The organism is Chryseobacterium sp. GTID13, assembly GCF_056172655.1.
The window spans coordinates 287,247-344,917 of the sequence record NZ_JAOCMB010000006.1 but is presented as its reverse complement, the minus strand read 5'-3'; the positions used below and the strand labels follow the sequence as shown (position 1 = coordinate 344,917).

Sequence of the window (57,671 nt, the reverse complement as noted above, 5' to 3'; positions counted from 1 at the left end):
CTGTTGGAAGAGACGTCGGAATACCGGTAATAAGGTGCAAAATAGAAGCCTTTTCCATATCCTTTCCCGATATAAAACCTGGGCTCAATAGTGAAGTTTGTAGCCTTAACCCTCAGATTCTGAAATCTTTTTTCATCTTCATCTTTTAAAAAGGCATTAATGAAGGGAACTTTTCCCTGCGTCATTGTTCCAAAACCTATATTGAGAGAGAACCATTGGTTGATCGCTCTTTCGTAAGACAGGTTGATATTTCTGAAAGCATAGGCTGTCACATTCGTCTTGATTATATTCATTTTTTCGGTGGGAACAGCCTGAAGTTCCTGTGCGTCTGCTTCTGAAAGCAGAAAACAGGGAATTAAGATGAGGAGCTTTTTCATGACTTTATATTTTGTGATGTAAAATAGTATCAGCAAAAAACGGGCAATAAATCAATAATATTTCAATATGGTTTTATTTTTATCTTCAAAATGTTTAAATGATTGTTGTTAGTGCTGTATTGTTGATGTGACGGATATCGAGGCTTTGTGTTTACATATTATTCAATACTAAAACTATAATATGGTCAAAAATACCTGCTGGAACCTAGTGGTTTATTGTTATTTTTCAATTAAAACTTAAAAGTGATGTAACAAATACCGGGTATGGTATGTCTTACTTTTATCAACATGATTTATTTCTGAATATGAAAAGAGTTCTATATCCTGTGTTTTTTCTTTGTGGAGTTTTTGTGTTTTCACAGGAAGGCGCAAAAAATGATACTATTGGAAAAGAATCCACAAAAGAAATCCAGGAAGTGATCCTGAAATCTCAACGTAAGAAACAGTTTGCGGACAAATCTGTTTACACGTTTGATAAGGAGGCTTTGGAGAAAGCAAGGTATGCAAAAGATTTACTGCAGACTTTGCCGGAACTGCAGCTTGATCCTGTTTCTAATACGATCACGAGCACAAAAGGAGGAACTTCTCTGTTTCTGATCAATGGGATAGAGGCTACGGATCTTCAGATCCGAAGTGTAGCACCAAGTGAAGTGGTAAAAGTGGAGTATTATGATATTCCGCCGGCAAGGTGGGCTTCCAGGGCAGAAACTGTGATTAATATTATCACGAAATCCAATGAAACCGGATATGTTTTTGGTGTCGATACCATGTCGGGGTTAACCACCGGGTTTGTGAATGCATCCGCTTATGCTAATTTTACAAAAGGAAAAAATAATTTTGGACTGGAATATTTCTTTAATTTAAGGGATTACGATGACAGGCAGGTTCAGAGTATTTATGATTATCAGTTAAACGGAGAACATTACCGTTCGGATGAGAAGAGGAAAGATCATTTCGGATATACTTCCCAGAATATTGCTTTACGCTACACCCGGATGGTGCCCGATAAGTATGCTTTCCAGGCAAAACTGAATATGGATATTATGAGCAGGTTTTCAAAAGGCACCGGGGAAAGTGTGTTTACCAAAGACAGCTTCAGAGAAGACCACGAAATGTTTAAAAACAGTGGCTCAAGTTATGCTATTCCTAAGCTGGACCTGTATTATTCGAAAAAGATCGGCTCTAAGGATGAGCTCAGCTTAAATGCGGTAGGCTCTCACTATAGTACCAATACAACGGAATCTGCCAGAGAGTGGATTGTTCCGTCAGAAGTTTCTGTATATGACAACGATATGATTCTGGAGACCAAGCAGACTAATTTTGTCGGTGAACTTGCCCATACTCATGATTTTAAGGCGGGGAAACTTTCTTCCGGCTACCGTATTTCAAGCACGGCTATTTCTAATGATCTGAATAATCTTGCAGGACATTCGGAATACAGTGTCAATTATCTGGAGCAGTATTTTTATACGGAATTTTCAGGGAAAGTGGATAAGTTCAGCTATAGAATCGGAGCAGGACTTACAAACATTCATAATAAAAGTGCTGCAAATACCTTCGACGAGTGGTCTTTTACTCCAAAAGTTATTTTAGGCTATCAGCTTAAAAGTAATCAAAGTCTGAGGCTGACGAGCAGCTACAGCCCTACAAGCCCCTGGAGCAGTGCACTCAGCAGCAACGTGGTTCAGCTGGCACCGAATATTGTGCAGAAAGGGAATCCTTTTCTTAAGTCCCAGCAGAATTTTTCCAATAATTTGATTTACTCTTTTAATAACAAGAAATTTGATTTTAATGCAGCTCTTTTCTACCGGTATACGGATCGAGTGATCAATCAGTATTATGTTCTGGATGATACTTTCGGAGGCTATGCACTGACTTATGAAAACGGAAAAAACTCCCAACGGTACGGCATACAGCTGTCCGGCTCTTATAAACCGTTTGGAAGCAGCCTGCTTGTGTTAAAGGCTGTACTGACACCTACTTCGGAAACTTTAAGAACGAGTAAAGGGGCACTGATCAAGAATGATTATCTCGCGAACAATTTTTCGGTTTCTTCGGAATATAAATCCTTCAGTGTACAGTATATGGTGAACATTCCGGTGTATACCCTTAGCGGAGCTTTCCTTACTACCAATGAGAACCAGAATCACTTCTTTGCCAGTTACAGGCTTAAAAGCTGGAGTTTTACGGCAGGAATGTACTGGATCGGTATGCCTTCAGAATATAAAACAAAAAGTCTCCCGGAAAGTCTGGTAGATTATAATGTTCATACTAAAATTATGAATAACAAATCGATGTTTGTTCTGGGAGTAAGCTTTGATTTCTCAAAAGGAAAGAAAACAGAACTACAGAGAAAGCTGAATAACGAAACAGCGCCTGCAGCTACTTTTTAAAAACAATTTTGAATGTTAATAAAAATCCCCGTTCAATTGTAGGAACGGGGATTTTATTTTTATTATTTCTTGATGAATTTTGTATTCTTTGTATCTGCAGCATTTTTTCCACTGATCTCTATGAAATAAGACGCTGGCGGAAGATCTGAGATTTGAATATTTCCGGATTTTACATCTGATGTTTTAACCAGTTTCCCATCCAGACTGTAAATATTTGCTTTGGAGTAATTATCTGTATTTCCTTTGAAGCTGATAAAGTCCTGTGCAGGGTTAGGATAAACCACTAAATTTTCTTTTTTTACTGTAGTATTGCTGGTTGACAGGAATGCTTCGTTTAAAGCTAATGCAGTGCCTACTGTCTGGTTGATGCTCAGCAATGGAACACTCACATTTCCGCTTGTAGAATTTAGCAGGGCATATCTGTGAGAAGCGTCGTAATAAGCGTAGGATGTATTGGTCGCTGTTCCGATAGGGTTGGCATAAACAACATCAAAAGATGAATACAGATTAAGGTTCTGGGTATATTTTACCCTAAGAACATTAGTGTATGTTCGGTTACCTACAATCAGGGTTCCGTATGCATCAGCCTGGGCAGTCATTGTACCGCTAAATAATCCGTTGGCAACAGATGACGAAAAAGTTCCTTTAGCAGTGTCGTTTTGTGCCGGCCCGTAAGTGGTAGGATAATTATTATAAGTACCATTGTCTACACTGAAATTTAAGGTAAGCTGTGGATTTATAATTCCCGTAATTTCCAGTTTGGTTGCAGAAGCTTTATAATAAACGGTTGTTGTTCCGTCTATCATTTTAATGGTAGAACCCGGAAATGTTGTAATTTCCGCAGAAGTAGGAGTGGAATAAGTCGTTACTGACGGAATTCCCATGGTAAGACCCGCGTTTGAAAACGTGGTGTTAGCTCCCGTTGCGGAGTTGTTTACGGGCCCGGTTGCGTGATTGTAATTGATAACGTTTCCGGAAATAGGATCATTGGCTGCTTTTGTAAGCGTGATCTGCGCAGAAAACAGGGCAGATGCTCCTAATAAAAGGAGTAAAGTTTTTTTCATGGTTAAGATTTTTTTGTTAAAAATAATCAAAAAATAGTATTGAAATACCAAATTTAATTGTTTATTTTTAAATTTTTAATAAAAAAGCCTGCTGATAGCATCAGCAGGCGACTTTTGTGCGTTAAAAATATTTAAGTTTAATTGCTCATCACCATTTTACGGTAAGTATAAATGTCTTCAATGGTTACGACGCTCATCTCTTTTTTGATAGCAAAATCCACAATTTCAGGAAGTCTTGCCATAGAACCGTCTTCATTCGTCAGTTCACAAAGCACGGCATCATCACCCAGATTGGCCATTTTTACAAGATCTACGCTGCCTTCCGTATGACCGCGTCTTTCGAAAACACCGCCTTTTTTAGCAATCAGAGGGAAAACATGCCCCGGGCTTGCGATATGATCTGCCACTGCATTTTCTGCTACCGCTGTTCTGATCGTTGTTACGCGGTCCTTAGCTGAAACCCCGGATTCAACCCCTTCTTTGGCTTCGATAGAAATGGTAAATGCAGTTTGATTTTTTGAATTGTTGGTTTCCACCATCGGACGGAGGTTCAGGTGCCTGCTTTTTTCCTCTGAAATGCATAAGCAAACGATTCCGCTGCATTCGCGGATCAGAAGTGCCATGTCTTTTTCTGTAATTGTGGATGCGGGAAAGATGATGTCGCCTTCATTTTCGCGGTTTTCATCATCTACCAGAAGAATTCCTTTTCCCTGTTGTAGTTTTAGAAGTGCATTTTCTACACGTTCTGTGGAGGTGGCTCCAAATTGTTTTAATAATTTTTCCATGTTATTTTACTTTTAAAAGTTAAAATAGTCTTCGGTACATGGAAATGAAATACGGCACAATAAGTCCGTAAGGAATCTTACTGACCGTTTCATTTTCTTCTCCCATCCAGACTTTAACTGTCGGTTCCGGAATTTCACCAGATCAGTCCCTTCCGAAGAAGGGAGTCGCGGACTGTAACCGCCGGTAGGGAATTTCACCCTGCCCCGAAGAAAACTTATACTAAGTTTTACTGTATGTTCTGATTTAAAATTTTATTTCATTGATTATATTTAACGCACAGGCTGCAAATTTCGGGAAGTTTTTTGGAATGGAGAAGGAATTTATCTGATTTTACATTGGGTTCAATTACCTGTATTACTCCCTCAATATTTTTTCCATCTTCTTTCCCTTTGCCAGCTCATCAATAAGCTTGTCCAGATAGCGGATATTTCTCATAAGCTCATCTTCAATGTCTTCCACGCGGTATCCGCAAATAACCCCTTTGATCAGTGAAACATTGGGATTGATCTTGGGTGCCTGCTCAAAAAAGTTTTAAAATCGGTTTTGTTATCCAATATTTCCTGAAAGCTTTTTTCATCATAGCCAGTTAGCCAGAATATAATCTCATCAACTTCGGATTTGGTGCGGCCTTTCTTTTCTGCTTTTTGGATGTAATGCGGATAAACACTGGCAAAAGAGGTGGTATAAATTCTGGTGTTCTGCATGATTTTTAATTAATGATCATTTAACTCTTTAAGAATATCATCAAGAATTTTGTTGAATTCTTCAGGTTTTTCGAGCATAGGGTAATGGCCTGTTCCGGACATTTCGATGTAGTTGTAGTCTTTCAGATACTTTCGGTTGTTTTCAATATTCGTGGCAAAATTATCCGAATTGATGGCTCTTACCGGGACCTGGATTTTCGACGCATCTTCCCTGAAATCTTTTTTATACAAAGGCTTGAGAAGCTCAATGGCAGTTTCCGGGGTATTCTGAAGAAATTCATCCTGTAATTTCTGTCTTACATCTGGCGGTGTTTTGTTTGTAAAAAGGTATTGTGGAAGGATGTTTTCAACTGCATTTTTAAAATCATTCCGGTAATGTACATACAGAACCTCCTCAACCTGTTCTTCTGTAAAAGTTTCATCCAGGTTTTTAATGGTATCTATCAGGATAATTGCTTTTGTTTTTGGAATTTTTGAAGCTGCTTCAAGAACATAGGCTCCCGACATTGAATGGCCGATAAGAATAATCTCCTGTGAGCTGATGTGGTCGGCTACTGCTTTGATGTCATCTGCATACCGTTCACTGCTCCATTCTGTTCTTGAGGCATCAGATTTTCCGTGCCCGGCAAGGCTCATCTGTACAATAGCGTAGCGGTCTTTAAAATATTCCTGCTGGCCGTTCCACCATTCTGCATTGCCCAGCCATCCGTGTACGAATAAGAGGGCAGTATTTCCTTTTCCGCTTTCTTTATAGTGTATTTTTTGTCCGTCCCCGGACTGTGCATATTTTTCCATATTGTCTGTTGTAGATATTCGGTTTTATTTGTTCCTGGGTTCATAAATAAGCTGTACGACTCCGGACCTGAAAACATTGGTGGTGATCAGTTTCAGTTCCAGTCTTTCTTTCAGGTCTTCAAACAAAGGTTTTCCGTTTCCTAAGGCAAGGGGATGAACAGAAATCCTGTAAATATCAATCAGATTTAGCTGAATGAAAGTTTTGATGAGACTTGCGCCACCGTAAAGCCAGATATTTTTGCCGTTTTGTTTTTTAATTTCTTTTACTTTTTCTTCAATATCAGAATTAATAAAAGTTGCATTTTCATCTTCTCTGTCCTGACTTGAAAAAACATATTTATTTTTTGAGTGGATGGTGTCCCAGAATTCTTTTTCTTCGGAAGATGCATTTTCTTCCGGCTGGTAGGTTCCCCAGGAATCATAGCTTACCCGTCCGTAGAAAATGGTGTCAATACTGTCCAGAAACTCATTAAAGTTCATATCATCGTCCATGATGCACCAGTCTGTTTCACCATTAGGACCTTCAATGAATCCATCTAAAGTGACGGCCAGGTCCAGAATTATTTTTCTCATAATATAGCTATTGATTTTGTTTTCTTATCCGAATTGGATAAATCGTCATTATCTGATAAGTTTTTTTGAATAATTGTAAACAGATTTATTGTATCTCGGTAAATGGGCAGAAAGTGATTCCAGAACTAATGACAATGCTTCTTTATCCTGATCAACAGAAGAAAGCGACAGTGCCAGAAAAGCATTGACTGCATCATCCAGTTCATCAGAATAATTTTCTTTTTCTTCCCTCAGTATTTCTATGCTTTCAGAAAATTTACCATTGTTGCGCAACGTACTTGCCAGTTGAATTCTTGCCCGTCTTCTCCGCAATCCGGTAAGCCCCAGCTGTAAAGCAGACCTGTACAGCGGTTCTGCTTTTTTTCAAAACCGGTAGAGTCGTAGGCGCAGGCTCTTTCAAAATCTGCAATGGCATTGGGTTCGCCGGCAGATATTTTGTCTGTATGTACTTTTATTCTGTCAATAAAATCGTCACTGGAAATGGTTCCCAGCTGATCCCATATCATTTTTAATTCTTCTTCCCAAAGTTCAAAATCTTTCATTTTTTAATCGGTTTTATCAGTCTTCAATGGCTTCAATACCCTGGTCTTTGAGCTTCTGAAGGTGGTCCTTCATGGCTTTAAGCTGTTCCGGCGAATGCCCCTGCCATTCTTTCACCTCTCCAATTACCTTAAAAGGATGCCGGGACCGGTAAGATTTTGTCGGATTACCTGGGAATTTTTTATCGGTTAAATTAGGATCATCTTCAATGGGCCCTGTTGGCTCTACGATGTAAATTCTTTCTCTGCCTTCTCCGATGGCCAGTTCTGCTCCCCAGATTGCTGCGTCCAGAGTAGCGGAAAGATAAATGTATTTTGCTTTTCTTTTGGTTCCATAGTTTGAGCTGAAACCTACTTCGATGAGGTCTCCGGTTTTAAGATCGGCTTTGGTGCCATGGTAGTACACTATGGATTCTCCGGAAGGTTTTGAATTCATTATTAAGGGGTTTTGGTAAAATTTTGAATACTTGGGTTACTTATGCTTCAGATTGTATTTCCGCATCTTTGTAGATATTCCAGAAGTTGTAGTCGGTCATTGGAGCATCTGTTATTCCCACATTGCGTCCCATGGTTACAATTTGTCCTCTGTGATAGGTTCCATGAATAATCGCGTGCTGGATATACTCATATTTGGAAAAGTCACACTGAAACCATTGGGATTCTATTTTTACATTCTTTGTTAGGTCTTCTTCTGACAGGCTTTCCACATAATCGGCCAACTTTTGGGAATTGGTTTTTATGCCGTTGAAAATTTCTTCTTTAGTAACTGCAGCTGAAATTTCTGCAAAATCGAAATCATTATTTTCGGCAATATGGCTCCACCAATATTGCTGGGTCTGCCAGATGTGATGCAGAGTTGCCAGGATCGTCGGAAAGCTGGAAATTACTTCCTGGTTAAGCTGCTCGTCAGATTTGGTTGAAAGCCAGTCGATGTACTTGTTGACAACCCAGTTGTTGTATTGAACACTGTGCGTGATTAATGTTTTTAAGCTCATGATGATTAATATTTTGTTTAGTGATATTGGTGAGATAAAAATAAGTAAAATATTAACCGGATTCTAAAATAACAAAAAACATCTTAGAACAAAAGCGTCATCAATGTTTTTATAGAGGCTTAAGATAAAGGTTCTCCATTCAAATCCGTAGTAAGCACCTCACTCATATAATCAAAGAAAGGGCGCATGGCCAGTAAAGTAAGAAGGGCTTCTTTCTGAAATCCGTCTGACAGTACTTCTTTATCAGTAAATTTTCGCCGTACAACGTATTGCTTTTTCCTGATCAGATCTATGGCGGGATGATCTTTGTCAAAGCCTCTCGGAGCTGTTTTTACAGCATCACCTTCAATTTGCCCAAAGTATTTTATAAATGTTTCTTCAGAAGTGATTTTTTCAATTTCTGCGGTGCTGATTTCGAATTCTTTGCGTATGCGGAGCAGGTCTTTGGCATCGGGACCCCAGAACCCTCCTCCCACAAAACTGTTGCCGGGTTCCAGATGAATATAATATCCGCCTCTCAGCATTGGCTTTGAACGGGAATATCCAACCCCGAAATTGGTTTTGTACGGCGTAGGATCTTTAGAAAAACGAACATCCCTATAAATTCTGAAGATATGGATGCCTTTTAAATTATCGTGCTCCTGAAGTTCGGTATAAATTTTATTGAAAAATGCCTTGTTTTCTTTTACCACTGCATCATATTCAGGTTTGTGCAGGGCAAACCATTCGCGGGTGTTGTTCTTTTCCAGCTGTTTAAGGAATTCAAAGGTCTTTTTCATACTACTATATAATAAATGTGTTCAGTTTCATTGTTCAAAAATAACAAAAATCGCTCTGCCAGCAGAACGATTTTAATGATATAGAAGCTATACTGTTACTTCATTTGCTGCAGGTCCGGTTTCCTTTCCGTCTGTATTTACCAATTTCTCTGCTAAAGTTATTTCTGAAACATCAATTCTGTTTTCAAGATCCTTCATCGTGGCGAGAAGCTCTTTTTTCAGAAGGAAATATTTTTTGTGAAGGAAATAAGGCAGAATATTGATAGCAGTCATAAGCAACTGCAGATTAGTTTCAAGGTATTGGTTATTATTAAAATAGAGAAGATCTTTTTCGATATAATATTTCAGGTCTTTTATGGTTTGTTCCTCCAGATCATCAATCATTTGGGGATCGTCTAAAAAGGGGATGATCTCGCTTTTTAATTTTTCTTCATGAGGTTTAAGACTTTTGACGTTTCTGCTGATTTGTTCAAACGGTGTTTTTGTGTTCAGAAATGCAGTGGCAGCAATGATATCCGTATAAGGTTTAAACCTGTCTTCGTATTCGCTGTCGTAGGTTGAGAATCTTCTGTAGATATCTTCAAACTCATCTTTTTTATTAACTTCATTTGCTAATCTGAGGAAGTAGGTATAAATATCCGAATCATTCAGATGGATCTGGTTTTTTACCTCTGAAATAGAATTACTGATTTCCGGAACAAGCTTTCCTGCTTCTTTGATATTATATTTTTTACCGTCGTAGTCGAAAGTTTTTAAAATAATTTCCTTTCTGATAATGGCTTCTATTGTCTTTTTATCGTTTTCAAGGGCAATTAATGTATAAACCATTTCCACTTTCTCTTTGCTGAACAGCTGATCAAAAGAAAGATCTTTTGCTGCTACGTTTTCCTGAACACTGAAGTCAGGATTTTTATTGTCGTAATAACTGTTGAAAATCTTGTCAAAAGAATCTTTGATGTGCTGTTTTTCAAATTCCGATGCAAAGGTCTCAAAGTCAAGGTTAGTTTTTTCCTTCTGATATTTTACCCTTGAAAAAAGTTTCATTGTTAGTTTTTCTTCTGTTTTTTCAAAATCCTGGAAAAGGTTTTTGGCAGGCCCGTTTTCAGAATCTTTTATAATATTAAGATTCCGAAGCCTTGCAATACGGTCCTCGTTGGAGGGGTGCGATGCCCACTGATTTTCAATCGTCAGTTTCGATTTGTTAAAAAGACCGGATTCGGAAAGCTTTACATTGGGAAGATCATATTTGATTTCTAATTCACTTTGCTGCGCAAGGAAGTTCATGACAAAAAACTGTTCTTTATAAATGTTCTGGCTGGCCTGATTTTTTGAAAACCTAGATTCGTAAAAATTAATTACATTTTGATAGGAATTGTTGGCCAGTTCCATTCTCAGCAGCGATTCTTCCAAAGAAAGTGAACCCGCAATATTAGCCGCTACTTCATCGGCATGAAATTCCATTTCTCTGGAAAGCGCCATATGACGGATGTTGACAAAAGAGTACATTTTGGTAAGAACCCACTGGATTTTGCCGGTAATAAAAAGCGCCAATGCTGCAAAAATTGAAAAATATCCGCTCCAGCTGGCCCATTGTGAAATAGAATTACGGTACGATTCATCATCATTAACAAGATTGAAAATGATTTGGTTAACATTGTATACATAGCTTCCCACTTTCATGGAGCGTTGGGAGAAATGCCCGAACTCATGGGCAAGAACGGCTTTCAGTTCCTGTTTTGTGGAGGTGTTGATCAATCCGAGCCCTATGGTCAGGTTCTTTTTAATAGGGTAGAACATACTCCAGAAGCTGGAATCATAGAAAACGCTTGCATTTACGTCATAAGATAAATATACCTTTTTGGGAAAGTCGGTTTCGGCTTGCTTTACAATTTCATCGATCATTTTGAAAAGTTCAGGTTCATCTGATCTCTTAATCTCGGTGAGATAGCTTCTGTCGTTAATATGTTTTTTAAACAGAAATTTAATGATGAAGAAAAAGACAAAACCTCCTGTTCCTGCAAGCCCGGCTCCCAGCATAAGGGTCAAAAACATGGGCTTTACAGCAATTAACCATATCCCTCCAATGATGCATCCTGCAGCCAGAGCTATAGTCAAAAGAAACATGAGAATATAAACGATAATAAAAATAGTAATGGCCAGAACAGCAGATGTGCTTTTCTTTTTGAAATCATCGGAAACCTGAATATACATGGAAATAATTTTTTTACAATAATACACACATCAGTGTAAAGAGACAAGGAAAAAAATGTTCTTCATCTTATCAGGCATTTATAATGAAAGGTTTATGATCTACAAACTTGATTATAAAGGATAAAAGCATTAACCAGAAATGTAAGGATAAAAATGATTATATGTATACATTCTAATTTTAAAACACGTAGTCCGTAATTTTTATTTTCAATATTTATTTCAATAATTATATTTACAACTGTCGTGATTACTAATGGTATTAAAAACCAGGGTCCTTGAAAACTTATTGCTCTAAGTAAAGTATTATAGAAATACTTGCAGCTAATATCTGTAAATAAAAACGATACTGTCATGAAGTAGATTACAATACAAATCACTCCAATATTGATAAGATATTTTAAAATTTTCATTTGATTTTGACGTGAATTTTTATTCTGGTTATTGGACAAGACATTCACGATTTTGTTCTATATTTTAGAGTTTGCTTTGTTGAGGAAGACTATATTTTTCGTTTTTCAGAATGGCAGTAATGGCGTCAGAAATTTCAAATAGCTTTCCGTTGTGGTTGTTTCCTAACAGAATAATAGTGAATTTTTGATCCAGGTCAGAAACTAAAATAGCTTCGTAGCTTCCCGCTCTTCCATCATGTAAATGCTGAATTAATTTCTTATTTCTGTATTTTGCTTCTCCCAGAGCTGATTGGGTATCCGGCAGATCAAAATGCTGGCCCAGCTCAAATACGGAATTAGCGCTGATTATTTTATTGGAATGAAGACAGTCCGACCATTTCAACAGATCTTTGGCAGTTATATAAGTTCCTCCTGTAATGGGCAAATCTTCTTTATCTGCAACAAGACTATTATTAAATCCTTTGGCTATATTTTTTTCATTTTCAAAAGGAGTCATTACAGAAAAGGTCATCTTACACGGCTTGAAAATGAATTTTTCTGCATACATTTTAAAGCTCATCCCTGTTACCCGCTCAACAATGAACTGACGTAAAAACAGGTTATTGTTGCTGTTGTAATTGTAATGGCTGCCTGATTTGAAATCTAGCGAATCTACAAGCATTAAGCCATCAAAAAGGTCTTTATCATTTTTAATTTTTTTCCAGTTTACATTGGGAATACCGCTTGTGTACTGCAGGAGGTTTTTTATGGTGACTTCATTGGCCCATTTTGGTAATTCCGGAATATATTTGGAAACATGATCCTCTATTTTCAGTTTGCCTTGTTCCTGTAATTGCATCAATGCCACCGCGCTGAATTCTTTGGTGATGGAACCAATATGAAACCTGTAATCAGGCGTTAGTTTTTTTGTTTTTGTGACGTCTGTAAAGCCAAAAGAAGCGTTGTAAATAATTTTATTATTTTTTGAAACCAAAACGTTTCCATTAAACACCCCAATCTGGTTGGACCATTTCATCAGGGAATCTATCTTGCTGATTTGGCTGGTTTGGGCAAAAGTGGTATTTATTTGAAGAAAAAGGATAGAGAAAAATAGAAGGAATTGTTTATAATATGACATCTTTAATTTTTGTGTTATGACTTTGTTTAAGTACAAGTATATACTCGCACCAATGAAAGTGTATGCTATGACTTTTGTCTTAATTGTTTTTTTTTGAATTTTTTATATTTTTTATATTTGGAATAGTTTTCTTTGTTTATTATTGTCACAGCACTCCAGGAAACTCCATCTCTTGTCCAAGAGAAATATGGAACTTCTTTTGCAAATTTCTCGTTATTTTTTCGATAATCTATTATTTCATCAATTTTGACTACGAAGAAGTTAATGATATTTGCTTCAGCAAACTTCTCTTGAGAAGTTGGAGTCCAATAATGTTTATAAGAATATTTATTTCCATCTTTTACTTCAAATTGATAGGTAATCCCATCAAAACCAAAAATCCAGTTTTTAATTTGATTATCGCTTGGAATTTCGTTAATTTTTAAAAGAGTTATAAGTTTTTTTATTTCATCAGCTTGTTTTTCAGTTAAGTCAATTTGTTTAATAAATGTTTCGCCTGTTCTTTTACCCTCCCAAGTTTCATCGGCATAAATCAGATATTTGTTAGATTCATCAGATAGTTCCAAATAATATTTATCCGAACTAAAACGAAAAAAGTTCTTATTTTCTTCGGGTTTAATTAGTTTTAATTTTTCGATTATCGGTTTTTCGTATTTAAAATAATGCAGTGTATCACTTTCTTTTGTCAGCTCATATCTTTTGTTTGTCTGGGCAAATGAATTATTTATGGAAAGAAGAAGAAGGATAGTGAAAAACAGGAATAGTTGTTTATAATTTTGTCCGCTTAATTTTTTTATCATTGATGTTATTTTTTCCTGATTTCGGATCATATTCTATAAAAAGTTTTTTTCATCTGTATATAAATTTAACAAATTTGGATTAGAGTCCTAATTGATAATTTCAGCTTCAGTTTTTCCCGAAGCCTTGCAATTCTTTCGCGCCAGTTTTGGAGCTCTTCATCAGTGAGTTTAATCCATTCTGTTATTTCTCCGACAATTCTTAAGGGTTCTGTACTTCGATAGGATCGGGTAGGGTTTCCCGGAAATTTTTTATCGGTTACGTTGGGATCATTTTCAAATTCTCCTGTCGGTTCTACGATATAAACACGTTCATGACCATCTCCTTTTGCCAGCGCAGCAGCCAGTCCGGCCCCGTTTTGTAAGGCCGTAAAGTAAATATGATTCATGGTAATCTCAGGATAATAATTCGATTGGAATCCGGCACTGAGCAAATCCCCAATCTGCAAATCAGCTTTTGTACCGTGGTAAAATGGACCCTTGTCAAGAATTTTCCCGTCTTTTTTGTTTTCCATTGTGAAAGTGTTTTTGAAGTTAGAAGAACCTGTAAACTTAAGTAATTGTTTTGAAATGAAAAAATAGCTTTGCGAATTGACCTTGTTTGAAACTGATGTTTTATTTTGAATTTAGAATATCTTCAATTTCTATGAAACTAAAAAAATTAGGATTGTTAATGGTTATTTCTTTATTATCTTTTATGATTTGTTTTGAAATAAACTTTTTATTTTTCCAATCCGTTATAAAAGTTCTTGTTTTTGAAATATATGTTACCGTTTTTTCGGTACTGTCAGAACGCATTTCATTTATTATATTAAAGTTTTTTGCATCAACTAATATGGGTTCGTTTTCATAAAGGTAAACAACTGTATAATCCTTTATACAACCATATTGCCTTAAAGCATATCTGTTGCATTCTTCTTTTGTAATGATTTTTGATTGGGATAATAAATTTTTAATATTTTCTATTTTTGTACGATCTGTTTGGTCAAGATCATCAAATTTAATGTCATCATTTAATCTTTGACAAGTAAAAAACTGGAAAAAGCAAAAAGAAAGTATAGTAAAAATTATTTTCATTGAGTGATTTTTTAAAATTTCATTTAACATCAAATTTACACATACAATGTTGTGCAACGTTCTTTTAATTCAGTTTTAAAACCAATTGATGATCCCATATTTTACTTTTGTATCAGGTTTTAGGGTTTCTAAAGAAATATTACTGCCTTTTTCTATTCCTGAAACTTCAGCCTGCTTTTCCCAGCTTCCTTTCGTGAATTTGAATTTTGCCGGGGTGTGTAATTTTAGTGTTATAATTCTTTCATAATCACTTTTTTTATTCAGTTTTATCTTGTTGGGAATCCATTTTCCTAATTCTTCCTGATTTCCGGTGATATAAATTTCATCTTCTTTATTAGGAACTTTTACAGTGATGGATACCTTATAAACTTCATCTGAAAATATTTGATAGAATTTATCGGAATCTTCATTTTTAGATTTTTGATAACTTTCAATATATGAATTTAAAAAACCACTTTCTTTCAAAAATTGCATTGGATCTTTTATGTGCAGAATATAATCAATAGCCTTTTTCTTGTCTTCCTGTTTATTAAAATAGGCTTCCACAATTTTATACCCCATCCAATATCCTAAATCATTGGGGCGGTTATCTTTTTTTGACGTTTGATACAGCCAGTCCTGGGTATCTTCTCCTTTTAGTCTGCTGACAAATTCCTTACATAGCTTGTCAAGATGTTTATCTCCATATTGGAAGCGCGCAGAATTTATATTTTCCCCCGAAATAAGTTCTCCGATAAAATCTGCCCCTCCTTCTAATAAGGATTGTTTCAGTAAAGTTTGTTCTCCCTCAACATTTTGCTGAAAGTGAATTAATTCGTGAGCAGCAAGTGCGGGAAGACCATCAAGATTTTTTATGACTTCAGTTCCAATGATTAATCCGTCATTTGTAGAGGTTCCTCCTGAATATCCTAAACCATAAACCAGATAAATGGGTGGAAACTTAGCTTCAGGATACCAATATTTCATAGCGCTATAAATTGCCCGTAACCTTTTTTCTTTCGATGGGAGGTCATGTATTATATTCCGTGTAATTTCGTATTCAGATTTTTTTCTTTTAACATTAGCATATAAAGAATCTGCGCTCATTACCCTGTAAGGAAAGGCCTTTAAACCGACAGTACCGTTTTGTAAATATTCTTTAAATGGGTTTTCTTTTGAAGTTTCCATTTTGTCAAATGCTATCCAGAAATTGGTAAAATCCCGGGTTTCAAAAACAGCATTTAACGGACTTTCTGAAAAACTGGTCTGCCCGAAAGAAAAATTAGAAAGTATTAAGAGGAAAATAGTAGTTAAAAGTTTGAAATTCATGTTTTTGATTTTAAACGAAGTTTTGTATGGAATGTTACATGGGATAAAGAGTATTGTTGAATGTACAACATATACAATTGCGTTAATGTTATTTTGAGTTTTTATTTTGAAGATTTAGATTTTTTAATAGTCAGGGCTTTCTGCCTGATCCATTGTACGGCAATGTCAACAGGAGCTGTATCGTTGCCGGAAGAAGTATTGTGCCCTAATTTAGAAAATAAAGTATATTCGAAAGGTTTGCCCTGGGCTTTAAGGGTATTCAATTGTTCTATACACAGCTTTACCGGAATCTGGATGTCTTTTTCACCGAAAAGCCAAAGCCCGGGAATTGAAAGGGTATTAAGAGAGGTTTTGGGGTCTGTTGCTGCAAACTGATATTTGTCCGGGTCATTTTTAGTATGTTCAAGGGCGTCTGCTTCTGTATGGTTTTCCCAGAAATTATTGTTTCCATTCGTATAAAACTGAAACCGGAGCTGTTCCAGCGTTGTAATGGTAGGGCCACTGAATAAAACCATGAATTCAATTTGTGGGTTTTTGCTGGCAGAAATTGGGATGATCCACCCTGCCTGACTGAAACCGACTAATCCAATGGGTGTTTTTTTATCCTTCAGATGAGTTCGGAATGCTTTTACGGCTGCGTTGGCATCCTGAGCCAATAAAGTAAGATTAGCAGTGTCGATATTATTTGTGCCAACAGATGGACCTACATACACACCGCCGGATTCTCCCACACCTCGTTTGTCATAGGTGAGTACAGCAATGTTTTCTTTAGCAAGACGTTTGGCGAACTCCATTTCTCTTTTTACCGGATCGGAACCGTGAACAATGACCACTGCTGCCAAAGGCTTTTCAGGCTTTAAAATGGAACCTGCGAGAGTAATACCCTGACTTTCAAACTTTACATCCTGAATGATAAAGTCGGTTGATTGTGAAAATGCAAATTGTGGTAAAGATATTAGTAATAACCAAATATATAAGTTAGAGAAAAAGTTGATTTTCATTTTGGATTATTTTTCAGATGCTATTGTTTCAAATGCTTTCTTTTTGAGTTCAAATGTCTCAACTCTTTCAGTTAATAATGATTCAAGTTCCTGAGCAGTCATATTACGGTGATTAGTCCTCAAATCTACGAATTAGAAAAATATCTTTGTTGCTTAAAAGTCTGTTCGTCCCGCAGAATTATATCAATACAAAATCTCTGCATCCGAATTAATCAGAAATATCGCTTCAGAAAATGTTTTTGCAATAAGCTCAATAGTGCCTCCTGTATTTTTAAATATTCCCTTTTTTCCTTTCATAAAACCAATATGGTGTGAGTTGATCAGATAGTCTGCAAAAACAATGAAGCTTTTATCGCTTTCGTTATGGTATTCTTCGAGAATTTTTGTTAATGGCCAAATAGAAAACATATTCTTTGTCCAGTCCCAATCTGCAAATCCGTCCAATTTTAAATAAAATTCTTTAAAATCATCCGGAAACCGGAAGTTAATAGTTTCTTCGGCTGTATTAATGGATTCTGAGGTTGTAGGAGGGTTAAGCTTTATATTTTCATTTATCCATGTTTCTTTAATTTTATCAATCTGTATCATGTACTGAGGTTAATGAGATAGTATATTAGAATCTTCCGGCCTTTGTGTTGTTTTTAAGCTTATTTTTTGAAATCTGAAGGCAGAGGTGGTTCAAGGTAAGTGTTTTTACTTTTAAATTCAAAACTTCGTTGTGTTTCTGTTAATTTTAATATTTTTTTTGTTTCATAGATCCAATGAGCAAAGTTACTTAAAGGCTTTGGTGCATTATTACTATGAATTTTTATAGTTTTTTTGAGTTTACCTTTTCTAATAAAGAAATTGTAATATTCCCCATCTTGATAATTTTCAAAATATAGGGTATCTGAACTTTTGAAATCTATATTCGAAATAAAACTATCCAGTTTTGATCTTTGATTTTTATTAAATAATGCGACATAACTTGTTTTACCTTTAGGAGTTTTCGTATTAACTGGAGTCCAATTTTCATATAAAAATATTGAATCATTTGTACTGTTAAATTTTATCGAGAAATCTGTCTCAAAACTATTACCAAAAGAGAAATCAAATTCGTCAAATTCTTGTTTTTTACACCCCAAAAATGAAATTAAAATAAATAAAATAAGGGCTATGTTTTTCATGATTATTTACTGATTCTTAATTTTTAGTCTCTCAAAAGTCTTTTTTGTGAAGTAAATTCTATTGCAAATATCGAAAGGCTCTTATTATCTGAAAACTTTAATCTGCTGCAAAAGTCCTTTCTCATCTTTATCACTAAAAATATAATTTCCGCGCTTTACTCTGGATAAGTCTATCGTTTTATTATAATAGGCAAAACCTTTGATGATCTGGCTTCCATCTGTGGAGTAAACCGTGTATTCAAATTGATTGCTGTTGTTTTTATTACTGATTACAAAACCATCTTTGGCTTCATTGGTATACACCTTTTTCTCCAATATCTGATTATCATTGGCTGTATTTGCAGCGAGTACATCTTCGCTGATATCTGCCACTTGTATGCTTTTAATAGCTGAGCTGGTGAGAGAGGTTGTACTTCCACCGATGATGTATAATTTATTGTTGTATACTTCCGCTGCAGCGTGTCTTCTGGGAATCATATTGGATGATAGCTGATGTAATTTATTGGTTGTGGTATCAAAATAGGCCAGGAAAGATTGATTATTAAAACCCCCTACAATAAAAATCTTATTACCGGATACAGCTAATGTGTGTCCGGATATGCCAACAGGCATCGTGTACTTATCGGTCCAACGATTAGTATTGAGGTCGTAAACATTAATCAGGCGGGATGGCGTCCCGTTAAAACCACCAATTACATAAAGTTTATCATTAACAATTTTGCCTTTTGCTTCTCTGGCTGTGGGCATATCCGGTAATGGGTTCCATGTGTTTAAAGCGATATCATAGTATTGGAATTTATTAGAAAATACGGTGGTGGCAGCTCCATTTAATCCGCTGCCGCCAAATACATATATCCTGCCATTATGGATGGCTGAACCTGCATTTCCTGTATAGGAACGATTCACAGCCCCTTTCGTTATGGTATTGGTGGCAAGGTCTACAATTTCAAGATGGCTGTTTCCCCAACCGTTAAAAATATAAATTTTATTATTGTAAGTCTCTGAATTAGCAAATCTTTTGGGAAGTAGAGTAGAATTGATAATACTCCAGCTGTTGCTGGTAATATTATATTTTTCAACATACCTGGCATCACTTGCTTTTGCCTGATACCCATTGCTCACATAGATATCATCATTCACTATGACACTGGCTGTGGCACCTCTGCCAGCAGACATATTGGCGAGATTTTTAAATTGAAGTGTCTGTGCATGGACTAACAATGAGCCAAAACATGAAAGGAGTACTAATTTTATTTTCAATGGCGTTAAGTTTTAGTGTTTGGTTTCTTGGTTTTCTGTTAAAAATCCGGGATTGTTTTGGTACCGAATTTCAACATCAAAGTCAAATATAGGGAAAAAGTGTAAGCGAATTTTTTCGGTTAGCTTTTTCAATACTCCAAACTCTTCAGACTTCGGATTTATTTGACTAGCGTAAGGTCGGATAACTTCGCGTAGTAAAACTCCTCTGATTACAACCACTAGTGATTGTCATAAAATGAATTGTACGGAAGTCTTACGCAGTTTGTGGGAAACCAACGGAGTCCTCAGGTAGGGGTAAACAATAGTGGTTGTAGTGAAATACTATTCATAAGTCAGGCTGACAGTGAAATCATTAATTTAAAATGTTCTTTGCGAACCAGGATGGAGTTGTCTTTATTTTTTCTCTCTCCTTTCAAGAATAAGGTACGCTGCATCCAGCATTTTGGTGAGGTGAATGTATGGGCTTATGATATTCCTTTCCGGCAGATTGTCATAGATTCCCAGTGAGAGATAGACCATCCCGGAAATAAAATAATCGAATTCTTTGATGCTGTATTCTTTGAAGGCTTTTTTAAAGACCAACAGAGGATTTTGGTATTCTTTCTCGGAAAGCAAGCCAAGAACCGACGGGGAAACATCTTCCAACTGGGTCGTTGCGGTTCTTCTCTTTTCCTGTAGTGCAATGAGATAGCCTGCACGGATGAATGACTGCATCGCCTGCTGAAAATGAAGGATAACGGACGGATGTTCTTTTATCCAGCTGTTTCTTTTTACCGCATAACTTATAACGTCGTTTAGCAGCTCTTTGGATGCTGTCAGGTCATTGAGCTTAAAATAGTTTTCCATTTGCTGTATGCCGCCATGTTTCTTCCGGCCTTTCCCAAGACGGGATTGAAGGTCTGTTCTGTTTTTTTTCATGAGTTTGTATTTTTTTAATGGTGATTTTCAAAATAATGAATTAGTTACAATTTTTCTTAACCATTAAGATTTTTTAAGTGATTAAGAATCATTAAGATCATAGCTGAAGCTATGTATTCAGCGGGTTGCTTTATCCATCTTTGATGGATCTTAACTTATCTTACTATCTTCATGCTCCTTAATGAATGGTTATGTTTTTTACCATTAAGATTTTTTAAGTGATTAAGAATTATTAAGATCATAGCTGAAGCTATTTATTTAACGGGTTGCTTCATCCATCTTTGATGGATCTTAACTTATCTTACTATCTTCATGTTCCTTAATGGTTATGTTTCTTACCATTAAGATTTTTTAAGTGATTAAGAATTATTAAGATCATAGCTGAAGCTATTTATTGAGCGTGCTGCTTCATCCATCTTTGATAGATCTTAACTTATCTTATTCTCTTCATGTTCCTTAATGGTTATTATTTTTTATGTTTCTTACCATTAAGATTTTTTAAATGATTAAGAATTATTAAGATCATAGCTGAAGCTATTTATTTAACGGGTTGCTTCATCCATCTTTGATGGATCTTAACTTTTCTTATTCTCTTCATGCTCCTTAATGGTTAAAATTTTTTTATTATACGATTTTACCGGCCGTAAAGGAGGAAGCCCACCTGAACTTCCTGCCCCTACAAGCCCAATAAATATGATTGAATTTGTGTTTTTCTAAAAGCCCTAAAGCCGCAATGGATTGTACACCCCATTGTACCGTATCATGATACTTTATGTTGTAAAGCAGGCTTAGAAAAAATAATTGTAGAAAAACAAAACGACATGAAATAAAAACGGCATGAGACTCTACAATATCCGCTTTTGAGGTACTGGTATACCCTGCACACAGATAAGAGAGCCCACGCCTAGGTCGTGAGCTTCCTGCTTATCATCTTGCGTGCATAAAAATTACCAGTTTTCAAAAGCAAGGTTCTAAGCAATAGCTTCTATATTTCTTTGAAGTATCGCAAAATTACATCTTCAGATGTAATCCATTCACAAATATAATATATTTTCTCACATATGGTAATATATTACCATGAAATATTTAATTGAAATTCCAAAATTGCTACTAATTATAAAATTAATGGATAGCAAAGACGTTTTAAAATTGTATATGCAGTGTTTTTCTGAACATCTCAAGGAGATAAGAAAGGAAAAATATAATTCTATGGACGCTGTTGCACAAAATTCAGCTTTTGATTCCAGTAATTATAATAAGTATGAAAATGGTAAAGGAAATCCAACCATTGAAACTCTTCTTAAAATGGCTTCAGCATTTAAAATTCCGCCGAAGGAATTATTTGATTTTGAATTCGATATAGAAAAATATAAAATTGATGAATAAATCCTGACGAAAGTTGGGATTTATCTTTGTTATTGAATAAAAGACAAGTTCCGAAGTCATGAGACTTTGGAGTTTATTTTTAAATAGATTTATTTTATTGGCGCAAAGTCAGGAGACTTTGCGCAGCGAGGTACGAGCGAGACGCTCGCACCAGTGGGGAGAATTAAGTACAACTTACATTAATAACGTCTAATTTTTCTGTTTCTTCACTAATTATATTTCCGAATAAATCCGAATAAATTATTTTTATTTCACAGATAGAAAGTCTTTCCTTGACTTTTTTTAAGCTTTCTAGTTTTTTAGATAATTCTATTCCTTCAGTACTTTCATTTATCTGCATCTCAATGATATTTAAATAATCATCTTTTCTAATTATTGTTCCGTCAGTTGTACTTCTAGTTAAAGAATATTTAGGTCTATATTGTAATGATATACTATCAATAATTTCTTTAATATCTTTATATTCTTGTTGTGAGTCAAAAATTTTAAATTCTTTAAGAATCAATGGTCCTAAACCAACATTATGTAATTCAATCTTAAAAAAATCATCCGAGACTTCGAATGAAAAAAGACCTAAAGGTTTTACAGAGTCCCTAGATATATTATTTGTTCTATCCTGTTCTATTTTTGCAATTTTGATTGTTAAATAAGCTAATAGAAATAAATTCAAAATTGAAATTGTAGTATTAAGAGTACCTCCCAAATAATCTCCAAACTGTCCCCATTCCTCTGGGTTGTTAGATAAATCTCTATCATGAAAATTACCAACATACAATCCAATTATAGTTAGTGAAAAAATTGAAACTATACCAATTATAATCCAAATAATTTTGTAGTTCATAATGTATTTTTATTTTTAAAGTTTAATTTTATTGAAAAACCCACCGCTACCGCACGAATCGTTTCGTGTGGTTATAGTATTATAAACATTTTAATAATGGAATTTAAAGCCAAAGTCACACGAAAGGATTCGTGCGGTAGCTAGGGCGGTAGTGATGATTAATCTTCTTCATATTGATTATTGTGATCATTTTCGATGACTATCTTTTTGTCAAAACGACTTATCCAATTTTTAATTGTTTTAGTTTTATAATCATTATTTGAAAAATATCTGATAGTATCAATTTCCGGGTCAATAAAAGCACACCAGATATTACCACTGGCATCTTTTACAATAATTGATTCCATTATTGTATATAAACCTTTTACCCCGGAAGTAATTACATAAAATTCATCTCCATCAAGATTTTCAGATTCACCAAATTGTTGAAAATTTTCTAAAAATGTATTAACGTATTTTCCAGTTAGTCTTTGAATTTCGTTCATATCAATTTCGTCAAGAAATCCTTCATCAATAACTAACTCTGTTTTATGTTTATAAATACCAGAAAAAGTTGAATTTAAACCGTGGTAAAATTGACAATTTTCTCCTTCTTCTATATCAATTAGCCAAGTGTCATTTTCCAACCTTCTTCTAAAAACAATTTCACAATTTTGACTATCAAATGTTTTAATTTTAGCATATGCCGAATTTGGAGTTAATATATGTGCCTTTCCATAAACTTCTCCTGTTCTTGCACCATCATATATAGAAATGTTAAAGAAAAAAGAATCCGATGCAACTCTTGAAATTTTTAAATCACCTCCTTTCATTTTAATTTTTGATTCGTTTTCCCAATTTCCCCACCAAATATTTTTTTCTTTCGTAAAATTATCATTACTAAAATGTTTCAAGGCACTTTTTAAAATATTTGATAATTTATTTTTTAAACTTTCTCTTTCTTCTGCTTTATTTTCTGTGGGAACATCTATGTTATATTGTAGTACTTTTCTACCTCTAAGATCAAAGGGTAAATCTTCAATTTTTCCGAATGCAGTATTTTGAATCATTATTATACGTTCCCAACCAAGAATAGCAGAAGCAAACCCTAATTCATACAATACATTGGGGTTAGAAGTTTTCCGACCATTTTCATTTATATTTATAATTGATATATCGCAAACAAAGATGTCCGATTTGGCTATTTTTCCAGTTATAGATTCAACTATTGAGGGGCTACCAGAAATACCAATAGTATCTCTATCAATTACAGTATCTATATTATAGTTTCCATCTTTTGAAATTTCCTTTGCTGATTTTTCTAATGCATTTAAAATAAAAGAACGATTACATTTACTTGGTAAATCGGACTGCCAAGAATAAAAAATTGTATGATTCATTGTTAATAGTTATTCATATATCATTATGATATTATTGAAATATTTCCGTTTAATTTTTTAGATTAAAAATCTATATTTTACTAATTTACAATATAATAATAGTATTTGCTTACTGGAAACCATAAAAACAAAAAAACCGCTCCACAAAAAGCAGAACGGTTAGTATATTAAATTGTCTCAGCGACACGCTGTTACATCATTCCTGGCATTCCACCACCCATTGGCATAGCTGGCTCGTCTTTTTTCACTTCAGTGATCACACATTCAGTTGTTAAAAGCATTCCGGAAACAGAAGCTGCATTTTCAAGGGCAACTCTTGTTACTTTCGTAGGGTCGATGATTCCTGCTTCAAGCATGTTCACATACTCGTCAGTTTTAGCGTTGTATCCGAAGTCACCTTGTCCTTCAGCTACTTTGGCAACGATTACAGAACCTTCACCGCCTGCGTTGGCAACGATTTGTCTTAATGGCTCCTCGATGGCTCTTTTCACGATCTTGATCCCTGTAGTTTCGTCAGCGTTAGTTCCTGAAAGCTCGTTCAGTGAAGAAATTGCTCTTACTAAAGCAACACCACCACCAGCAACGATACCTTCTTCTACAGCAGCTCTTGTAGCGTGTAGGGCATCATCTACTCTGTCTTTTTTCTCTTTCATTTCTACTTCAGAAGCAGCACCTACATAAAGTACGGCAACACCACCGGCTAGCTTAGCCAATCTTTCCTGAAGTTTCTCTCTGTCGTAGTCAGAAGTTGTAGTTTCCATCTGAGCTTTGATCTGAGCTACTCTTCCTTTGATTTTTGCTTCGTCACCACCACCGTTTACGATCGTCGTGTTATCTTTATCGATGGTTACTTTTTCAGCAGTTCCAAGCATATCCAGAGAAATGTTTTCCATAGTGAAACCTTGCTCTTCAGAAATTACCTGACCACCTGTAAGGATCGCGATATCTTCCAGCATTGCTTTTCTCCTGTCTCCGAATCCAGGAGCTTTTACAGCAGCAATTTTAAGAGAACCTCTTAGTTTGTTTACCACCAAAGTAGCTAAAGCTTCACCTTCCACTTCTTCAGAGATAATCAATAGAGATTTTCCACCCTGTGCAATCGGCTCAAGAACCGGAAGCAATTCTTTCATGGAAGAGATTTTCTTCTCTACCAAAAGGATGTATGGGTTTTCTACTTCAGCCACCATTTTCTCAGGGTTCGTCACGAAGTAAGGAGACTGGTATCCTCTGTCGAACTGCATACCTTCTACAACGTCTACCGTTGTATCGATACCTTTAGCTTCTTCTACAGTGATTACCCCTTCTTTACCTACTTTTCCGAAAGCCTCAGCGATCAGAGCACCAATAGTTTCGTCGTTGTTAGCAGATACAGAAGCGACCTGCTTCACTTTATCTGTAGAATCTCCCACTTCCTGAGACTGGGATTTTAAGTTTTCAACAACTGCAGTTACTGCCTTGTCGATCCCTCTTTTAAGATCCATTGGGTTAGCACCCGCAGCTACGTTCTTAAGACCTTCTCTTACGATAGCCTGTGCCAAAACAGTAGCGGTAGTAGTACCGTCTCCTGCAATATCATTGGTTTTGGACGCAACTTCTTTTACCATTTGCGCTCCCATATTTTCTACTCTGTCTTCAAGTTCGATTTCTTTTGCTACAGAAACACCGTCCTTAGTTACGTGCGGAGCCCCGAAAGATTTTTCGATCACTACGTTTCTCCCTTTAGGACCTAAAGTCACTTTTACTGCATTAGCCAATGCATCAACTCCTCTCTTCAGAGCGTCTCTTGATTCAATATCGAATTTTATTTCTTTTGCCATAATTTTTTATTGTATTAATGTACTTTGTACAATGTATTAATGAATGTGTATATTCATGAAGTCATTTTACATGAATACATTTTACTTTTTACAAATTAACCGATGATTCCTAATAAATCTCCTTCTTTTACAATTAAGTAATCTTTCCCTTCCAATTTTAGTTCAGAACCTGAATATTTTCCGTAAAGAACTTTGTCACCTACCTGAACAGTTGTAGGCTCATCTTTTTTACCTGGACCTACTGCTACCACAGTACCTTCCTGCGGTTTTTCTTTCGCAGTATCCGGGATAATAATACCTGAAGCTGTTTTAGTTTCGGCAGCGATAGGCTCGATAAGAACTCTGTCTGCTAATGGTTTAAAGTTTACTGACATAATATATTTATTTTTTAATTAATTCTCCATTATAGTTCTCTAAATGTATGCCATGAGACAGCTGTGGATGAAATGGCAGAATTTTATTTTACAGTGTGAAAATTTGGCAGAAAAATAAAAAAGTAAAGCCGGAAACTTCCGGCTTGTGGTATTTAACTCTAATAATTCTGTGAATTAAGGGCAGTACTGTCCCGGCCCGATCCAAAGGATGCATTTTCCCTGGTCGTTCCATTCGCAGCAAACAACTCTGGCCGCACCTCCAACGATGGATTTTTGGGCCTCTCTGCTTAATGATTTAGCATTTTTCATGATTTAATATTTTAATTTGTTTTTATTTTCCTGAGCATTTAATGTCAATCAGGATTTTTGACGATTTGATGTAGGTGTTATTCAAAGATAGAAAAAATATGAATACATTATTCACTTTTTGTAGATTAATTATTGGGTTTTGTATTTTGAAAATCAGTGTTTTAATTTTGTTTTCAATAATTGTAAATAAATATTAGAAGAAAATCTTATCGTTGTGATAAACTTTACAGGCTCCTTATTTATTTGTTTCCAATGTCATTTTTCTACCGCCAAGGTCCATCTCTTGTTTGAGGATTTTTCTGGTTTCAGAGTCAATATAATAAGTGACGATCGTTGTTTTATCCCTGATGTCATCCGTGGTTTTTACAGTCCAGACTTTTTTACCTTCGTAATCGGTTTTCCTGACGTTCAGTATGTAAGCTTTTATAAGTCCTTTCTTTGCATCAGGATTATAATCGAATACAGACAGTTCGGCAGTATAGTTTTCTTTTAAAGGAAAGAAACGGATAGCTGTAGGGTAGCTGCTGCTGTCAAAATAATCTGTGGCCGGAATTTCTATATTGTCCTTTTTCTGGGATTTCTTATCCAGATAATATCCGGTTACCTTGGTTTTACCCGATTTCAGAACCATATCCCTCATTGTATTAAAAGAAGAATGATAGACAGGTTCAAAATTAGCCGTTTTTACAATGGTGGAATCCGTCCATTGAGCATCCGGCGCCTGCTTCATTTTCACGGTAGTTTTGATGAGCAGATCTGTCTTGTTTAATTTTTTTAACTCGGTTACAATGCTTCCTATTTCTATTTTGGTTCCTGTATTCTCTGCATACCAGGAGGCTTCAGAAATTTCGTCTTTGATAAGTTTAGAATCTATACTTATACTGTTTGGAGTAAGCAGTTTCTGCGAAAATAAATGAATGCTGCTTACCAATAAAAGGACAAGAAATGGTTTCATGGTTTTATTATGATAAGTAGGTTTGGTTCTCAGAATGTTACAGCCTTATTTTTTAAAAAAATCATTCAAAGGGTCAAGCAGAATGTATCTTGTCTTTCTGATTCTGATTCACTTTGGAAATCACAGCCCCGGAAATCGCAATACTGATAAAATTTGTTACAGATCTTGCTTCATTCATAAAGCGGTCCACACTGTAAAGAAGGGCAATATCCGTAAGAGGAATTTTCCCGAATCTGTTCAGCGTGAAAATAAGGGCAAGAAATCCGGAGCCCGGAACTCCTGATGCTGTTTTTGAAGTGACGGAAACAATCAGAAAGAGCCACAGATAATCACTGATGTTGAGGGAAATATTATAGAACTGGATAAGAAAACAACAGGTAACGGAAATATAAATACATGCTCCCGAAAGATTGAAATTATACCCCAAAGGAATAACGAATCCTAAAATTTTTCTGCTGTATCCTTCCGATTCCATTTTGTCAAAAATCAGCGGGAAGGCCGTTTTTGAAGAAGAGGTGGTAATGACAAGGATAATTTCTTCTTTTAAATCCAGTAAAAATTTCCACAGCCGGATTTTAAACAGGTAAGCAACAGCGCCTAAAATTCCGAAAATAAAGACAATGTCAGCAAGGTAAACTGTTGCTACTACTTTACTGAGGGGTAGGAGCGTATTAATACCGTACACGGCAATTCCATAAGCAATATTGCAGAAAATAACTGCCGGAAGAATGATGTAAAGATATTTGATTACCGTATAAAATATCTTAAGGCCGCGATCCAATATGTTCAGGAATTTTTCCCTTCCTTTAGAGAGGTTCATTAAAATTCCGGCTACAATTGAAGTGATAAGGAAAATCCCATGCCGGTTGAGGTACAGCCTGCCTGATAAACTGGTATCATTGATTTCAAAGGTTCTGGGAAGAGAAGTATTGATCCTGGATGTATCAATTCCCGTATCGGCTCCGGGTTTTACGGCAATCCCGAAAACAAAGCCTAAAATAATGGCAATAGAACTTATGATCAGAAAATACAGAATCGTTTTCCATACAATGCTTCTTGCATTTTTGATCCCTGAAAGCTGGCAGATCCCGTACATGATAGCCATGAAAATAATGGGAAGGATGAGCATTTCAAGAACCATAAAAAATACCTGCTCACCATTCCCAGCCCGATGCTTATCCCAGGCGCATAATGTCCTGTAAGCACTCCACCGAGAATGGCGGCAAATACATAAAAGGTAAGATTTTTTAAATATCTTCCTGTGAATGTTTTCTTTGTATCAAAAAGGTTCATCTGAAAAAAATATACTGTCGTATAAAAGCCATAGCCTATTATATTATATCTCCGAAATATAATAATAATTAACGAATCCCGATTAAATAACTCCCAAAATGAGTGCTGCCAGAAGCATCACAATAGAAGAACCCAAAGCCCATTTTAAAGTATATTTCAAATGATCCGAAAACTCCACACCGGCCAGTGAAACCAATAAATAAGTTGATGGAACCAAAGGACTCAGAAGGTGAGATCCCTGGCCGATAAGGCTGGCCCTTCCCAATATTTCCGGTGAGATTCCCAGCTGATGTCCGGTAGCAACAATAATAGGGAGTATCCCAAAATAATAGGCATCATTAGATAGAAAGAAAGTAAGAGGAATACTGAACAAAGCGGTGACAATATTCAGGTAGCCTCCCCAACTTTTCGGGACTATTTCTATCATGCTGTTTCCCATAGCCTGCATAATGCCTGAACCATTCAGAATTCCGGTGAAAATTCCGGCCCCGAAGATCATTCCGGCCACGGATAAGGCATTTCCAGCATGTTTTGAAATGATTTTCTGTTGGTCTTTCAGCTTTGGATAGTTGATAATGGACGCCAGACAGAACGCAATCATGAAAGCGATCCCCAAAGGAACAACATCCAGGATCATCACTACCAGAAGGGTAATTGTAAGAGCCAGATTGATGAGAATCAGTTTCGGACGGCGGAGTTTGGGATCTGCCTCGCCGATGATATCATTGCTGTTGTAATTGGTAAATTTTCCATGTTTGGCAATCCTTATTTTCTCTTTTCTTCCTAAGATGTAAGCTACAAAAATTACCCACAGGATGCCTATCGCCATAATAGGGATCATAGGAACAAAAATTTCTGTGTGTCCCAGCTTTAGGGAACTCATTACCCTTGCTGTAGGACCTCCCCACGGAAGAATATTCATGATTTGCCCGGCAAGCATAATAATGCAGGTAAGAATTAACGGGTTCATGCCCTGTTTTTTATAAAGCGGAAGCATGGCAGCCACTACAATCAGATAAGTGGAAGAGCCGTCGCCGTCCAGCGATACCAATGCTGTAAGAACAGCCGTTCCTATTGTGGTTTTGATGGGATTGTCGCCAACAGCTTTTAAAATTATATTCACCAGGGGTTCAAAAAGTCCCGTGTCGATCATTAAACTGAAATATAGGATAGCAAAGATCAGCATCACCCCTGTAAGTGCGATTTCTTTAACACCGTTTTTCATCATGTCTCCCAGCTCAGGCCCGAAACCTGCAAAAAGAGCTATGGTTACAGGTACGATGACCAGGGCTGTAAGCGGAGTCATTTTTTTGTTCATGATCAGGACCATGAAGATGAGGATCATGAGAAATCCAAGGAAAGTAAGCATAGATGATTGGTTTTATAGTTATTTATTTTTGTTTTTTCTCCAGTCGAAGCTATTCCTGTAGCCGATGTAGCCGTAGTTGCTTGTAGAACCTGTTTCCAGCTGATTGATAAAGGCCACTTCAATAGCAGAATTTTTCCCCACTTTAACCCCGATGCCAGCCGTTAAGCGGTTACTGTCGAACGGATCCTCCTTCACTACATTCATTCTTATCTCATCTTTCAGAATACCGTACAGTTTTTCTTTTTCTCCGGCTCTGTTAAAAGGAATCCTGAGGGAAATAAGATACCGGAGCCTGACGATAAAGTCATTGGGGTTGCTGATAAATCTTTCTTCCACGCGGAAACGGTGCGAAACCGATGTTCTTCCGATATTACCTCCCAGTGTTACCTGCTGGAAAGGCCTTTTTTCATACCTCTCTTTTTTCGTATTGTCAGATTTATAGGAATCCAGTACCAGAAACATAAATCCGGCAGCAGGCTTTACTTCATGGGCCACTTCGTAATCTACATAGGCAGATACAAGGAAAAGCCTGGTGTCATAAGCGAGATCAAAAGAACGGTATTGCGACAGAGCGGTCAGCGTGCTTTTATCCGTCAGTCTTGCCGACATCAGATACTGGAACCACATATTGTAGTTGTCACGGCTTTGGGCATGAACTTGTGAGGTTACAGCCAGCAGTAAAATAATGATTAATTTGAATTTAATTTTCATGTAATATTGAGTTAACATCCTGATGTCTCAAATATATTTATAAGATCCAGCCACGGATTTATTTTTCAATCAATGACAGTTTTTATCAGTGAACTGCACGGCGGGTTGAAAAAGATGGTATATTTGAAAGATTGAAAATGGAGCTTTTTAGATGTTTCTGATTGTAAATATTGTATTTATATTGCTGGTTTTCAGGATTTTGTTTAATCCTAAGGTTTTGAAAAGACTGATGGAGTATCATTGGGGATTTTTGCTGAAGTTTCAGCATATTTTTTTCCTTTTGGTCTTTATTATCATCACTTTTTTACCGAAAACTACTTTTTGGATACTCCGGAACTGATCTGGAGTGTTTTCTCCGTCATTATTTTTAATGTCGGAATTTACAGTCTTGTCTATTTTTATCTGGTCCCGGAATTTTATCTTTCCAATAAATATCCTGAGTTCATTCTCTTTGCGCTGATCACTTTTCTGGTCTCCAGTCTTTTCAGAATTCTGCTGGAACCTGCGGTTTTCAATATGAGTTTCAATGAGAATCTCTCTAACACAAAGTTTCTGTACAATGTGTATACAGCTCAGGGAATTGTTATACTTACAGCTTCATTTCTTGGGATTACAAAAGATAAATTCCTGATTGAGCAGGATTTTAAAGATCTTGGCGAAGAAAAAGACCAGCTGTATCTGGATCTTTTAAAGTCTAAAATGAACCCGCACTTTTTGCTGAACACCCTCAATAATATTTATTCCAAAAGTTTCCAGCCTACAGAAAATACCTCAGAATCCATACTACAGCTTAGCAAGCTGCTTCAGTATGTGATTTATGATACCAGCAAGGAGAAGATCAGTATGGCTCAGGAATTTTCATCAATTAAATCGCTTGCAGGATTGTATCAGTTAAAGTATAATAATGTATTGAATATCACTTTTAATATTGAAGATGAAGAAACTCTGGATTTAATTGATATTCCACCTTCCGTATGCCTTACTCTGTTTGAAAACGCCCTGAAACATTCAGCGGTGGGAATAGAAGAAGGCAGCTATATTCATATAAGCTATAGAATAAAGGATCAGGAGCTTTTGTTTGAGATCAGAAATTCTGTATCCAGGAAAAAGAATCTTGTCGGGAATATGAATGACAGCGGCCTGGGAAATGAAGCCGTAATCAATATCCTGGAAAAAAACTATACAGGAAGATTTACTTTTATATCCGAACCTGCGGAAAACAACAACTATCAGACTATTTTAAAAATAAAATTGTAATGGCTAATCTGACGATCGTAAGTGTAGATGATGAATATCCGGCTCTCCAGCTGATCCAGAAATACTGTGAGCAGATAGAAGGGGCAGACCTGTTAAAGATGTTCCAGGATCCGGAAGAAGCATTGAGCTATCTTAAAGACAATAAGGTGGATCTGGTCATTCTGGATATCAATATGCCTTATATGAATGGTATTGAGCTTTTACGCCAGCTGCCTTACAAACCGTTATGCATTTTTCTCACTCTGGAAACGCAGTATGCTGTTAAAGCATTTGAACTGGATGTGGTGCATTATCTTGTAAAGCCTGTAGATTTTGAAACATTCCGCAAAGCGATTAACAAGGCCAAAGATTTCCTTCAGTTTAAAAACTCTGCGGAGCAGCAGAAGAAGGAAGATTTTATCATGTTTAAATCCAATTACGTGATGAATAAAGTATTACTGGACGATGTGCGCTGGGTACAAGGGTTTGGAGAGTATATCATCCTGATGACCCATCTTAAAAAGTATATGATCCTTGACCGGATGTCGAATTTTGAAGAGAAATTTCAAAATCTGGGATTCATCAGGATTCATAAATCTTATATTGTTCTGTCTTCCCACATCAGTTCATATGATACGGCTCATGTATATCTTAAGGATGGAGAGAAACTTCCGCTTGGAAGGACTTATAAGAATTCTTTAAAAGCTTATCTGAATTGATAGTGGTGGCTTCGTTAAGCCAATCCGGAACATGATACTTTTGTAAACTAAGTGTTTCGTAAAAATTTAAATCTCTCGCAGATCACGCGGATTACGCAGATTTTTTTGGAGACAGGATAAATATTCGATAGAAGTGAACTTTAGGCGCTCGCTAAAAAATGTCTTACAGATTACACGAATTACGCAGATTTTTGGAAGCGTGATGATCAATAGGAGCGGGCTTTAGCCCGCTCAATAATTTAGGAATAAAATGGCTTTAGCCAAAATGATTAATTATTGATTCATTAGGCAAATTCAATAAAAAAGGCTGCCTCAAATGGGCAACCTTTTATATTATGATTTTTTTCCGGCCTGCATCGGATTTACCTTTCCGCTGGCACCTCCTCTTACCGGGCCTTCTCCCTGTTTTTGTTTAAACAGCTGGAATTTTGAAACCGGGGTTTCTGTTCCGCTGCTGCTCCATACGTTATTTGAAGTATCAATATCCGCAGTTTCCCTCATTGGATCAAGCTGGATCGACTTTATTTTTTTATCAAAATAATAAGTTTTTGAAACCTTCTGTTCATTCTGTCTCCAGATCTGAGCAGATGATTTGTCATACAGTTTTGATCCGTCTTCAAAAGTGAATTCAAGAATGATCGGCATTACCAGTCCGCCTTTGTTAACAAAATCGATCTGATAACCTGTAAGGTTTTTGAATTTCTCCTTATCCTTGGCATCCAGAGGAATTCCGGCTTCTGTTTTTACAGTATATTCTTTGTCATTGTCTACTTTTTCCTGGCCTCTGTCATATCTGTAATAAAAGTCCTGCACATCCTTGTCCTGATCTACATAAAATTTAATGTTTTTATCCTCTTTATTTCTGATCTTTGAAATATCTTCAAACGAATTCTGAAGAGGCTTTTCCACCTTATATTTTGTTTCTTTGGCCTCCCTTGGAGGTGTATTGAGATCCGGAGCTGCAATAGTTACTTTGTCGATGGCAATATCTACAGGGTCTGTACCGTAGAACCAGCCTCTCCAGAACCAGTCGAGGTCTTCACCACTTGCATCTTCCATGGTACGGAAGAAATCTGCAGGCTCAGGATGTTTGAACGCCCATCTTTTAGCATATGTTTTAAAAGCTTTGTCAAAAAGTTCCCTTCCCATGATTGTTTCACGCAGGATATTCAAGCCGGTAGCTGGTTTTGAATAAGCGTTAGGGCCAAACTGAACAATATTTTCAGAATTACTCATGATCGGCTCCAGTTGGTCTTTCGGCAATTTCATATAATCTGTAATAGTCCATGCCGGACCTCTTTTTGACGGGAATTTATTGTCCCATCTCTCTTCCGTTAGATATTCCGTGAAGGTATTTAATCCTTCATCCATCCAGCTCCATTGTCTTTCGTCTGAATTAATGATCATCGGGAAAAAATTATGTCCGACTTCGTGGATTACAACCCCAAGCATTCCGTTTTTGGTTGCTTCAGAATAGGTTCCGTCCTTTTCCGTTCTTCCGTAATTGAAACAGATCATCGGATACTCCATTCCGTTGGCGGCTTCTACAGACTGAGCTACTGGGTATGGATAAGGAATGGTGAATTCAGAATAGGTTTTAATCGTGTGGGCAATAGCTTTGGTTGAATATTTTCTGTAAAGGGCATAAGATTCTTTCGGATAGAAACTCATTGCCATTACTTTATTATTGTTTTCAGGAATTGTAACGCGCATTCCGTCCCAGACAAACTTTCTGGATGAGGTCCACGCGAAATCTCTTACATCATGGGCTTCAAAATTCCATGTTTTTCTCTGTTTGGAATGGTTTTTTCAGCCTTTTTTGCTTCATCTAAGGTTACAATTTCAACAGGTTCAGCAGCACTTTCAGCCTTTCTGTATCTTGATATCTGGTCAGAAGTTAAAACCTGCTCGTAGTTTTTACATTCACCCGTTCCGCCTACAATGTGATCTGCAGGTACATTCATTGAAACTTTGAAATTTCCGAATACAAGTGCAAATTCACCACGTCCGGTAAACTGGTGGTTCTGCCATCCGTGGAAGTCGCTGTATACGCACATCCTTGGATACCACTGCGTCATAGTGTACAGGTCATTTCCGTCCTCTGCGAAATTTTCATATCCGCCACGGCCGCCCATTTTAATCCTGTTGGGGATATTATAATTCCAGTCTATTTTGAAGACCCGTTTTTCTCCTTTTTTAATACTTTCGGCAGATCAATACGCATCATCGTTTTGTTCACCGTGTATTTCAATGGATTTCCTGAGGCATCAGTCACTTTTTCCAGGTTCACGCCGTAGCCGTTGTCCTTTTCCGGAAGCTCAGTGACTTTCAGCTGCTGGTCATTAGAAGAAGCCGGAAGGGTAGAAGGGAATGCAAAGCCTGCATTTTTAACATTGGATTGTTCATTTTCATCCAGCTGAAGCCAGATATAATCCAGGTCATCCGGGGAATTGTTGTAATAGGTAATGGTTTCCGAACCTTTCAGATTTCTTTTGTCTTCATCAAGGTAAGCTGTGATATCATAGTCGGCTTTGTTCTGCCAGTATCCCTGCCCGGGAGCTCCGGAAGCCGTTCTGTAAATATTGGGAGTAGGAAGAATGGTGCCAAGCTGTTCGAACCTGTTTCCGTGGTTACTGCCAGGGTTATTCTGAATATTTTGTGCGGTGAAGCCTGTATATGCAAATACAGAAAATGAAAATAGGGCTGTTTTTAATTTCATTACCGGATTGATTTTGTAGTTATCAAAGATAATAATAAGTAGTTGAAATATTAAAGATGTTTCAAATTTAAAACGGAATTCTTTCCAAAGTCATTTTTAAAGACAAAGCAAATACACCCGAAGATACAAACAGGATCCAGTCTTTTTTATTAACCTTGAAAATACTTAGTAGAATGAACAAAATAATGAGAATAGCTGTTACAATAACAATCTGTCCCAATTCCAGCCCGATATTAAAGCCTAGCAGCGGTATGGCAATGCTCTGGCTTTTAGCGATCATTACCCTTGCTGTATTGGCAAAGCCCATCCCATGAATAAGTCCGAAGATAGCTGCCAGGTAATAATTGGCCCGCATCAGCGTCTGTTTTTTATTTTTCATCAGGATATTGTCCAGAGAAGTTAAGACAATGGTAAGCGGAATTAAAAATTCAACCCAGTCGGAAGGAACCCTGAAAACATCAAGGATACTTAATGCCAAGGTAATAGAGTGCCCGATTGTGAATGCAGTCACAAGAACCAGGATTTTTTCCAGTCGCTGTAAGAGTATACTGCAATCAGGGCAAGCACGAATAGCTGATGATCAAGGGCATCAAGAGAAATAATGTGTTCCCAGCCCAGGCTTAAATAGAATAGAAAATCCTGCATCATAAAGTAAAATATAATGCGTACGAAAATAATGATTAATTTCGAACAAATTTTTAAAGATCAGGACCTATGAAGAATTTATGGCTGTTTTTATTACCGTTATTTTTTTTATTCTCTTTTTCGGAGACTAAGCACCCTTATCATGTAGGTTCTGTGGAAATTAATTACAATGCAAGGTCGAAGTCCTTTGAGATTACCGGCAGGTTTTTTCTGGATGATCTGGAAAACGGACTGGGTAAAAAATACGGAAGTTCTTTTCATTTCAATGATGAAAAATATAAAGCTAAACTTAATGAAGCTCTTGAAAAATACTGTGCAGAATATTTTAAATTGAAGGTTGACGGCAAATTCCTTAAAATAAATTATGTGGGGTATGAAGAAGACAAAGAATCAGTCAATATCTACCTTGAATCTGAAACGGTAGCTGCTCCTAAAAAAGTAGAAGCGGCAGTCAGTTTCCTGTATAATCTTTTTGACGATCAGATTAATATTGTTCATTTAATTGTTAATGGCGAAAGGAAAAGTGAGAAGCTTACTTATCCCAACCGTTACCTGTATCGTCAGTACTAAGATTCCATTTTCTGACTTCCATTATCTGAAGTTGGATTTCATGGAATATTAAATCACCAGTTGTTGATTAATAATTTTAATTTGTATCTCATTTAGAATTATTTTTAATTGTAAATTTTCAACACATTATTTATTTTGTTATTAATAATATATTTATAGCAATATTTTATTAATTAATGAATATTGTATTTGTTTTTTCTTTAAAATAAATTATATTTGTGTTGAGCTAATCAGGATAATTAATTTTTAATTAATGGTTTATTAAATTAGAATTTTCGCGAAAATTTTAATTTAACACCTGTCAAAAGTTCTTGGTTCAAAAACTTTTAATTGCTTAAGTAGGGATTAGTCTAATTGTTCTAAATTTATGATTAAACAGTGATCAAAGTAACAGAACCTGATCAAAGCCGGATAACAGTACAATGTATTGTGAAATTTCCCATTCACAACATTTAATACAGTAGATTCTAACAACACAAATTGTTAAAAACACTTACAGGAGCGTAAGTGTTTTTCATTTATTATCCATTTGGATCAATGAGTTCACTCCTTTGGCATGTTTCAGAAGATCAGGAAAAAAGTGATCATAACATTCCTGAAGAAACGGTTTGTTTTCCAGAAACGCTTCGAAAACAGGGATGTCCGGATTCAGGTATCTGGCTTTATTGAGAACATTTCGCATGCTGAATTTGATGCCCCAGTCTTCACGGTAATTGTACAGCCAGTCATCCTGTTCCATTTTAGAAAGCATTTTTTTGAAATTCTCCGGGAGCCATTCTTCATGTTCGTGCAGCACTCTGTATACCCGCAATGAATGAGCTTTCCATTCCGCAAGAGAGTTCAGGGAAAGGTCTGTAGCTACAAAATAATCCATGGCAACATCTACAAAAGCTCCGGCATACAGCCTTACCAAAGGAGAAAATACCTTTTTAGCTTCGTGAATGGCAGGATGGGAATCGGTAAATGTATCTACTGCCCTGTGCATTGTAATTCCGTCCTGAATATCCTTAGGAAAAGAATAACGGTCTTTGTTACGGATAAAATCCTCAAGAAACTGTCCTACGATCTGTCCGTCGGTAAAGGAAAGAAAAGAATGGGCCAAATAATTCATAGATTAAAGGTATACATTATATGTGAATGACCGATCTGTACATGTCAATTCCTTTAAAAGATTCTTTCGTGGAAATCCTCAATTTTACTTACCTCCTCGATTTTAATTCCAAATTTTCTTTTCGGGATTTTGTTGAGGTTTGAGACAAATATTTTTTCGTAGCCTAATTTTTCGGCTTCTGTAATTCTCTGCTCAACCTGAGCTACCGGCCGGATTTCACCGCTTAATCCTATCTCTCCTGCAAAACAAAAGTGTTCGGAAATGGCAATATCTTCATTGGAGGACAGGATGGAAGCCACCACAGCCAGATCTAAGGCGGGATCATCCGTTTTTATGCCCCCGGTAATATTTAAAAAGACATCTTTGGCACCAAGCTGGAATCCTGCACGTTTTTCCAGGACAGCCAGAAGCATGTTCAGTCTTTTTGCATCAAATCCGGTAGAGCTTCTCTGCGGAGTACCATAAACGGCGGTACTTACCAATGCCTGGATTTCCAGCAGCATCGGACGGTTTCCTTCCAGCGTTACAGCTACCGAGTTCCCGGAAAGTTCTTCAAGTTTTTTAGTGATAAGAATCTCCGAAGGATTTCTGATTTCTTTTAACCCCTGGGAAACCATTTCATAAATTCCAATCTCGGAAGTAGATCCGAAACGGTTTTTATTGGCTCTTAACAGCCTGAAAAGATGATTTCTGTCCCCATCGAAATTTAAAACCACATCTACCATGTGTTCCAGTACTTTCGGTCCGGCAATCTGGCCGTCTTTTGTGATATGGCCTACCAGGAAAACGGGCGTGTTGGTTTCCTTTGCAAATTTTATAATTTCATTGGAGCATTCCCTGATTTGGGAAACGGTCCCGGGTGAACTTTCAATCAGCTGGGACTGAAGCGTCTGGATAGAGTCGATGATCATAAAATCCGGCTCCAGTTTTTTAGCTTCATGGAGAATCTTTTCCAGTGAGGTTTCTGTAAAAAGAAAACAGTTAGGATTCTGAACATCAGTAAGCCTGTCTGCCCTCATCTTGATCTGCGAGGCACTTTCTTCCCCGGAAACATAGAAGATTTTTTCTTCATCTTTAAGGCCAGCTGAAGCAGGAGGGTAGATTTTCCAATGCCGGGTTCCCCTCCGATCAGGGTTACGGAGCCCAGCACAATGCCGCCGCCCAGCACACGGTTCAGTTCTTCGGAAGGTGTTTTTATTCTGGGTTCTTCACTGGTTTCAACCTCAATAATGTTGATGACATGTTGTTTTGATTTTGAAAATGGAGGAGTTTTAGATGAGGTTTTTTCAACGACTTCTTCCACAAGGGTATTCCATTCTCCACAGTTTTTACACTGTCCCATCCACTGGGAATATTGGGTTCCGCAGTTTTGACAGAAATATGCTGTTTTCAGTTTTGCCATACTGCGAAGTTAAAAAAATGAATGTCCTTTCAGAATTTTAATTAATTTTCAGACATGAAAAATGTTCTTCTGAAATGTCTGGCAGTATTTGTTGTGATGAGTTTTCTCAACACTCAGCTTGCCTATTGGAGCGGAGAATTTCTTAAGCTGCCCGCCAGCCAGTTTGGAATGCTTTCAACGGCAGTTCTTGTCGGGTCCCTGATTATCAGTGTTATTGCTTTAATCACAGTATTGATATTCAGAAGGAGCTACAGTTCCATATGGAAAGCCGCTGTTTTGTTTGAAATCCTTTATCTGTTGATGTTGATGCTGTCAGGAGCTCATCCGTTTGCCTATTTTATTGAGAATTCAGATCATCATCTTATAGATTTACTGTTGTATATCAATTCAATAGTTATTTTTATTTTTATCTGTCTTTTTGATATTGTTTACTCAAAGATAATTTCGACCAAGATTAAAAATTAACAATTATCAATATTAAAAATCATTTTATCTATCTTTACTTTAATTAAAATAACAAAAATATAGTACTATGAAAAAAGTATTTTTATCCTTCGTATTCGCAATGATAAGCATTTTAGGGTTTGCCCAGGCTGAATGGTCGGCAGATCCTATGCATTCTTCGGTAAACTTCACGATCAAGCATATGGGAATCAGCTTCGTACAGGGGCGGTTTGATACCTTTAAGGGAAGAGTGACCTCTGAAGGGGCGAATTTAGATAATGCTGTTTTTGATTTCGGAGTAGAAGTAAATTCCATCAATACAGGAGTAGAGATGAGAGATAAGCATCTTAAAAGCCCGGACTTTTTTGATGTGGACAAATATCCGGCGATAAGCTTTCACAGTACGTCTATCACAAAAGACAAAAATAATTTATATACCCTTAAAGGAACCTTGAAAATTAAGGAAACCATAAAAGAAATTACAGTTCCGGTAACGTTTGGAGGCGTTACGAAAAACCAGCAGGGGAAAGAAGTAATGGGCTTCCAGACCAAATTCACAGTGAACCGTTTAGATTATGGAATTAAATATGATCCAACCGGTGCCGGTGTAGCCAAGGATGTGGAAGTAAGCTTATTTTTTGAACTGGTAAAGCAATAGTTCATCAACGGTTTAGCTAAAAAAGGTTTTTCAAGTGATTGGAAAACCTTTTTTTATTAATTGTTATTTATATATTCCGAAATTAGGTTTGCTATTGCTTCTTATGATACTGTTCATGAAATGTAGATGAAATTTTTTAACCTGAATTTTGAACTGACCCGGAAGGATTTCCTGTTTTCAAAATTTAAAAAATTGCTTTGTATCTCTTTTTCTCATAACTTTGCACAAACCTAATCTAATGAGTAAAAAGAATACAAAGTACATCTTTGTGACAGGAGGTGTAACTTCATCTTTGGGAAAGGGAATCGTTTCTGCTTCTCTGGGACTTCTACTAAAATCACGCGGCTTTAATGTAACAATCCAGAAACTGGATCCTTATATTAACATCGACCCAGGAACGCTGAATCCATATGAACACGGAGAATGCTATGTAACCGAAGATGGTGCGGAAACGGATCTGGATTTAGGTCACTACGAGCGTTACCTTGATGCTCCCACTTCCCAGAACAACAACGTTACTACAGGAAAAATTTATCAAACTGTTATTGAAAAAGAAAGAAAAGGAGATTTCCTTGGAAAAACAGTTCAGGTAATTCCTCATATCACCAACGAGATCAAGCGCAGAATCAAAATGCTTTCCAAGCAGAACTACGATATCATCATTACCGAGATCGGAGGAACTGTCGGGGATATTGAATCTCTTCCGTACATTGAAACTGTTCGTCAGCTGAAATGGGAGCTTGGTGAGAAAAATTCTATGGTGATCCACCTTACCTTATTGCCTTATCTGGCTTCAAGTGGTGAATTGAAAACAAAACCTTCACAGCATTCCGTTCGTCAATTGATGGAAAGCGGAATTATGGCTGATGTTTTGGTTTGCAGAACAGAACATAAGATTCCTAAAGACCAGAGAGCAAAACTGGCTCAGTTCTGTAATGTTCCTTTAGATAATGTGATTGAATGTAAAGATCTTGAAACGATCTATGAAGTTCCCATCTATCTTCAGAAACAGAATTTTGATGATGTAGTGCTGAAAGGCTTAGACCTTAAAAGCGATAAAGAAGCTGATATCAAGGAATGGAAAAACTTCCTTAAAAAATTCCAGAACCCTAAAAGAACAGTGGAAATTGCCCTGGTAGGAAAATATGTTTCCCTTCAGGATTCTTATATTTCTATTGCTGAAGCGTTCAAACATGCCGGAGCCGATCTTGAAACGGAAGTAAAAGTGAGATGGGTATACAGTGGAGATATTACCGCCGAAAACATTAAAGATACTTTAAAAGGTGTTAATGGTATTCTTGTAGCACCAGGTTTTGGAGACAGAGGAATTGAAGGAAAGGTTCTTACTGCACAATATGCCAGAGAAAATAAAGTTCCTATGCTGGGAATCTGTCTGGGAATGCAGATCATGACAGTTGAATTTGCAAGAAATGTTTTAGGACATACCAAAGCGAACTCAATGGAATTTGATACAGCAACCCCTGATCCGGTTATCTCATTAATGGAAGAGCAGAAAAATATTGTGGATAAAGGGGGAACTATGCGTCTTGGAGCCTGGAAATGTGCTTTAAAGAACGGTTCCAGATTAAACGAGATCTACGGGGCTAAAAACATTACAGAAAGACACCGTCACCGTTATGAATTTAACAGTGATTATCTTCAGGAATTTGAAAAGAATGGCTTCCTGGCAACAGGGACCAATCCTGAAACAGGTCTTGTAGAGGCTCTTGAGCTTCCGGATCATCCGTTTTATGTAGGAGTGCAGTACCACCCTGAATATAAAAGTACAGTAGCAACGCCGCATCCTCTCTTCAGAGCTTTTATCAAGGCTTGCGAAAAGAAATAAGGTAATTATTGACCATAAACGTCTTATCATAAACTCAGACTGATTATTCTCAGCCTGGGTTTATTATATAGTAACATAGTAATGCATAGAGTTTTGATAAAAAAACAGTATTTTTGTCAGCTCAAAAAGTACATCATGGGTGTACCGGCTAAAATTTAAAATTTTAATATAAAATAAAATGCAACAAAACAACGGAATCGATAAAAGTCAAATGATCAGTTTTGCGGTTTTATGTTTGGTTCTTTTCGGATTCATGTTCTATTTCCAGAACAAGCAGTCGAAAGAGGAACAGGTAAAAGCTCAGCAGCAGAAGACCGAGCAGGCCAAAAATGCTGTAAAACAGACTCAGGCAAGCAATATCAATCCAAATGTAACTCCTGGTGCAATTCAGACAGCCAGTTTGAGCAACAAAGAACTGAATGTGGAATTCTCAAGCCTGGGAGGGCAGGTTTCTAAAGTGCAACTTGCGGAATATAAAGCATATGATCATAAAACAGATAAAGCAGATCTTCCGCTTTACCTGATCGATAAAAAGAATTCAAACTACGGATTTCAGTTTAAAGACAAAACTGGAAAAGTTATCAATACAAAAGACCTGGTGTTTACACCGGCTGTTAATGGAAATGCTGTAACGATGACGGCTAACTATAATACTGCTGTTATACAGTTTGTCTATACCCTGCTTCCAAAATATACACTGGATTTTAAAGTAAGAACAAAAGGACTTGCTGCTATCACTGCTGATAACAAAGCAGATTTTATCTGGGACTATAGTGTGAGAAACCTTGAAAAAGGTAGAGCCCAGGAGCAGTCTCACTCCGAATTCTCATATGCTTTCAATAATTATAAAGATTATGATTATGACGGGAGAACAGAGATGAATGAAGAAAAAGAAACCCTGAACTGGATTGGTGTAAAGCAGCAGTTTTTCTCTTCAGTAATTGAGGCTAAAAACGGTTTCACACAAAGTAAAGGGAATCAGGAAACCATTGAAGAAGGTGAATATCTGAAGAAACTTAATTTTGAAGGATTCGTGCAGATGACAGGAAGTGAGCTTAATCAGGACTTTACCTGGTACTTTATGCCACTTGATTTACCTCTGTTAAAATCTTACGATAAAAACTTTGACGAAATTTTACCATTAGGATGGTCTTTCATTGGATGGATGAACCGCGGGTTTTTCATGCCAATGTACAACTTTATTGCCAGCTGGGGAATTACAGCCGGTTGGGTGATTTTCCTGATGACCATCATCGTGAAGCTGATCTTATCCCCAATCATGTACAAGCAGCATAAGTTAAGTGCCATGATGAAGGTGATCCGTCCTGAAATTGATGAAGTAAATGCAAAGCTGAAGGACGCTGATCCGATGAAGAAACAACAGGCTACCATGGAAATCTACCGAAAAGCGGGAGTGAACCAGATGGCAGGATGTCTTCCGGCATTGGTACAGATTCCTATCTTCTATGCCTTATTCCGCTTCTTCCCGAACTTTATAGACCTGAGAGGGCAGGGATTCTGGTTTGCAAAAGATCTTACGGCTTATGATGATCTGATCAAACTTCCTTTTAAAGTTCCGTTCCTTGGAGATCATTTAAGTGTTTTTGCTTTAGCATGTACCATTGTGATCTTGATTTATACGGTAATGACGTCAGGAAATATGCAGCAGCCTCAGCAGGAAGGAATGCCAAACATGAAAGTGTTAATGTATATCTTCCCGATTACCTTCCTTTTCTTCCTGAATACATCAGCATCAGGTCTTTCCTGGTATTATTTTGTATCGAATGCGATTAACATTTTAATTATCCTTGTTATTAAATATGTGATACTGGATGAAAAGAAAATTCATGCGCAGATCCAGGCTAATAAAGAAAAGCCAAAGGCTGAAGGAAAGTTCCAGAAAAGAATGAGAGAGATGATGGAGAAAGCTCAGGATCAGCAAAGAATTCAGGAGCAACAGAGAAAAAAGAAATAAATATATCAGTTGATAAAAAAAGAGAAGCAATTTTGCTTCTCTTTTTGTTTTATAATAGATATAGTATTCAGTAAATAAATCTAATCGTATTTAAGCCGGAATGACTGTCTGTGATATTTAGTCGGCCCGAACTTTATCAAAGCCTCCTGGTGTGCTTTAGTAGCATAACCGAAGTTGGTATTCCAGCAGTACTCCGGATGCTCTTCATGGAGTTCAATCATCAGTCTGTCTCTATAGTTTTTCGCCAGAATTGAAGCTGCTGCTATAGAAAGAACCTTGGAATCTCCTTGAATGATGCATTGATGAGGAATATAATTATAAGGATGAAATTTATTTCCGTCAACCAGAATTAGTTCGGGGATGATGGTTAATTGATCCAAAGCACGATGCATGGCATGAATACTCGCATTAAGAATATTGTGCTGATCAATAAATGAAGGCGGTAGCTCTGCAATAGCGTAATTTTTTACATTGTCTTTTATATAACTATCCAGTTCCATTCTTGTTTTGAATGTCAACTTCTTGGAGTCATTAACCAGATTTTGTTGAAAGCTGTCATCCAGAATCACAGCGGCAGCCACTACTGGCCCACTAAGGCATCCTCTTCCAACTTCGTCACATCCAGCCTCAATGTAATGATCCGTCCATTTTTGCAGTAAATCCATCTTAATTATATCAGCCCATTAAAAGAATGTAAAATTAGTGAAATTATATTTACTTTGATTTGTGATGATTTTAAATTTTTTATAATATTAATAAGCATATTGCTTCTATTTGATACAAAGGCTATGAAGTAGTAAATAGGTTTATTTTGTGTTGTTTTAAATAATTAAGGTTTTTTATTGATGTATTTGTAAATATTTGGTTTATTGATGTTTTCTTGTTAGTTAAATTGAATATTTTTAACGAAATATTTGGTAATTTTAAGAAAGTTTCACATATTTGCAATCAATAAAAAAAATAATCAATTTAAATATGAAGAAATTAACGACAAGTGTTCTACTGGTAGTTTTATCATCTTCTTTTGCAGTTGTAAAGGCTCAAAGTGGTGATACTATAAGAACTCAAAAAATTGAAGAAGTAGTTGTTACTGGAGCCTTGGGGATTAAAAAGAAAGCTGATGCCGTTACAAATGCTCAGCAAGTAGTTGGAGCAAAGGAATTGAACCAAGCATCGGCTACAAATGCTGTTCAATCACTAACAGGTAAAGTTTCTGGTTTAGTAATTAATCAAACTAATAGCTCTGTAGACTCAAATTACAGAATTGTACTTAGAGGAAATAGATCAGTGACTTCGAATAACCAGGCATTGGTTGTTATTGATAATGTTATTTCATCTTCAAATATTTTAGCGCAATTACCGCCGGAATCTATTGAAAATGTTAACGTTATTAAGGGGATGCAAGGTTCTGCTCTTTATGGTCAGCAAGGGGCAAATGGTGTAATTATCGTTACAACCAAAAAAGGAACAAAAAATGAGAAAATTCAATTTAACTTGACTTCTTCTGTTGAAATTCAACAGGCGTTTATGTTTCCTAAAATTCAAACCAGATATGGAAAAGGAGTTCAGGATCAGAGTTTCAGTAATGTAGACTACGGAGGTACTAACTATGTTCCATGGGAAAATACTTCTTGGGGACCTGCCTATGATAATCCTGCTATTGGAGGAACAATGGTTGCCAGTGGTTTGCCTCAAGCAGATGGTAGCTATATTTATGAAAAATATGCTCCGGTTAAAGACCATTTTTCCAAATTTTTTAAAAAAGGAATTGTATTCCAAAATGGACTTACAGTTAATGCCGGTGGAAACGACTCTTATGCATTTTTATCATTAAATAGATTAGATAACGAATTCGTTGTAGATGGTGATAATCTGAAGCAAAACAGTATCTTGTTAAAAGCAGGAAAAAAGTTCGGTAATTTAAGAGTAGACGCTCGTGTTAACTACATAAGCAGAATTATAGACCAAACAAACTCAGGTTTATATGATGACTTATTGCAATTGCCATCATCCAATGATGTTAGAAAATATAGAAATTCTGGTATTGATGGATATGCGACAATGTACTCAACCAATCCATACTGGACTATTGAGCATGAGAGATCTAAAGCCGTTAAAGATTATTTAAATGGAACATTAAGTTTACAGTATGACTTCAGCAAGCATATTAATTTAACTTATACGGGATCCATTACAATGGGAAGTACCAACTATAATAATTATAATGATGGATACTTTTCAACAACCCCATATCAGAATACAGGAACTCCATATTTAGAAGGACATTTATTAGATGAAATTAATCCGAACTCTGGAGTAACTGCATATTATTTTAATCATAAGTACACTAATAGAGATTATTATGGTGACTTAATGTTGAACTTTGATTATGATTTAACAGATAATCTTAATTTGAAATTTAACTTAGGTAACAACATTCAAGATTATTATAATACAGCAAGTTCTATCGGTGGAACAGGATTACTAGTTCCGGGCTGGTATGATTTTAGAAACGTAGTTAATTCTGTATTACCACAAGATACAGCTACCCAGCTTGATGGATACACAATGGATAACTACTTGATAAGAAGTAGAATTATTGCAGGATTTGCAAACTTGGATTTAGCATGGAAAGATTATTTGTTCTTTAACGGAACTTTCAGAATTGAAAAGAGTTCTGTTTTATCAACAAACTATAATAATGAAAACCACAATAAAGCGTATCCATATTACTCTGCAGGTCTTTCATTCATCCCAACTAAAGCTTTCCCTGGATTCGGAGGCAATGTGTTGAACTACATGAAAATTGCACCGAGTTTTACAAGGGTAGGGAATACTTCTGCAGTAGCAGCTTATGCTACATATGACAGAGGAGTTATTCCAACAGGTTATCCGTTTAATAGCTTACAGTCTTATTTATACAATACTCAGCCTACTTCTAGAGATATTAAGCCTGAATTTATGAATACTATAGATTTAAATCTACAAATGGGATTCTTAAATGATAGAATTACTTTAGAAGCATCAGCTTATAAAACTGTAACTAATGACCTAATTACTTTCAGTAATGTTTCCAGTACTTCCGGTTTGTTCAGAATTCAGGATAATATCGGTAAGACAGAATTGAAAGGATATGAAATTGAATTAGGATTAACGCCAATTAAAACCAGCAGTGTTGTTTGGAATTTAAGAGGATCAATTTCTCAATTCAAAAGTAAAGTACTTGAACTAGCGCCAGGAATTGATGAAGTAGTATTAAATTCTCCGTTTACTTCACCAGGTATCGGTACTATTTATGCTATTAAAGGGACTGATTATCCTGTAATTAAGGGTACTACTTACGTACGTGACCCTAATGGTAATATTGTGGTTGATGAAGATGGAACACCTTTAATCAATTCAGCATTAAGCAACCTAGGAAAAGTTACTCCTGATTATGTTCTTAACTTTAATACATCATTGAAAGTTAAAGGATTTACATTATCTGCTTCTATGGATTTCAGAAAAGGAGGACACTTTATTTCTGCAACTAAAAGACAGTTAGGATTTACCGGAGGACTACAGGAGAGTGCTAGTTTTGATAGAACGCAGGGTTATGTTATCCCTAACTCTGTTCAGCTTGTCAATGGACAGTATGTACCAAACAGTACACCTGTAGGAACAGCGGATTACTCAGGAGTAACAAACTTTTTTGCTTCAGGTAACTTCTTAAATGTTGGTGAAAATAACGTGGTTGATGCAACAGCATTTAAAATCAGAGAGATTTCTTTGAGCTACGACGTTCCTAAATCTGTATTAAGTTCTACATTTGTAAACAGTCTTACTTTTGGAGTTTATGCTAGAAACCCATTCTTTAAGTATGCAGATAACAATGCAAATTATGCAGATCCTGAAACAGCCAATACTACAGGAAATGGAGCTGGTATTGCTTTAACCGGCCAATATCCGTCTGTTAAAACTTATGGATTCAATGTTAAAGTAACATTCTAAAAAATTTAAAAAAATGAAAATATTAAAATTAAAATATCCTTTATTACTTGCAGCTCTTTTATCTTTAGGTTCTTGTAATAATTATTTAGATATCAATGATAGCCCTAATAATATTGGGGCAGAACAAATGACTCCTGTTGTTGTATTGCCAGGAGCAATTACAAATAACTACAGAGTTCAGGCTAGAAGATTGAACTTTATAACAGGAGTATTTATGAACAGTTATGCTGGAAATTCATATTCTTATGGGACGCCATTGGTTGATGAGTATACTCCTAATATTTCTGACTCTTTCTATAATGATATCTGGGATGATTTTTACAGAAATTCTGCAAATTTCCAAGCTATTATAGATTTTAAGGATGACAAAGCGGAATATGTTCAGTATAAGGCTATAGCTAAAGTAATGAAAGCTTATTATATGGGAATTATTACTGACTTATATGGTGATGCACCTTATTCGGAAGCTTTCAAATTCCAAAATAATACAACTCCAAAATATGATAAAGGAGAAGATATCTATAAAGCATCTATTGCTGATATTGAAAATGCAATTACTGCCTTTAATTCTGGTCAGGGATTAAATCCATCGTCTGCTGATGTTGTATTCCAAGGAGATGCAACCAAATGGGTTGCTTTTGCTAACACTTTAAAACTTAGATTCTTATTAAGAATGTCAAAAGTAACGGGTGATATGGCAACTTACAGAGATCAGAAATTGGCAACTCTTACAGGTGCACAATTTTTGACTGCTGATGCTACTGTAAATCCAGGATATTCGTCTAAAACGAATGCTCAACAAAATCCATATACTAATTATTTCTATATTACATCTGCATTAACAAGACCACAAAACTTTGGTATGATTACTGCGTCTGAAAATATAGCAATCGCTCTTAATGGTAACCCTACTAATGATACAAGACCTTTTTATCAAAAATATAATGGTATTGTTGATGGAAGAAGAGGTAGAATGTTCAGTCTTGTAAGTGGTAGAGTAGAAGGTGTTAGACAAGGTGCAACACCAGGACAACCGGGAGCTGAAGCAGGAAGAAGTGTTTCCAGAATACATTATGGTATTGTTATGGGGAATTTAACACCTACAACTAACCAGCAATTAGTTGATTACTCATCACAAAAATCTGGTGTTTTAATTTCACTTGCAGAAACAAAATTCCTTTTAGCTGAAGCTGCAATAAGATATCCTTCATTGTTTTCTAATGCTACAGCTAACTTTAATGCTGGTATAACGGCTTCATTTACTTATTTTGGAGCTTCCGCAACATCTGCAGCATATATTACTGCTATCCAAGCTGTTCCTGGATTAGGGATAGTTGCAGGTAGTACAGAAAATAAAATTGAAGCTATTATGACTCAAAAATGGATTGCACTTACAGGTGTTAACCCTGAGCAGTCTTATTTTGATTATAGTAGAACAGGTTATCCACAATCTCCATTACCAACTATTACTTCACGTGATAGCAGACCTAATAGATTGATGTATCCGGGATCTGAATATGCTACTAATACTAATAATGTACCTGCAATGTCAAGTGCTGATGCATTTACTAAGAATAAACTTACTCCTTTCTGGAATAGAAATTAATTAGCATTCAATTTAATATATTTTATTACCGCCTTCGGGCGGTTTTTTTTATATAATTAACTTAATAGATCTACTTTTTAACAAAGAAAAATAGTTATGCATAGCATTGTATAACGATTTTTTATTTCTCTATTTGTCATTATAGTGTGATTAATTAGTTTGATAATCAGCTTGTTACTGTAATATTTTATTAATATTTGCTATAGAAATTTTCGATTAAAAAAATTTGTGTTTTTATGAAAAATAGTAATGCTTAAATACTTTGTTTTTGTTAATAATATGTTTTTTAACAATATTTAATGATTTATTTTATTATAATTTTACAAATTAATGAAAATTTGATATTTTTTTAAGATTTTGTTTTGTGTTTTTAAGAAAGTTTTACAAATTTGTACAGGATACAAAAATTAATATTTGATATGAAGAAACTAACAACAAGTCTGCTTGTTTTGGTATTATCTTCATCTGTTGCCATTGCTAACGCTCAGCAGAAGAACGATACTGTAAAAACAAAAGAAATTGAGGGAGTAGTAGTAACTGCACTCGGAATTAAAAGAGAGAAGAGATCTCTTGGTTATGCTACCCAGGAAGTGAAGGGTGAGGCTGTTAACAAAAACCCTACAACCAACTTCTTAAATAACCTATCCGGTAAAGTAGCTGGCTTGGAAATTAAACAGAGTACAAACTTTGGAGGCTCTATCAACGTGGTTACGAGAGGGTATAAATCCTTGTTAGGAGATAACCAGGCACTCTTTGTAGTAGATGGAGTACCCATCATGAATAAAAATATCAATACGGCCAGTCAAGCAACTGGTGGTGGGGGTTATGACTATGGAAGTTCCGTATCTGATATTAACCCCAATGATATAGAGACGATCAACGTTCTTAAAGGGGCGGCGGCAACGGCATTATATGGATCCAGAGCTCAAAACGGAGCTATTATCATTACAACAAAAAGAGGAAAGAAAAACAAAGAAGGAATCGGGATGGAGTTTTCCACCTCTGTTACTATGTCTACGGTAGATAAATCTACATTCCCGGAATATCAGACACAATATGGTCAGGGGTATACAGGGAGGAGTTTTGCCAGTGCATTGTATCAGGGAAGCCCAAGGGTATCTTTCGGTAACGATGCTTCTTACGGTTCACCTTACGATGGTTCAATGGTATGGCAATACGGCGCATTTATTCCTGGTTCGCCAACTGAAGGACAAAGAACACCTTGGCAAATGGCGAAAAATGGACCGATTAAATTCTTTAATACAGGAACAAATTACGTAAACAGCTTGTCTTTCAATGGAGGTAATGATCAGGCAACTTATCGATTAAGTTATACAAATACTGATGCTTCTGATATAATGCCAAACAGTTCATTGACTAAAAATAACTTCAGTGGAAATGCATCTTATAAATTAACAGATAAGTTGACTGCTAATTTATATGCCAATTATATTACTCAGAAAACGGTTGGTAGAAATAGCACCGGTTATAATGATAATATAATGACGAACTTCAGACAATGGTGGGCTACCAATACTGATATTAAAGACTTGCAGTATCTCTATAATGCTTTTAAAAAGAATTATACATGGAATATGAGGAGTATGACAGATCTGACACCGGCGTTCTGGGATAACCCTTATTTTCAGCGATATGAAAACTATCAGAACGACTCAAGAGACAGATTTGCAGGGAACTTCAGTTTAAGTTATGATGTAACAAAAGATATTAACCTATTGGTAAGAATGGGAAGAGATGGTTACACAATGATTACTGAGGACAGAAAAGCTGTAGGATCATATACCGGAAATTCCTTTGGGCTAAACGGCGGAGTTAACCAGCCTTCTGGTTATGCTACAAGTCAATATAAGTTTTCCGAAACCAATTATGATTTCATAGGAACATACAAAAAGAATATTACAGATGACTTTAACATCAACGTACTATTAGGAGGTAACGTTAACGTACAAAAAACATATTCTAATCAGCAATCTACATCAGGTGGACTTTACATTCCTGGAATTTATACAATAGCAAATTCAAATTCTGCACCGGTTAGACCTCTGATTTCAGATTTATCAAAATATGTGTATGGTGTATTCGGTCAGTTGTCACTAGGGTATAAAAATACATATTACTTAGAAGGTACTTACAGAAGAGACCAGTCTACAGCTCTTCCTGAAAATGATGCGGTTTACTGGTATCCATCATTATCTGCCAGTGTTGTTTTCTCAAACCTGATAAAAGCAAACTGGCTGAATTTTGGTAAGATACGTGCAGCTTATGCGGAAGTTGGATCAGATACAGGGGCGGACCAGTTATTGAACAGATATTTCTCCCAGCCTTCTTATGGAGACATTCCAATCTATGCTTACAATACAACTCTTAGAAACTTTGAGCTTAAATCGCAGGGACTTAAAAACATAGAATTCGGTATTGAAACCAAAATGTTTAATAATCGTTTGGGTATTGATGTTGCTTGGTTCCAGAATAAAGCATTTGATCAGATATTACCGTTACCGGTTTCTTTTGCAAACGGAGCGCTGGCTAAGACCCAAAATGCAGGAGAGCTTACAACAAAAGGTTTTGAAGTATCCATTAATGCAACACCTATTAAAACGACTAATTTCTCTTGGGATTTAAGTTTAAACTGGTCTAATCCTTGGACAAAAGTTACAGCACTTGCCGAAGGTATTGAAAATATTACAATGGGTAGAGCCCAGGGTGGTGTTAGTATTAATGCACCTCTTAATGGAGATTATGGTTCAATATGGACATCAGATTATGTTTATGATTCAAACGGACAACGTATCGTTGGAGAAAACGGAGCATATTTAGTGACAGATACTCCAACATATAACCAAGGAAGTTTCCAGGCTGACTGGACGGCTGGTATGAATAATACATTGAGTTATAAAAACTTATCACTAAGCTTCTTAATTGATTGGAGAAAAGGAGGGAAAATATATTCATTAGATCAATTTTATGGATATGGAACGGGAATCTATCCGGATTCAGTAGGATTCAATGATTTAGGAAATCCTATCAGAAATACTTTAGCAACCGGTGGGGGAGTAATTCTTCCGGGAGTGATGGAAAACCCTAATAGCCCTGGAACTTATATTCCGAATACAATAAGATTGGATAAATCACAATCAAGCCAGGTACTTGGAACAGACCTTCCTGGAGCAGCTTATGTATATGATGCAAGTTTCATAAAATTAAGAGAGGTAGCAATAACTTATAGATTTAATAAAGAATTCTTTAATTCTAAATTTATACAAGGTATGTCGGTAAGTTTAATAGGAAATAACTTATGGATTATGCATAAAAATTTACCTTACTCTGATCCGGAAGCAGGACTTTCCTCTGGAAATATTCAAGGATACCAATCTGGACCAATGCCAGCTACTAGAAACATTTCATTTAATGTAAAAATTAATTTCTAAAGAACATGAAAAAATATATAATAACACCAATATTAGCTCTTTTGTTTATAGGATGTTCAACGACGGATGATGTCAACCTGGATGAACATGCATTTTATACTACAACTCAGGAGTCTTTACTTACTTACGCGCAAAAAGAGCTTAGTGATTATATGAACACGCCTAGTGTAAATGAAAACAACTTTAGGCTGACGATGCAGTACTGGACAGAAACTATTTACGTAAATGAAAGTAATTATGACTTTACGAATAGAACCGTATCTAATAATGTTTGGACTGACAATTATGTAAATGTATTGAAAAACCTGGATCAGGCGGAAAAAATTATTAATGCTTATACGCCGACTCCTTCAGAATTAACTACATGGCCTGGTAAAAAGAAAAACCAGTTGGCGATCATCGATATGATGAAAGTCTATACATATCAGATTCTAGTAGATACCTATGGTGATATACCATATACTCAGGCTTTGAATATAGATGTTTATCCTCTTCCAAAATATGATAAAGCTGCTGATATATATACTGATTTAATCACTAAACTTAAAAATGATATATCAAGTATTGATAACACTAAAGATGCTTTTAAAACTGGAGATATTTTTTATTATAATCCTGTTATTGGTAAAAGTGATCTTGATAAGTGGAGAAAATTTGGTAATTCATTATTGCTTAAGTTAGGAATTGCTTTAGCAGATGTTAATCCAACTTTGGCACAGAGTACCGTTAATCAGGCTATAACAGGAGGTGTGATGACTTCATCTGGTGATGATTGTAAGTTTACATACCTTGCAGCTTCTCCAAATGAAAATCCTATGTTCCAGGAAACAAGTTCAAGAGATGACTTCATCGCTGGAAAGACTTTAGTAGATTATATGAATGCAAGTAACGATCCAAGAATCAGTGCATACTATACAGATGTTGATGGAGATTATATTGGACAAGTTATTGGGACGCCTGGAGAATTTGCCGATTTTTCAAATGCTGGAGAATTTGCATATACAGAAACTACTCCGGGAATTATTCTAAGTTACACTGAAGTGTCTTTCTATCGTGCAGAAGCTGCTGCGAGATGGGGGATCGGAGGAAGTCCGGCTGCGTTATATGCTACTGCAATTACTTCATCTTTTAATGATTGGGGAGCTGGTGATGCAACTGCATATATTGCAGCACATCCATATAATGCTGCAAACTGGAAAAAATCTATTGGCGAGCAAGCATGGGTCGCGATGTATAACCAGGCTGTTACTTCTTGGAATTTCTTTAGAAGACTAGATTATCCTCAACTAGTAGCTCCTTCCACAGCAATTCCAAATGCAGAAGGAAAAGTTCCTGTAAGACTTCAATATCCTACTGCAGAAGCTACAACAAATGGTAGTAATTATGCTGCTGCAAGTGCTGCAATTGGAGGCGACAAACTGACAACAAAAATATTCTGGGACATTAATTAAAAAATATCCATTTTTATAAATAACCGCCTTTCGGGCGGTTATTTTTTTATGCATAAAGTTCATGATTAAGAAGTTTTTATGATAAAAATATGGTATGCTTGGCATTGTTTTGTTTTGTGAATTATTTATCATTAATCATTTTTTATGGCGGTAATTGTTTTGTAATGAGTTTATTAGTGCTATTTTTATAAATATTTCATATAGAAAATATCAATTAAAATTTAGTTGTATTTTCCTGAAAATAATAACCCTTTAAATGTTGTCTTTTTGTTAATTATATCTGTTTTAACTTAATTTAATGATTTATTTTCATTATTTTTTAAATTTATTGAATATTTGATACTTTTTTTGTGTTTTTGCTTTGTATATTTAATAAAGTTTTACAAATTTGTACAGTCTTAAAAAAATAATTTGATATGAAGAAACTGACAACAAGTCTGCTTGTTGTGGTATTGACTTCATCTTTTGCTATTGCTCAGGCACAAGAGAAGAATGATACCATTAAAGCAAAAGAAATTGAGGGGGTGGTAGTAACTGCACTTGGGATTAAGAGAGAAAAGAAATCTCTTGGTTACGCTTCCCAGGAAATTAAGGCAAGTGCTCTCTCTGATGGTACAACAAATACAGGGAATATTGCATCACAATTATCAGGAAAGGTAGCCGGTTTAAATGTTACAACAAATAATAACTTCGGGGGCTCATCAAACTTATTGATAAGAGGTATAAAAACTCTTGGTGGAGGAAATCCTTTAATTGTGATTGATGGATCCCCAGTAAACAACACATATACCCAAGAGAAAAATATTGATTATGGTAATGCTTTATCTGATATCAATCAGGAAGATATTGAATCTATCAACGTTTTAAAAGGTGCTGCGGCATCTGCTCTTTATGGAGAAAGGGGTTTAAATGGAGTGATTGTAATAACAACTAAGAATGGAAAAGGAAAAGATGACGGATCTTGGGGAGTTACACTTTCCTCTTCAATGCAGATTGGTTTTATTGATAAATCAACATTTCCTGAATATCAAACAAGCTATGGTGCCGGATATTCTCAAAAATTTGGAACACAGGCCGCTGATGGTTTAAATAACGCAAATTTCAATGCGGATGCATCTTGGGGACCAAAATTTGATCCTAATTTGATGGTTTACCAATGGGATTCTTTTGATCCGACTTCTCCTAACTACAAAAAAGCGACACCATGGGTAGCAGCTAAAAATGGGCCGATTAAATTTTTTGATAATCCGACTACATTCAGCAATAGTGTAACCTTGGAAAAAGGACAAAAAGGGAAGAATATTAGTTTTACCTATGAAAATATGATGTCAGATGGATTGATTCCTAACTCGCATCTCAACAAGAATAATTTCTCTTTGAAGATTAATTATGATTTAACTCCAAAATTGCATACCTCCTTTTATTCTACAATGACTTTACAGGATACTAAAGGACGTGGAATTACAGGTTATTCCAATAATATAGCAACAGGTTTCAGACAATGGTGGCAAACCAATGTAGACCTTAAAGCTCTGGAAAATTCATATTTTGCGAATGTTGATCCTGCTGTTGCCAGTGCATCGAACAATTATGGTAACGTTGTATGGAATAGAAAATCAGCAGCTAATGGAGCACCGGCATACTGGAATAACCCTTACTTTCAAGCTTACCAAAACTATACCTCAGATAATAGATTCAGAAGTTTTACTTATGCACAAGCAACTTATGATATCATAAATAATATTTCTGTTACTGGAAAAGTTTCTTATGACAGATCAAATCTTATGGCAGAAAGTAGATTGGCTGTAGGATCTCTGCCACAAGCCTTCGGACAATCAAACAATTCAGTTACTTCCGGATATGCAAGACGTGATGTATTGAGGACTGAAACGAATTATGATTTAATGGTGAATTATAAATTTGACATTACAGATGATATTAATGTATCTGGAGTAGTTGGAGGGAATATTCGTAGAAACTATTTCAATTCTGTTTATGCTTCTACAGAAGGAGGTTTGGTAATTGCAGGAATTTATGCATTATCAAATACTAAAAAAGCACCCTTAGCATCAGATGAGAATCAGTTCACCACACAAACAAACTCGGGATATGTTACTGCTTCATTTGATTTCTTTAAGAAATTCTATATAGATGGAACTTGGAGGGTAGACCAAAGCTCAACATTACCAGCGGGAAATAATGTATACAATTATCCTTCCGTAACGGCTTCAGTTATTATGTCTGAAATTTTAAATACCAAAAATTGGATGAATTTTTGGAAATTAAGAGCAAACTATGCGGAAGTTGGTGGAACTGCAGATCCTTATCAGCTGGCTAATAACTATAGATCAGCAGGGATTTTATCAGGTGTGGGAATATACAATTCAATTTTAAATCAGCCTAATCCGGATTTAAAACCACAAAGATCCAAGGAATTTGAGATAGGAACTGAAGCTCATTTCTTAAAAGACAGAATAACAGTTGATTTCGCTTATTATAAAACTAAGACGATAGATCAGATTATTCCTCTCCCGGTTTCTTCAGGTGTCGGATTTACCGGTAAAGTAATTAATGCGGGACGAATTGATAATACAGGTTATGAGGTACAGTTAGGATTAGTTCCTATAAAATCTAAAGATTTTACTTGGAATATTGATGTCAACTGGTCTAAAAATAAAAATGAAGTAGTTAGTCTGTATCCGGGTATCACCAATCTTTTATTAAACAGTTTTCAAGGAGGAGTTTCTTTAAATGCAAGAGTAGGGGAAGCTTGGGGAACATTGGTTGGAGCTGACTACACCTATTTAAACGGTGAGAAAGTAATTGATCCAAAAACCGGAAAATACTTGCAGAATCCTAATCAGATTATTGGTAATACTACCCCTGATTGGATTGGAGGGATAAGAAATAGTCTTAGTTATAAAGGATTCTCTTTAAGCTTCTTAATTGATATGCGTAAAGGAGGTGATATATTCTCAACGGATATGTATTATGGATTATCTTCAGGTTTATACAAAGAAACAGCTATAGGAGATTACAGAGATAAAAACGTTATACTTCCAGGAGTCCTTCCAAATGGAACACCTAACAATATTGAACTATCTCAGTTTGATAATGGAAGTTCTATGGGATATAAAACTCAGCCG

Annotated in this window: 48 protein-coding genes, 3 pseudogenes and 1 riboswitch (2 of these 52 cut by a window edge); of the genes and pseudogenes, 14 read left to right on the top strand and 37 right to left on the bottom strand. The window is 36.1% G+C overall.

Annotation, left to right across the window (positions count from 1 at the left end; all coding sequences use genetic code 11):
• Positions 1 to 377: the 5' portion of a DUF3575 domain-containing protein gene (locus N4G44_RS17810; RefSeq protein WP_474928619.1), read on the bottom strand. Its footprint begins 376 nt before the window's first position; 377 of the gene's 753 nt are visible here — the first part of the coding sequence; the start codon lies at positions 375 to 377; its stop codon lies beyond the left edge, outside the window.
• Positions 378 to 682: 305 nt separating this feature from the next.
• Between N4G44_RS17810 and N4G44_RS17805 the strand changes: the two genes are divergently transcribed.
• Positions 683 to 2,770, top strand: coding sequence for a TonB-dependent receptor plug domain-containing protein (locus N4G44_RS17805; RefSeq protein ID WP_474928618.1), 2,088 nt, complete (start codon positions 683 to 685; stop codon positions 2,768 to 2,770).
• A gap of 62 nt (positions 2,771 to 2,832) precedes the next feature.
• Here N4G44_RS17805 and N4G44_RS17800 read toward each other — a convergent pair whose 3' ends face one another.
• The 21 genes and pseudogenes from N4G44_RS17800 to N4G44_RS17700 form a co-directional block, all read right to left on the bottom strand.
• A complete protein-coding gene (locus N4G44_RS17800; protein WP_474928617.1) occupies positions 2,833 to 3,834 on the bottom strand; it encodes a T9SS type A sorting domain-containing protein in 1,002 nt (333 codons plus the stop codon).
• Positions 3,835 to 3,971: 137 nt separating this feature from the next.
• Positions 3,972 to 4,619 carry a 3,4-dihydroxy-2-butanone-4-phosphate synthase gene (gene ribB / locus N4G44_RS17795; RefSeq protein WP_474928616.1) on the bottom strand — a complete coding sequence of 216 codons (648 nt, stop codon included), beginning with the start codon at positions 4,617 to 4,619 and terminating at the stop codon, positions 3,972 to 3,974.
• Between the two features lie 90 nt (positions 4,620 to 4,709).
• Positions 4,710 to 4,835: riboswitch (FMN riboswitch) on the bottom strand.
• Positions 4,836 to 4,974: 139 nt separating this feature from the next.
• Positions 4,975 to 5,324 (bottom strand): annotated as a pseudogene (locus N4G44_RS17790) (DUF2200 domain-containing protein).
• 9 nt (positions 5,325 to 5,333) lie between these two features.
• Positions 5,334 to 6,119 (bottom strand): alpha/beta fold hydrolase, encoded by a 786-nt coding sequence (locus N4G44_RS17785; RefSeq protein WP_474928615.1) that lies wholly within the window; start codon positions 6,117 to 6,119, stop codon positions 5,334 to 5,336.
• 24 nt (positions 6,120 to 6,143) lie between these two features.
• Entirely contained in the window at positions 6,144 to 6,692 is a 549-nt protein-coding gene (locus N4G44_RS17780; RefSeq protein ID WP_474928614.1) for a dihydrofolate reductase family protein, read from the bottom strand.
• Positions 6,693 to 6,740: 48 nt separating this feature from the next.
• Positions 6,741 to 7,004, bottom strand: a complete 264-nt coding sequence (locus N4G44_RS17775; RefSeq protein WP_474928613.1) for a tetratricopeptide repeat protein — start codon at positions 7,002 to 7,004, stop codon at positions 6,741 to 6,743.
• Entirely contained in the window at positions 6,932 to 7,234 is a 303-nt protein-coding gene (locus tag N4G44_RS17770) for a hypothetical protein (RefSeq protein WP_474928612.1), read from the bottom strand. Before N4G44_RS17770 ends, N4G44_RS17775 begins: the two co-directional genes overlap by 73 nt.
• 16 nt (positions 7,235 to 7,250) lie before the next feature.
• Positions 7,251 to 7,667: an NAD(+)--rifampin ADP-ribosyltransferase gene (arr, locus tag N4G44_RS17765; RefSeq protein WP_474928611.1), complete on the bottom strand. Its 417-nt coding sequence runs from the start codon at positions 7,665 to 7,667 to the stop codon at positions 7,251 to 7,253.
• Between the two features lie 40 nt (positions 7,668 to 7,707).
• Positions 7,708 to 8,226: a DinB family protein gene (locus N4G44_RS17760; RefSeq protein WP_474928610.1), complete on the bottom strand. Its 519-nt coding sequence runs from the start codon at positions 8,224 to 8,226 to the stop codon at positions 7,708 to 7,710.
• Positions 8,227 to 8,345: 119 nt separating this feature from the next.
• Positions 8,346 to 9,005, bottom strand: a complete 660-nt coding sequence (locus N4G44_RS17755) for a DUF2461 domain-containing protein (RefSeq protein ID WP_474928609.1) — start codon at positions 9,003 to 9,005, stop codon at positions 8,346 to 8,348.
• Between the two features lie 87 nt (positions 9,006 to 9,092).
• Entirely contained in the window at positions 9,093 to 11,216 is a 2,124-nt protein-coding gene (locus N4G44_RS17750; RefSeq protein WP_474928608.1) for a M48 family metalloprotease, read from the bottom strand.
• 474 nt (positions 11,217 to 11,690) lie between these two features.
• Positions 11,691 to 12,743, bottom strand: coding sequence for a serine hydrolase domain-containing protein (locus N4G44_RS17745; protein WP_474928607.1), 1,053 nt, complete (start codon positions 12,741 to 12,743; stop codon positions 11,691 to 11,693).
• Between the two features lie 65 nt (positions 12,744 to 12,808).
• Positions 12,809 to 13,543 (bottom strand): hypothetical protein, encoded by a 735-nt coding sequence (locus N4G44_RS17740; protein WP_474928606.1) that lies wholly within the window; start codon positions 13,541 to 13,543, stop codon positions 12,809 to 12,811.
• Positions 13,544 to 13,608: 65 nt separating this feature from the next.
• Complete coding sequence (gene arr / locus N4G44_RS17735; RefSeq protein ID WP_474928605.1) at positions 13,609 to 14,055, bottom strand: NAD(+)--rifampin ADP-ribosyltransferase; 447 nt, start codon at positions 14,053 to 14,055, stop codon at positions 13,609 to 13,611.
• A 100-nt stretch (positions 14,056 to 14,155) separates the two neighbouring features.
• The gene (locus tag N4G44_RS17730) at positions 14,156 to 14,617 is read right to left on the bottom strand and encodes a hypothetical protein (protein WP_474928604.1); all 462 of its coding nucleotides are present in this window, start codon (positions 14,615 to 14,617) and stop codon (positions 14,156 to 14,158) included.
• Positions 14,618 to 14,692: 75 nt separating this feature from the next.
• Positions 14,693 to 15,925, bottom strand: a complete 1,233-nt coding sequence (locus N4G44_RS17725) for a DUF2268 domain-containing putative Zn-dependent protease (protein WP_474928603.1) — start codon at positions 15,923 to 15,925, stop codon at positions 14,693 to 14,695.
• A 101-nt stretch (positions 15,926 to 16,026) separates the two neighbouring features.
• Positions 16,027 to 16,926, bottom strand: a complete 900-nt coding sequence (locus tag N4G44_RS17720) for an alpha/beta hydrolase family protein (protein ID WP_474928602.1) — start codon at positions 16,924 to 16,926, stop codon at positions 16,027 to 16,029.
• A 183-nt stretch (positions 16,927 to 17,109) separates the two neighbouring features.
• Positions 17,110 to 17,514: an SMI1/KNR4 family protein gene (locus tag N4G44_RS17715; RefSeq protein ID WP_474928601.1), complete on the bottom strand. Its 405-nt coding sequence runs from the start codon at positions 17,512 to 17,514 to the stop codon at positions 17,110 to 17,112.
• Positions 17,515 to 17,573: 59 nt separating this feature from the next.
• Positions 17,574 to 18,092, bottom strand: coding sequence for a hypothetical protein (locus tag N4G44_RS17710; protein ID WP_474928600.1), 519 nt, complete (start codon positions 18,090 to 18,092; stop codon positions 17,574 to 17,576).
• An 84-nt stretch (positions 18,093 to 18,176) separates the two neighbouring features.
• Positions 18,177 to 19,268 carry a Kelch repeat-containing protein gene (locus N4G44_RS17705; RefSeq protein WP_474928599.1) on the bottom strand — a complete coding sequence of 364 codons (1,092 nt, stop codon included), beginning with the start codon at positions 19,266 to 19,268 and terminating at the stop codon, positions 18,177 to 18,179.
• 477 nt (positions 19,269 to 19,745) lie between these two features.
• Positions 19,746 to 20,270: a hypothetical protein gene (locus tag N4G44_RS17700; protein WP_474928598.1), complete on the bottom strand. Its 525-nt coding sequence runs from the start codon at positions 20,268 to 20,270 to the stop codon at positions 19,746 to 19,748.
• A gap of 1,077 nt (positions 20,271 to 21,347) precedes the next feature.
• Here N4G44_RS17700 and N4G44_RS17695 point away from each other — a divergent pair.
• Positions 21,348 to 21,656 carry a helix-turn-helix domain-containing protein gene (locus N4G44_RS17695; RefSeq protein ID WP_474928597.1) on the top strand — a complete coding sequence of 103 codons (309 nt, stop codon included), beginning with the start codon at positions 21,348 to 21,350 and terminating at the stop codon, positions 21,654 to 21,656.
• Positions 21,657 to 21,819: 163 nt separating this feature from the next.
• On the opposite strand, the gene N4G44_RS17690 is transcribed toward N4G44_RS17695, so the two are convergent.
• The 9 genes from N4G44_RS17690 to N4G44_RS17650 all read right to left on the bottom strand — a co-directional run bounded on the left by N4G44_RS17690 (position 21,820) and on the right by N4G44_RS17650 (position 30,704).
• Positions 21,820 to 22,497: a hypothetical protein gene (locus N4G44_RS17690; protein WP_474928596.1), complete on the bottom strand. Its 678-nt coding sequence runs from the start codon at positions 22,495 to 22,497 to the stop codon at positions 21,820 to 21,822.
• Positions 22,498 to 22,655: 158 nt separating this feature from the next.
• The gene (locus N4G44_RS17685; RefSeq protein ID WP_474928595.1) at positions 22,656 to 23,876 is read right to left on the bottom strand and encodes a hypothetical protein; all 1,221 of its coding nucleotides are present in this window, start codon (positions 23,874 to 23,876) and stop codon (positions 22,656 to 22,658) included.
• Between the two features lie 191 nt (positions 23,877 to 24,067).
• Positions 24,068 to 25,693 (bottom strand): chaperonin GroEL, encoded by a 1,626-nt coding sequence (gene groL, locus N4G44_RS17680; RefSeq protein WP_474928594.1) that lies wholly within the window; start codon positions 25,691 to 25,693, stop codon positions 24,068 to 24,070.
• Between the two features lie 95 nt (positions 25,694 to 25,788).
• Complete coding sequence (locus N4G44_RS17675; RefSeq protein ID WP_040997294.1) at positions 25,789 to 26,067, bottom strand: co-chaperone GroES; 279 nt, start codon at positions 26,065 to 26,067, stop codon at positions 25,789 to 25,791.
• A gap of 174 nt (positions 26,068 to 26,241) precedes the next feature.
• The gene (locus N4G44_RS17670) at positions 26,242 to 26,376 is read right to left on the bottom strand and encodes a hypothetical protein (RefSeq protein WP_260542430.1); all 135 of its coding nucleotides are present in this window, start codon (positions 26,374 to 26,376) and stop codon (positions 26,242 to 26,244) included.
• A gap of 235 nt (positions 26,377 to 26,611) precedes the next feature.
• Positions 26,612 to 27,331, bottom strand: a complete 720-nt coding sequence (locus tag N4G44_RS17665; RefSeq protein ID WP_474928593.1) for a DUF3108 domain-containing protein — start codon at positions 27,329 to 27,331, stop codon at positions 26,612 to 26,614.
• Between the two features lie 73 nt (positions 27,332 to 27,404).
• On the bottom strand, positions 27,405 to 28,472 hold the full coding sequence (locus N4G44_RS17660; protein WP_474928592.1) for a dicarboxylate/amino acid:cation symporter: 1,068 nt from the start codon (positions 28,470 to 28,472) through the stop codon (positions 27,405 to 27,407).
• Between the two features lie 234 nt (positions 28,473 to 28,706).
• Positions 28,707 to 29,993, bottom strand: a complete 1,287-nt coding sequence (locus N4G44_RS17655) for a CitMHS family transporter (protein ID WP_474928591.1) — start codon at positions 29,991 to 29,993, stop codon at positions 28,707 to 28,709.
• A gap of 18 nt (positions 29,994 to 30,011) precedes the next feature.
• Entirely contained in the window at positions 30,012 to 30,704 is a 693-nt protein-coding gene (locus tag N4G44_RS17650; protein ID WP_474928590.1) for a DUF2490 domain-containing protein, read from the bottom strand.
• 321 nt (positions 30,705 to 31,025) lie between these two features.
• Here N4G44_RS17650 and N4G44_RS17645 point away from each other — a divergent pair, with 321 nt between their 5' ends.
• Positions 31,026 to 31,961: a sensor histidine kinase gene (locus tag N4G44_RS17645; protein ID WP_474928589.1), complete on the top strand. Its 936-nt coding sequence runs from the start codon at positions 31,026 to 31,028 to the stop codon at positions 31,959 to 31,961.
• Positions 31,961 to 32,659, top strand: a complete 699-nt coding sequence (locus N4G44_RS17640) for a LytR/AlgR family response regulator transcription factor (RefSeq protein ID WP_474928588.1) — start codon at positions 31,961 to 31,963, stop codon at positions 32,657 to 32,659. The genes N4G44_RS17645 and N4G44_RS17640 overlap by 1 nt, the downstream gene beginning before the upstream one ends.
• 333 nt (positions 32,660 to 32,992) lie before the next feature.
• On the opposite strand, the pseudogene N4G44_RS17635 reads toward N4G44_RS17640, so the two are convergent.
• From N4G44_RS17635 to N4G44_RS17625, 3 genes and pseudogenes are all read right to left on the bottom strand, one after another.
• Positions 32,993 to 35,378, bottom strand: a pseudogene (locus tag N4G44_RS17635) (M1 family metallopeptidase).
• Between the two features lie 67 nt (positions 35,379 to 35,445).
• The gene (locus N4G44_RS17630; protein WP_474928587.1) at positions 35,446 to 35,889 is read right to left on the bottom strand and encodes a HupE/UreJ family protein; all 444 of its coding nucleotides are present in this window, start codon (positions 35,887 to 35,889) and stop codon (positions 35,446 to 35,448) included.
• Complete coding sequence (locus N4G44_RS17625) at positions 35,886 to 36,026, bottom strand: HupE/UreJ family protein (RefSeq protein ID WP_474928586.1); 141 nt, start codon at positions 36,024 to 36,026, stop codon at positions 35,886 to 35,888. The genes N4G44_RS17630 and N4G44_RS17625 overlap by 4 nt, the downstream gene beginning before the upstream one ends.
• Positions 36,027 to 36,092: 66 nt before the next feature.
• Here N4G44_RS17625 and N4G44_RS17620 point away from each other — a divergent pair, with 66 nt between their 5' ends.
• Complete coding sequence (locus tag N4G44_RS17620) at positions 36,093 to 36,593, top strand: DUF6702 family protein (RefSeq protein WP_474928585.1); 501 nt, start codon at positions 36,093 to 36,095, stop codon at positions 36,591 to 36,593.
• Positions 36,594 to 37,107: 514 nt separating this feature from the next.
• On the opposite strand, the gene N4G44_RS17615 is transcribed toward N4G44_RS17620, so the two are convergent.
• Together N4G44_RS17615 and radA are read right to left on the bottom strand one after the other, a co-directional pair.
• On the bottom strand, positions 37,108 to 37,704 hold the full coding sequence (locus tag N4G44_RS17615) for an acyl carrier protein phosphodiesterase (protein ID WP_474928584.1): 597 nt from the start codon (positions 37,702 to 37,704) through the stop codon (positions 37,108 to 37,110).
• Positions 37,705 to 37,757: 53 nt separating this feature from the next.
• Positions 37,758 to 39,106, bottom strand: a pseudogene (radA, locus tag N4G44_RS17610) (DNA repair protein RadA).
• Positions 39,107 to 39,160: 54 nt separating this feature from the next.
• Here radA and N4G44_RS17605 point away from each other — a divergent pair.
• The 4 genes from N4G44_RS17605 to yidC all read left to right on the top strand — a co-directional run bounded on the left by N4G44_RS17605 (position 39,161) and on the right by yidC (position 44,029).
• A complete protein-coding gene (locus N4G44_RS17605) occupies positions 39,161 to 39,571 on the top strand; it encodes a hypothetical protein (protein ID WP_474928583.1) in 411 nt (136 codons plus the stop codon).
• 67 nt (positions 39,572 to 39,638) lie between these two features.
• Complete coding sequence (locus N4G44_RS17600) at positions 39,639 to 40,208, top strand: YceI family protein (RefSeq protein ID WP_474928582.1); 570 nt, start codon at positions 39,639 to 39,641, stop codon at positions 40,206 to 40,208.
• A 238-nt stretch (positions 40,209 to 40,446) separates the two neighbouring features.
• The gene (locus N4G44_RS17595; RefSeq protein ID WP_260542455.1) at positions 40,447 to 42,054 is read left to right on the top strand and encodes a CTP synthase; all 1,608 of its coding nucleotides are present in this window, start codon (positions 40,447 to 40,449) and stop codon (positions 42,052 to 42,054) included.
• A gap of 178 nt (positions 42,055 to 42,232) precedes the next feature.
• Entirely contained in the window at positions 42,233 to 44,029 is a 1,797-nt protein-coding gene (gene yidC / locus N4G44_RS17590; protein ID WP_474928581.1) for a membrane protein insertase YidC, read from the top strand.
• Between the two features lie 80 nt (positions 44,030 to 44,109).
• Here yidC and N4G44_RS17585 read toward each other — a convergent pair whose 3' ends face one another.
• A complete protein-coding gene (locus tag N4G44_RS17585) occupies positions 44,110 to 44,694 on the bottom strand; it encodes a ribonuclease HII (RefSeq protein WP_474928580.1) in 585 nt (194 codons plus the stop codon).
• Positions 44,695 to 45,004: 310 nt separating this feature from the next.
• Here N4G44_RS17585 and N4G44_RS17580 point away from each other — a divergent pair, with 310 nt between their 5' ends.
• From N4G44_RS17580 to N4G44_RS17560, 5 genes are all read left to right on the top strand, one after another.
• Positions 45,005 to 48,019, top strand: a complete 3,015-nt coding sequence (locus N4G44_RS17580) for a SusC/RagA family TonB-linked outer membrane protein (RefSeq protein WP_474928579.1) — start codon at positions 45,005 to 45,007, stop codon at positions 48,017 to 48,019.
• A 13-nt stretch (positions 48,020 to 48,032) separates the two neighbouring features.
• The gene (locus N4G44_RS17575) at positions 48,033 to 49,625 is read left to right on the top strand and encodes a SusD/RagB family nutrient-binding outer membrane lipoprotein (protein ID WP_474928578.1); all 1,593 of its coding nucleotides are present in this window, start codon (positions 48,033 to 48,035) and stop codon (positions 49,623 to 49,625) included.
• A 419-nt stretch (positions 49,626 to 50,044) separates the two neighbouring features.
• Entirely contained in the window at positions 50,045 to 53,074 is a 3,030-nt protein-coding gene (locus tag N4G44_RS17570; RefSeq protein ID WP_474928577.1) for a SusC/RagA family TonB-linked outer membrane protein, read from the top strand.
• 5 nt (positions 53,075 to 53,079) lie between these two features.
• Entirely contained in the window at positions 53,080 to 54,525 is a 1,446-nt protein-coding gene (locus N4G44_RS17565; protein ID WP_474928576.1) for a SusD/RagB family nutrient-binding outer membrane lipoprotein, read from the top strand.
• Between the two features lie 416 nt (positions 54,526 to 54,941).
• Positions 54,942 to 57,671, top strand: partial view of a SusC/RagA family TonB-linked outer membrane protein gene (locus N4G44_RS17560; RefSeq protein ID WP_474928575.1) — the 5' portion only. It continues 267 nt past the right edge of the window; 2,730 of the gene's 2,997 nt are visible here — the first part of the coding sequence; its start codon is at positions 54,942 to 54,944; its stop codon lies beyond the right edge, outside the window.

Excerpts from the sequence above, each read along its gene's own strand:
- N4G44_RS17675 (WP_040997294.1), bottom strand. The coding sequence starts at position 26,067 with ATGTCAGTAAACTTTAAACCATTAGCAGACAGAGTTCTTATCGAGCCT.
- N4G44_RS17695 (WP_474928597.1), top strand. The coding sequence starts at position 21,348 with ATGAAATATTTAATTGAAATTCCAAAATTGCTACTAATTATAAAATTA.
- N4G44_RS17580 (WP_474928579.1), top strand. The coding sequence starts at position 45,005 with ATGAAGAAATTAACGACAAGTGTTCTACTGGTAGTTTTATCATCTTCT.
- N4G44_RS17720 (WP_474928602.1), bottom strand. The coding sequence starts at position 16,926 with ATGAAAATCAACTTTTTCTCTAACTTATATATTTGGTTATTACTAATA.
- N4G44_RS17575 (WP_474928578.1), top strand. The coding sequence starts at position 48,033 with ATGAAAATATTAAAATTAAAATATCCTTTATTACTTGCAGCTCTTTTA.
- N4G44_RS17770 (WP_474928612.1), bottom strand. The coding sequence starts at position 7,234 with ATGAAAGATTTTGAACTTTGGGAAGAAGAATTAAAAATGATATGGGAT.
- N4G44_RS17615 (WP_474928584.1), bottom strand. The coding sequence starts at position 37,704 with ATGAATTATTTGGCCCATTCTTTTCTTTCCTTTACCGACGGACAGATC.
- N4G44_RS17705 (WP_474928599.1), bottom strand. The coding sequence starts at position 19,268 with ATGTCTGCTGGCAGAGGTGCCACAGCCAGTGTCATAGTGAATGATGAT.
- N4G44_RS17570 (WP_474928577.1), top strand. The coding sequence starts at position 50,045 with ATGAAGAAACTAACAACAAGTCTGCTTGTTTTGGTATTATCTTCATCT.
- N4G44_RS17660 (WP_474928592.1), bottom strand. The coding sequence starts at position 28,472 with ATGGTTCTTGAAATGCTCATCCTTCCCATTATTTTCATGGCTATCATG.
- arr (WP_474928611.1), bottom strand. The coding sequence starts at position 7,667 with ATGAATTCAAAACCTTCCGGAGAATCCATAGTGTACTACCATGGCACC.
- N4G44_RS17690 (WP_474928596.1), bottom strand. The coding sequence starts at position 22,497 with ATGAACTACAAAATTATTTGGATTATAATTGGTATAGTTTCAATTTTT.
- N4G44_RS17730 (WP_474928604.1), bottom strand. The coding sequence starts at position 14,617 with ATGAAAATAATTTTTACTATACTTTCTTTTTGCTTTTTCCAGTTTTTT.
- N4G44_RS17670 (WP_260542430.1), bottom strand. The coding sequence starts at position 26,376 with ATGAAAAATGCTAAATCATTAAGCAGAGAGGCCCAAAAATCCATCGTT.
- yidC (WP_474928581.1), top strand. The coding sequence starts at position 42,233 with ATGCAACAAAACAACGGAATCGATAAAAGTCAAATGATCAGTTTTGCG.
- N4G44_RS17700 (WP_474928598.1), bottom strand. The coding sequence starts at position 20,270 with ATGAAAAAAAACAGAACAGACCTTCAATCCCGTCTTGGGAAAGGCCGG.
- N4G44_RS17715 (WP_474928601.1), bottom strand. The coding sequence starts at position 17,514 with ATGATACAGATTGATAAAATTAAAGAAACATGGATAAATGAAAATATA.
- N4G44_RS17750 (WP_474928608.1), bottom strand. The coding sequence starts at position 11,216 with ATGTATATTCAGGTTTCCGATGATTTCAAAAAGAAAAGCACATCTGCT.
- arr (WP_474928605.1), bottom strand. The coding sequence starts at position 14,055 with ATGGAAAACAAAAAAGACGGGAAAATTCTTGACAAGGGTCCATTTTAC.
- N4G44_RS17780 (WP_474928614.1), bottom strand. The coding sequence starts at position 6,692 with ATGAGAAAAATAATTCTGGACCTGGCCGTCACTTTAGATGGATTCATT.
- N4G44_RS17595 (WP_260542455.1), top strand. The coding sequence starts at position 40,447 with ATGAGTAAAAAGAATACAAAGTACATCTTTGTGACAGGAGGTGTAACT.
- N4G44_RS17640 (WP_474928588.1), top strand. The coding sequence starts at position 31,961 with ATGGCTAATCTGACGATCGTAAGTGTAGATGATGAATATCCGGCTCTC.
- N4G44_RS17740 (WP_474928606.1), bottom strand. The coding sequence starts at position 13,543 with ATGATAAAAAAATTAAGCGGACAAAATTATAAACAACTATTCCTGTTT.
- N4G44_RS17600 (WP_474928582.1), top strand. The coding sequence starts at position 39,639 with ATGAAAAAAGTATTTTTATCCTTCGTATTCGCAATGATAAGCATTTTA.
- N4G44_RS17745 (WP_474928607.1), bottom strand. The coding sequence starts at position 12,743 with ATGTCATATTATAAACAATTCCTTCTATTTTTCTCTATCCTTTTTCTT.
- N4G44_RS17755 (WP_474928609.1), bottom strand. The coding sequence starts at position 9,005 with ATGAAAAAGACCTTTGAATTCCTTAAACAGCTGGAAAAGAACAACACC.
- N4G44_RS17665 (WP_474928593.1), bottom strand. The coding sequence starts at position 27,331 with ATGAAACCATTTCTTGTCCTTTTATTGGTAAGCAGCATTCATTTATTT.
- N4G44_RS17760 (WP_474928610.1), bottom strand. The coding sequence starts at position 8,226 with ATGAGCTTAAAAACATTAATCACGCACAGTGTTCAATACAACAACTGG.
- N4G44_RS17605 (WP_474928583.1), top strand. The coding sequence starts at position 39,161 with ATGAAAAATGTTCTTCTGAAATGTCTGGCAGTATTTGTTGTGATGAGT.
- N4G44_RS17800 (WP_474928617.1), bottom strand. The coding sequence starts at position 3,834 with ATGAAAAAAACTTTACTCCTTTTATTAGGAGCATCTGCCCTGTTTTCT.
- N4G44_RS17620 (WP_474928585.1), top strand. The coding sequence starts at position 36,093 with ATGAAGAATTTATGGCTGTTTTTATTACCGTTATTTTTTTTATTCTCT.
- N4G44_RS17655 (WP_474928591.1), bottom strand. The coding sequence starts at position 29,993 with ATGCTTACTTTCCTTGGATTTCTCATGATCCTCATCTTCATGGTCCTG.
- N4G44_RS17625 (WP_474928586.1), bottom strand. The coding sequence starts at position 36,026 with ATGATGCAGGATTTTCTATTCTATTTAAGCCTGGGCTGGGAACACATT.
- N4G44_RS17785 (WP_474928615.1), bottom strand. The coding sequence starts at position 6,119 with ATGGAAAAATATGCACAGTCCGGGGACGGACAAAAAATACACTATAAA.
- ribB (WP_474928616.1), bottom strand. The coding sequence starts at position 4,619 with ATGGAAAAATTATTAAAACAATTTGGAGCCACCTCCACAGAACGTGTA.
- N4G44_RS17805 (WP_474928618.1), top strand. The coding sequence starts at position 683 with ATGAAAAGAGTTCTATATCCTGTGTTTTTTCTTTGTGGAGTTTTTGTG.
- N4G44_RS17685 (WP_474928595.1), bottom strand. The coding sequence starts at position 23,876 with ATGAATCATACAATTTTTTATTCTTGGCAGTCCGATTTACCAAGTAAA.
- N4G44_RS17650 (WP_474928590.1), bottom strand. The coding sequence starts at position 30,704 with ATGAAAATTAAATTCAAATTAATCATTATTTTACTGCTGGCTGTAACC.
- N4G44_RS17565 (WP_474928576.1), top strand. The coding sequence starts at position 53,080 with ATGAAAAAATATATAATAACACCAATATTAGCTCTTTTGTTTATAGGA.
- groL (WP_474928594.1), bottom strand. The coding sequence starts at position 25,693 with ATGGCAAAAGAAATAAAATTCGATATTGAATCAAGAGACGCTCTGAAG.
- N4G44_RS17725 (WP_474928603.1), bottom strand. The coding sequence starts at position 15,925 with ATGAATTTCAAACTTTTAACTACTATTTTCCTCTTAATACTTTCTAAT.
- N4G44_RS17585 (WP_474928580.1), bottom strand. The coding sequence starts at position 44,694 with ATGGATTTACTGCAAAAATGGACGGATCATTACATTGAGGCTGGATGT.
- N4G44_RS17710 (WP_474928600.1), bottom strand. The coding sequence starts at position 18,092 with ATGAAAAACATAGCCCTTATTTTATTTATTTTAATTTCATTTTTGGGG.